We start from the raw sequence: 55,203 nt of genomic DNA, 5'->3' as shown, positions 1-55,203 counted from the left end.
TGGCGAAGTGCAGGACCACCTCGCCGCGGTACAGCACCGCTGCGGCGTTCTGGGGCGCGCCGGCCGGCTGGCCGTACTTCGGCTGGGCGGTCTCACTGCGGTCGAGGTAGCCGACGACCACCGGCAGCTCCCCGAGGCCCTCGTCGGCCAGCCGGGCGGCGAGGGCGCGCAGCGCCGACCGGGAGGCCTCCACGAAGGACGACCTCAGGGCGAGGTCCTCGACGGGATACCCGGTCAGCACCATCTCCGGGAACGCCGCGAGGTGCGCTCCCTGCTCGGCGGAGTGCCGGGTCCAGCGGACGACCGACTCGGTGTTGCCGGCGAGGTCGCCGACGCGGGCGTCGATCTGGTTCAGGGCGAGACGTAGTTGAGGCACGCGACCAGTGTAATCGTCAGAGCGACGCAATAGGGTGGCGCGGGTCACCTCCGCACCGCCCCCGTTTCCCGCCTCGCCCGTCCGGGCCTCCCTCTCCCTAGGAAGGGGGCGTGGCGCCGCGCTCCTCGAGCAGGTCCGCCATGAGGGCGATCTCGGACTGCTGGGCGTCCACCATGCCCTGGGCGAGCCGCTTCTCCACGCCGACCGTGCACGCGCGCACGCAGCCCTCGGCCATGTGGACGCCGCCGCGGTGATGGTCCGTCATCAGCCGGAGGTAGTGGATCTCGGCCTGCCTGCCGCTGAGCTTCCCGAGCGTGTCCATCTCGGCGTTCGTCGCCATCCCGGGCATCAGCGCGCCGTCCTTGCCGGACGCCGTGCCGCCCATGTCCATCCAGGTCATGGGCGGTTCGGAGGTGACCTTCGGCAGGCCCCACAGGTCGAGCCAGCCGAGCATCATGCCGCGCTGGTTGGCCTGCGTCTGCGCGATGTCGTAGGCCAGGCGCCGCACCTCCTCGTCCTTCGTGCGGTCGCGCACGATGTACGACATCTCCACGGCCTGCTGGTGGTGCACCGCCATGTCCCGGGCGAACCCGGCGTCCGCGCTCTCCACGGAGGGGACGGTGGTGCCGCCGTCGTCACCGGCGACGGCGTAGCTGATCGCGCCGGCCGCGACGAGCGCCGTCGCCGCGGCGGCGGCGACCAGGGGGACGTGCCTCACTGCGACAGCCCGTTGGTGCAGGCGGCACCCGGCTCGGGGGTCTGCTCGCCCTGGACGAACTTCTCGAAGAACGTGTCGACGTTCGGGTCGTCGGCGCCCGTCACCGTGCGCTGGTGCCCCCACGCCGAGAGCATGATCGGGTCCTTCTGGCCGTCCATGGGGCTCATCAGCGTGTAGGGCGTCTTCTTCACCTTCGCCGCGAGCGCGTCGACGTCGGCCTTCTTCGCGTCGGCGTTGTACGTCACCCACACCGCGCCGTGCTCCAGGGAGTGGACGGCGTTGGTGTTGTTCAGTTCCTTGGTGTAGACGTCGCCGTTGCAGTTCATCCAGGCCTGGTTGTGGTCACCGCCGACGGGCGGCTCGGAGGCGTACTTCACGGCCTTGGTGACGTGGTTGCGCGACAGCTTCCCCTGCCAGGTCCTCACCCCGTCCTCACCGGTGACGAACGTGCCCTTGCCCGAGGAGTCGTCGGCCGCGGTGGTGCTGCCGCCGTCGTCCTGGGAGCGCACGAGCACCACGCCGCCGGCGACGAGGCCGCCGACGACCACCACACCGGCCACGGCGGCGAGGATCCGGTTGCGGCGCTCGCGTGCCCGCTCCGCGCGCCGCATCTCCTCTATGCGCGCCTGGCGTCCGGTGCTGCTCTTCTTGGCGGATCCCATGGGGTGTCCTTCGGGAAAAGTGACGGTCGGGTGGGCTGATCGTAAGGGGGAGGAAGGGGCGTCCCGTAGGGCGGTGGCCGGAATGGGCCGAATCGATACGGCACCGACAGCGGACCGACAGCCCGGGCCCTCCTGACGGCCCGGTCGGGCGATGCGAACCGGGGCAGCTGCATGGGCAAGTCGTCCGGTCGGCGCGGGAGGCGGACCGGCGGTTACGGACGCCGGGACGAGCAGGCACTATGGGCTCGAGAGCACTCCACCCGGCGTACGCGGGTCGTCCGGTCCCCGCCGGTCGGGCGATCATGGTCCGCAACGCGTACGAAATGGTCGTGTGGTGGGATGCTCAGGTGCCCGACCGCCTCCCGTGGTACGGAAGACAGGCGGCCTGACCAGCAAGGATGGGGAAGCGGAAGATGGACAAGCAGCAGGAGTTCGTGCTCCGGACACTGGAGGAGCGCGACATCCGGTTCGTACGCCTGTGGTTCACGGACGTGCTGGGCTTCCTCAAGTCCGTCGCCGTGGCCCCGGCCGAGCTGGAGCAGGCCTTCGACGAGGGCATCGGCTTCGACGGCTCCGCGATCGAGGGCTTCGCCCGGGTCTACGAGTCCGACATGATCGCCAAGCCGGACCCGTCGACGTTCCAGATCCTGCCCTGGCGCGCGGAGGCTCCGGGCACGGCCCGCATGTTCTGCGACATCCTGATGCCGGACGGCTCCCCCTCCTTCGCCGACCCCCGGTACGTCCTCAAGCGCGCCCTGGCCCGCGCCTCCGACCTGGGGTTCACCTTCTACACCCACCCGGAGATCGAGTTCTTCCTGCTGAAGGACCGCCCGCTGGACGGCTCCCGCCCCACCCCGGCCGACAACTCCGGCTACTTCGACCACACCCCGACCAACGTCGGCATGGACTTCCGCCGCCAGGCGATCACCATGCTGGAGTCGATGGGCATCTCCGTGGAGTTCTCCCACCACGAGGGCGCCCCGGGCCAGCAGGAGATCGACCTGCGGTACGCGGACGCGCTGTCCACGGCCGACAACGTCATGACGTTCCGTCTGGTCATGAAGCAGGTCGCGCTGGAGCAAGGCGTGCAGGCCACGTTCATGCCCAAGCCGTTCTCGGAGCACCCCGGCTCCGGCATGCACACCCACCTGTCCCTCTTCGAGGGCGACCGCAACGCCTTCTACGAGTCGGGCTCGGAGTACCAGCTGTCCAAGGTGGGCCGCTCCTTCATCGCGGGCCTGCTGCGGCACGCGGCGGAGATCTCCGCGGTCACCAACCAGTGGGTCAACTCCTACAAGCGCATCTGGGGCGGCGCGGAGCGCACGGCGGGTGCGGGCGGCGAGGCGCCGTCCTACATCTGCTGGGGCCACAACAACCGCTCGGCGCTGGTCCGGGTCCCGATGTACAAGCCCGGCAAGACGGGTTCGGCGCGCGTGGAGGTCCGCTCCCTCGACTCCGGCGCGAACCCGTACCTGGCCTACGCGGTGCTGCTGGCCGCGGGTCTGAAGGGCATCGAGGAGGGCTACGAACTGCCGCCGGGCGCGGAGGACGACGTCTGGGCGCTGTCCGACGCGGAGCGCCGCGCGATGGGCATCGAGCCGCTTCCCCAGAACCTGGGCGAGGCCCTGACCCTGATGGAACGCAGCGACCTCGTCGCCGAGACCCTGGGCGAGCACGTCTTCGACTTCTTCCTGCGCAACAAGAAGAGCGAGTGGGAGGAGTACCGCAGCGAGGTCACGGCGTTCGAGCTGCGGAAGAGCCTGCCGGTGCTGTGAGGACCGAAGGGGGCTCTCGGTCGGGGTGCAGCGCATCACCGACGCCCCGGCCTGTCCCGAGTGCCGGCGGCCCGTGAAGTCGGGCGGCCTCGTCCTCTCCCGGCGGGAGGACGACGGCCGGCGGGTCCGCCGGACGTCATGGAGGTGCACCGGTGGGCACGTCCGGTGGCGTTGGGCCGACCGGCCGCACGAGCCTTCGGAGCCCCCCCCCCCCGGGGACCTGCTCCGCTGACGTCCGGATCCGTCCGATACGGCCCGTCTCGACGCCGGTGCACGCGCCCCGCCTCACACCTCCGAGCGAGGCGGTACTGCTGTGAACTGATCGGGTGTGAGCCGGCGCACCGCACGGCGGCCCGCGGGAGACACCTCCCGCGGGCCGCCGTGCTGCGCTCGTGCCGCGGGTGTCAGAGGTGGAGGGTCTGCGTCTCCTGCGGGACGTGGCTCGCCACCACCCGTTCGCGGCCGGTGACCGGCGCCCGGCGGCGGTCCACCGTCGCCGCCAGCGCCGCCACTCCCAGGCCGAGGACGGCCAGGGCCGCGCCCGCCAGGGCCGGGGACGTGACGCCGAAGCCCGCGGCCAGGGCGAGGCCGCCGATCCAGGCACCGCCGGCGTTGGCCAGGTTGAAGGCCGCCTGGTTGGCCGAGGAGGCCAGGGACGGGGCCGAGGACGCCTTCTCCATGACCATCAGCTGCAGTGGCGATCCGGTGGCGAACGCCGCCATGCCCAGGAGCGTCACCGCCACGGCGGCCGTGACCTCCGTGCGCATGAGCAGCGGGAACAGCGCCAGGACCGCCACCAGGGAGGCCAGCCCGCCGAACAGCGTGCCGCGCAGCGAGTGGTCGGCCAGGCGGCCGCCGAGCAGGTTGCCGGCGGTGGCGCCGACGCCGAACAGCGCCAGCAGCAGGGTGACGCTGGCACCGGCGTACCCGGCGGCGTCCGTGAGCATCGGCGTGATGTAGCTGTAGGCCGCGAAGAGGGCGCCGAAGCCCGCGACCGTGGTGCCGAGCGACAGCCAGACCGGCAGGGAGCGCAGGGCGGCGAGTTCGCCGCGCAGGCCCTTCGCGGTGGCGTGCTCGTGGTCGTGCGGGACGAGGAACGCGAGCGCGGCGATCGCCGCCAGGCCGATGGCGCTGACGCCGAGGAACGTCGCGCGCCAGCCGAGGTGCTGGCCCATGAGGGTCGCGGCCGGCACGCCCACGACGTTCGCGACCGTCAGGCCGAGGAACATCAGGGACACCGAGCGGGCCCTGCGTTCGGGGGCGACCATGTTCGTGGCCACGACGGCTCCCACACCGAAGAAGGCGCCGTGCGGCAGTCCGCTCAGGAAGCGGGCGGCCAGCAGCCAGCCGTTGCCGGGGGCGAGCGCCGACAGGGCGTTGCCCGCGACGAACAGGCCCATCAGGCCGATCAGGACCGTGCGGCGGGACATCCTCGCGGTGACGGCGGCCAGCAGCGGGGCGCCGACGACGACGCCCAGCGCGTACGCCGACACCAGGTGGCCGGCGCCGGGGATCGAGATGTTCAGGTCGTCCGCGACATCGGGCAGCAGCCCCATCATCACGAACTCGGTGGTGCCGATGCCGAAGGCACCCACGGCGAGGGCGAGCAGGGCCAGGGGCATGAAGAACCTTTCGAGACGTGCTGTGGATCCGTACGCTTATGTTCAAGTACGGAACAAAGTCTCGCAGGTGCAGCATTCCAGCAGATGAAGCCCCGGTGGCCCTTTCGTGTCGACGCGGCCCTGACCTGCGGGTTCAGGACCCTTCTGTGGCGACCTTCACACGGGCCGCGACCGGCAGGTGGTCGCTCGCCGTCCGCGGCAGGGTCCAGGAGCTCCGCGGAGTCACCCCGCGGACCATGATCTGGTCGATGCGCGCCATCGGGAACGAGGCGGGCCAGCTGAAGCCGAAGCCGCTGCCGGCCGCGCCCTGCGTGGAGCGCATCTGGGACGTCACGGCGTTGAGGGCCCGGTCGTTCATGGTGCCGTTCAGATCGCCGAGCAGGACGACGTCGGGCAGCGGCTCCCGGGCGATGGCCTCACCGAGGTAGTCGGCGCTGCGGTCGCGCTGACGGGCCGTGAAGCCTGCTTCCATCTTCACGCGTACGGACGGCAGATGGGCGACGTAGACGGCGACCTGTCCGGCCGGCGCGGTCACCGTGGCGCGCATCGCCCGGGTCCAGCCCATGTCGAGGTCTACGGCCCGCACTCCGCTCAGCGGGTACTTGCTCCACACCCCGACCGTGCCCTGCACCGAGTGGTAGCGGTACGTCGGCGCCAGCGCCTTCTCGTACACCGGGACCGCGGCCGGGGTCAGTTCCTCCAGGGCGAGGACGTCCGCGCCGGAGGCGGCCACGTCACGGGCCGTGCCCTCCGGATCGGGGTTCTCGGCGTTGACGTTGTGCGTGACGACGGTCAGGTCGCCGCCGGTGGCCGCCTTGTCGCTGAGCTGGCCGCCGAAGAGGTTCAGCCAGGCCACGGCGGGCAGCACGACGGCGATCAGCGCGGTCGCGGACTTCCGCACCACGGCGAGCAGCAGCAGCACCGGGATGCACAGGCCCAGCCAGGGCAGGAAGGTCTCGGTGAGGCTGCCCAGGTTGCCGATGCTGTTGGGAATCTGCGCGTGCAGCACCATGACCACGGCGAGCAGCACCGCGCACCCGGCCACGACCAGCCCGCGCCGCCAGATGCGCGGATCGCCCCGCCAGCCCCGCGCCAGCCGTCCGAACAGGCGCCGAAGCCGGGTTCCCCGGTGCTCGGGCCCCGAGCCGCCGTTGTCCGTCTCCGTCATGTACGCCTGCTGCGCCATACCGTCGCCTCACTGCCTGCCGTGCACACCATCGCCCCCGTGCCTCACGACCCTAGGGGATGATCCGTTCCGTTCCCGCCGTCCGCCGGCGGCCGTACGGGGGCGAGGACGTCCGAGTTCCTCCGGGGAGTTCCGATCACACCCGCCGAACGTGTGCTCTGTGACGAAACGCGCACATTACGGCCGTCCGGGGGCGGCCTCGCCGGGCGGCGGGCCGGCGGGACGCAGCCCCTCCAGCAGGGTGTCGACGACTCGTTCGGCGAGGTCCTCGGGCAGGTCGGCGTCCTGGCTCAGGACGGAGCGGACCAGGACCGGGCCGACGAACAGGTCGTTGAGCAGCTCCGGGTCGACGTCGGTGCGCAGTTCGCCGTTCTCCTGCCCGCGGCGCAGCACCTCCAGGCCGAGCCGGCGGCGCGGGGCGACGACCGTGGCGTGGTACGCCGCCCAGAGCTTGGGGCTGCTCTTCATCTGGGCCTGCACGCTGTGCAGGATCGCCGAGGAGCGCTGGGCCAGGCCGCGCCGGCGCACCTGCTCCAGCAGCACCACGAGGTCGTCGCGCACGGAGGTGCCGGGCAGGTCCGGGTCGGGGAGTTCGGCGCCGCGCACGATGTCGACGAAGAGCTCCTCCTTGCCGCTCCAGCGGCGGTAGATGGTGGCCTTGCCGACGCCGGCGGTCCGGGCGATGCGCTCGATGGACAGCTCCGCGAGGGGGACGCCCTCCTCCAGCAGTCCCATCACGGCCTCGATGATGGCGCGTTCGGCGGCCTCGCTCCGGGGACGGCCCCTGGCGGGTCCGTCGTGAGGGGTCTGCCGTTCGGCGAGGCTCACGTCGCTGCGTCCTTTCCTGGCACCGGGGAGACGGCTCCGTGCCGCGGGAGGCATTGTCCCGCAGGGTCAGGACCCGGTGTGCGTCAACTCCTCGTCCCGGCCGGACCGCTGGGGCTCCCGCCGCCCGCCGGGCAGGAACAGCGCCACGACGACCGCGCCGAGCACCACCATGCCCGCGCCCCACAGGGCCGTGACGTGCATGGCGTGCAGGAACGCGTCGTGGGCCGGGGCGACCAGGGCCCTCCCCTCGGGACCGAGCTTCGCGGCGACGCCGAGGGTGGCCTCGATGGACTCCCCCGCGGTGTGGCGCAGGCCCGGCGGCAACCGGCCCAGGTCTGACTCGATGCCGTTGCGGTACGCCGTGGAGAGCACCGAGCCGAGGACGGCGACGCCGAGGGCGCCGCCGACCTGCCGGAAGGTGTTGCTGAGCGCGGAGGCGGAACCGGCCTTCGCGCGAGGCAGGGCCTGCATGACGACGACGCTGACCGGCGTCATGATGTGAGCCATGCCGGCGCCCATGAGGAAGAAGATCACTTCCAGGAGCCAGATGGGCGTGTGCGCGTCCAGGGCGGCGAAGGCGGCCAGCGTCGCGGCCAGGACGAGCATGCCGGCCGTGGTGGTGGCCCGGTTGCCCAGGCGGTCGACCACCAGCCGGGCGCGCGGCGCGAAGAACAGCTGGGCGGCGGCCAGCGGCAGCATGAGCAGACCGGTCTGCAGCGGCGAGTAGCCGCGCACGCTCTGGGTGTAGAAGACCGCGAAGAAGGTCACGCCCATCAGGGCGAAGAACACCAGCGCTATGGCGGCGATGGCGGCCGAGAAGACCTTGTTCCTGAAGTACGTGACGTCGATCGAGGGGTGGTCGCTGCGCTTCTCGAACACCACGAAGGCCACGAGCACGGCGAGACCGGCGCCGATCGTGGACAGCACGGTGGCGTCGGTGAAGTCGGCGAGCTGGCCGCCCTCGATGATGCCGTAGACCAGCAGCACCAGGCCGACGACCGACAGCACCACGCCGACGGCGTCGATGCGGCCCGGGTTCGGGTCGCGGGAGTCGGGGACGAGCCACAGCATCAGGACGAGCGCCAGCAGCACGATCGGCACGTTGACCAGGAAGACCGAGCCCCACCAGAAGTGGTCGAGCAGCAGCCCGCCGGTGATCGGGCCGATGGCGATGGCGAGCCCGACGCCGCCCGCCCAGATGCCGATGGCCTTGGGCTGCTCGTCGCGCTCGAAGACGTTCATCAGCACGGCGAGGGTGGCGGGCATGACGAACGCGGCGCCCAGGCCCATCACGGCGCGGAAGGTGACGAGCTGACCGGGTGAGCCGGAGAAGGCGGCGAGCGCCGAGCCGATGCCGAACACCGCGAGGCCGCCGAGCAGCACCTTCTTGCGGCCGAGCCGGTCGCCGAGCAGTCCGGCGGTGAACAGCAGGCCGGCGAAGACGAGGGTGTAGGCGTTGATCGCCCACTCCAGGTCGCTCTGCGTGGCGCCCAGGCCGGCGGGGGCCGGGGTGGAGATCGTCTTGATGGCGACGTTGAGGATGGAGTTGTCGAGGACGACGATCAGCAGGCTCAGCATCAGCACGCCGAGGATCGCCCAGCGGCGCCGGTGCACCGCTTCCGGTACGCGCGGGCCTGTGGGGGCGGCCTGATCGGCAGGTGTGGTCATGACTCCAGCCTAAGCCATTTTCGATACGAGACCGTCTCGTATCGGAATACTCTCACCGGGCTCTCACTGCGGATTCCGCTTGGGGGGCGGGGCGGAACTCACAGGGGCTCCTCTAGCCCAACCAGGCACGAGGTGCCACCATGGACGTGGTCCGGGGACGCCGTCAGGGCGCCTCGAGATGACGTGTTAGGAGCCGTGCCATGACGCAGCTTCCGGCTGCCCAGACCGCTCGAGCGACCGCCGACGGCGGGAAGACGCTGTACGGCGGCAAGGGAAACCGCCGCATCACCGTCCGCGACATCGCCGCCGCCAAGGAGCGCGGCGAGAAGTGGCCGATGCTCACCGCGTACGACGCGATGACCGCCTCCGTGTTCGACGAGGCCGGGATCCCGGTGATGCTCGTCGGCGACTCGGCGGGCAACTGCCACCTCGGGTACGAGACGACCGTGCCCGTCACCCTCGACGAGATGACCATGCTGTCGGCGGCGGTGGTACGGGGCACCTCGCGCGCCCTGATCGTCGGCGACCTGCCCTTCGGTTCCTACCAGGAGGGCCCGGTGCAGGCGCTGCGCTCGGCCACCCGCCTGGTGAAGGAGGCCGGCGTGCAGGCGGTGAAGCTGGAGGGCGGCGAGCGCTCGCACGAGCAGATCCGGCTGCTCGTCGAGTCCGGCATCCCGGTGATGGCCCACATCGGCCTGACCCCGCAGTCGGTCAACGCGATGGGCTACCGGGTGCAGGGGCGCGGCGAGGAGGCCGCCCAGCAGCTGCTGCGCGACGCCAAGGCCGTGCAGGACGCCGGGGCCTTCGCGGTGGTCCTGGAACTGGTCCCGGCGGAGCTCGCCGCCGAGGTGACGCGCGTGCTGCACATCCCCACGGTGGGCATCGGGGCGGGCCCCGAGACGGACGCGCAGGTCCTGGTGTGGACCGACATGCTGGGCCTGACCGGCGGGCGCGTGCCGAAGTTCGTGAAGAGGTACGCGGACCTGCGTGAGGTCATGGGGAACGCGGTCCGCGCGTTCGCCGAGGACGTCGTCGGCGGAACGTTCCCGCAGGAGGAGCACTCCGTCCACTAGCCACTGCCGCACCACCCCCGGACAGCCCGTCGATCGTCCCCCGTCGACGGGCTGTCCCCTTTCCCGCCACGGCCCGGGCGGGTGGTCCCGACGGCGCCGACACACCCGCTGGGAGGGGGCGCGGTGGCTGTCGGGGCGGTGTCGGCGGCTTGTCGGCGATGTGTCGGTGGGCTCTGACACCGTCTGTGCCATGACGCGCATCGACGAACGAACCAGCGGCGCCGCTGTCACCGTGCGGGGGCTGGTCAAGCACTACGGGGAGACCAAGGCCCTGGACGGGGTCGACCTGGACGTGCGGGAGGGCACCGTGATGGGGGTGCTCGGACCGAACGGGGCCGGGAAGACGACCCTGGTACGCATCCTGTCCACCCTGCTCGCCCCCGACGCGGGCCGGGCCACCGTGGCCGGCTACGACGCCGTACGGCAGCCCCGGCAGCTGCGGCGGGTGATCGGCCTGACGGGGCAGTACGCCTCCGTGGACGAGAAGCTGTCCGGCTGGGAGAACCTGTACATGATCGGGCGGCTGCTCGACCTGTCCCGCAAGGAGGCGCGCACCCGGGCCGACGAGCTGCTGGAGCGCTTCTCGCTCACCGAGGCGGCCAAGCGGCACGCGGGCACCTACTCCGGCGGCATGCGGAGGCGGCTGGACCTGGCCGCGTCGATGATCGGCCGGCCGTCCGTGCTCTTCCTGGACGAGCCCACCACCGGGCTCGACCCGCGCACCCGCAACGAGGTGTGGGACGAGGTCAAGCGCATGGTCGGCGACGGGGTCACCGTGCTGCTCACCACCCAGTACATGGAGGAGGCCGAGCAGCTCGCCTCGGAGCTGACCGTCGTCGACCGCGGCCAGGTCATCGCGGGCGGGGCCATCGAGGAACTGAAGGCGAAGGTCGGGGGCCGCGCCCTGCGGATCCGCCCGGCCGACGCGGCGCACCTGCGGCCGCTCGCCGCCGCGCTCGACGACCTGGGCATCACCGGCCTCGCCACCACCACGGTGGACGCCGACCGCGGTGACGTCCTGGTGCCGATCCTCAGCGACGAGCAGCTGACCGCGGTGGTCGGCGCGGTCACCGCGCGCGGCATCACCCTGGCCTCCATCACCACCGAACTGCCCAGCCTGGACGAGGTGTTCCTGTCCCTCACCGGCCACCGTGCCAGTGCCCCGCAGGACGCCGTGCCCGCCGAAGACCTTCAGGAGGCCGCCGTATGAGCGCCGTCGCCCTCGACGACACCGTGACCGACGCCCGTATCCCGCTGCGCGGCCACCTGCGCCACACCGGCGCCCTGATCCGGCGCAACCTGCTGTGGATCCGCAAGGACCCGGAGTCGATGGCCGACGCGCTGCTGATGCCGGTCATCTTCACCCTGCTGTTCGTGTTCGTGTTCGGCGGCTCGATCGGGCAGGCCCTGGGCGGGGGGCAGGAGCGGTACGTGCAGTACGTGATCCCCGGCATGATCGCGATGATGAGCATGACGCTGTCCCAGGGCGTCGGCACGGGCTTCAGCCAGGACTTCAACTCCGGTGTCATGGACCGCTTCCGGTCCATGCCGATCGGGCGCGGTTCGGTGCTGTTCGCGAAGATCTCCGTGGAACTGCTGCGGATGCTGTTCGCGACCGCCGTGCTGATGATCGTCGCCGTCGTCGTCGGGTTCGACATCACCGACTGGCCGGGCCTGTTCGCGACCGTGGCCCTGTCCACGGCGTTCGCCTCGTCGATCATGTGGGTGTTCCTCACCCTGGGCGTGATGCTGAAGAACGCGCAGTCCGTGCAGGCCATGGGCTTCCTGGTGCTGTTCCCGCTGCAGTTCGGCTCGTCGATCTTCGCGCCGACCACGTCGATGCCGGGCTGGCTGCAGTCCTTCACCGACTACAACCCGCTGTCGACGCTGGCGGACGCCGCGCGCGGCCTGATGATCGGCGGGCCGGTCGCCCACGACCTGTGGGTGACGCTGGGCTGGTCGGTGGCGATCACGGCCGTGATGGCGCCCGTCGCGATCCACAAGTTCCGCACGAAGAACTGACCGGGCGCGGCCGTGTGCCGTCAGAGCAGGGCGGCGGCCTCCTCGGCGGAGAGGCCGCCGCCCTGCGCGTAGGCGGCCTCGTAGAGCGTGTCGCCGAGCACCGCCCGGGCCTGCCGTTCGGCCGCCTCGCGGGTCTCGCGCTCCTGTCGCTGGGGGAGGTGGCCGGGGGGCAGCAGGGCGTCGGCGGCGCCGAGGCAACGGGCCGCGTCCGTGGCGTGCCGACCCCCGTCGAGGGCGGACAGGGCTCTGGCGCCGGTGGTCAGGTACACCGCGCGCATATGGGGCGCGATGGCCTCGGACACCGGGTCGCCCGCCCGCTCCAGCGCCTTGCGGGTGCGGTCCAGGCAGTCCTCGTACCGGCCCTCCATGACGTCCAGCCAGGCCTCCGCGCCGAGGATGAACGCGTCGAAGACGATGAAGTGGGAGATCCTGAAGTCCTCGCGCAGCCGCCGCAGTTGCTCACGGGCCTCGGGGAAGCGGCCGGTCATGCCGAGCCGGCCGGCGAGGAAGAGCCGGGCGGCGGGCATGGCCTCGCTGTGCGAGTCCTCGTGCTGGTCGATCACCTCGCGCAGCAGCCGCTCGCCGCGTTCCGTCTTGCCGGACTCCACCAGGGCGCTGCCGAGCCGGGCGGTGAGGACGGCGGCCTGGGCGCGGGCGCCGAGCTGTTCGGCGTGGGCGATGGCCGCCTCGTAGTCGGCGGCGGCCAGCGCGTGCTCGCCCCTGCGCTCGTGGGCCTCGGCGCGGGCGGAGAGGGCCTCGGCGGTGCCCCAGGAGTCGCCGAGGCGGCGGTAGATCTCCAGTGACTCGTCGGCGTCCCGTCCGGCGTCACCGGCCCAGTCGGTGCGGTTGGCGAGGAAGTTGGCCCGCATCTGCAGACCGGAGGCCAGCTCCCACTCGAAGCCGGGGGTGGCGCGGCAGGTGCGGATGGAGGCGTCCATGATGATCCGCAGCCGGTCCATGTCGCCGGTCAGCATCACCGCGAAGAACCACAGCAGGCCGGGCAGGCGGCAGTTCTGCGGCAGGCCGGGTTCGTAGGTGGCGGCGATGGTGCGCAGTTTCTGCTGGGAGCGCGGGTTCTGCCAGGCGTCCAGTTCGGTGTCCATGCAGGCCAGGTGCGCCAGGTGGATGCCGCGCCGGGCCTCCCACAGGACCTCGCCGGTCATCGGCGGCGGGGCGTCGGTGCAGCGCTGCCAGACCGGGGCGGCGCGGCGGACGGGCTCGGTGAACGGGTCGGGCCCGAGGGCCATGACCTCGCGGCACCAGTTGCGGGCCTCGATGCGCAGGTCGCGCATCTGCCAGTACCAGACCAGGGACAGGGCCAGGCACAGGGCCTCCTGCTCGTCGCGCAGGGCGACGGCGTGCCGCAGGGCGGTGCGCAGGTTCTCGTACTCGCGCTCCAGCCGGTGGATGGCACGGCTCTGCTCCGGGCCGCGCAGCAACGGGTCGGTGAGCCGGGCGAGTTCGCGGAACCACGTCAGATGGGCGCGCTCGGCCTCGGCGCGCCGGCCGGACTCGTCCAGCCGCTCGGCCGCGTACTCGGCGACGGTCTCCAGCAGCCGGTAGCGCATCTCGCCGTCGGCCGGGGCCGCCACGACCAGGGAGCGGTCGACGAGCGAACCGAGCGCCTCCAGGGCGGCCGGTCCGCACACGGCCTCGGCGGCGGGCAGGTCACAGCCGCCCGCGAACACCGACAGCCGCCGCAGGACGTCACGTTCGTCCTCGTCGAGGAGTTCCCAGGACCAGTCGACGACGGCCCGCAGGGTCTGCTGGCGGGGCAGGACGGTCCGGCTGCCCGAGGTGAGGAGGCGAAAGCGGTCGTCGAGCCGGTCGGCGATCTGGCGGGGGGTGAGCATCCGCAGCCGGGCGGCGGCGAGTTCGATGGCCAGGGGCAGTCCGTCCAGGCGCCGGCAGATCTCCGCGCACGCCTCGGGGTCGTCCTCCACACGGAATCCGGGCCTGACCGCGGCGCCCCGCTCGGCGAGCAGCCGCAGCGCGACCGGCTCGGGAAGCGGCTCCACCGGGCGCAGCAACTCGCCCGGGACACCGAGGGGTTCACGGCTGGTGGCCAGGACGGTGAGGCCGGGGCAGCGCTGGAGCAGTTCCTCGGCGAGCCGGGCGGCCGCCCCGGCGACGTGCTCGCAGTTGTCCAGGATGAGCAGCATGCCGGGGCGTGAGCAGTGCTCGGCGAGACGTTCGACGGGGTCGTCGAGCCGGTCGGCGACGGCGGCGCGGATGCCCTCGGCGCCGGCGCCGTACAGCACGGTCTCGCGGGCGCCGACGGCGGTGAGCACGGCCTCCGGCACGGCGGCGGGGTCGTCGACCGGGGCGAGCTCCGCCAGCCACACCCCGCCGGGCATGGTGTCCCGCACGGTCTCGGCGGCCTCCTGCGACAGGCGGGTCTTCCCGGCGCCGCCGGGCCCGAGCAGCGTGACCAGGCGGGCCGCCTTGAGGTCGCGGCGGAGTGTGTCGATGTCGGCCTCGCGGCCGATGAAGGAGGTGAGGCGGGCCCGCAGGTTCCCGGCCGGCCGGCCCGGCCTCGGGGCGGCGGGCACGGGCCCCGGGCCGTCGCCCGCCCTCAGCAACTCGGCGTGCAGGGCGCGCAGTTCCGGGCCCGGGTCGGTGCCCAGGCGGTCGGCGAGCAGGCGCCGCACCTCGTCGTAGGCGTCCAGTGCCTCCGCGGTGCGGCCCGCCTCGCGCAGGGCGCGCAGCCGCAGTGCCTGGAGGGGCTCGTCCAGGGGGTGGCCGTCGCACAGGGCGGTCAGCTCGGGCAGGGACTGCTCGGCCCGGCCGAGGGCGAGGGCGGCGGTGTGGCGGGCGCGCAGCACGTCCAGTCGGCGGGCCTCGACGCGGGCCGCCTCGGCGGTGCGGTCGGGCAGGTCGGCGAGGGCGGGGTCGCGCCACAGGGCGAGGGCGTCGTCGAGGACGGCGGCGGCCTTGGCGGGGTCGTCGTCGGCCAGGGCCCGCAGCCCTTCGGCGGCCAGCCGTTCGAAGCGGTGCAGGTCGATGTCGTCGGGGGCGGCGGTGAGCCGGTAGCCGCCCTCGGCGGAGGCCACGGCGGAAGCCCCCAGGGCCCGCCGCAGCCGCCCGACGAGCGCCTGCAGCGCGCCCGGGGCGTCGGCGGGGGGTTCGGCGCCCCACACCTCGTCGACGAGCAGCCCCACGGACACGGTCCGCCCGGCCCGCAGGGCCAGCACGGTCAGCAGCGCACGCAACCGCGCCCCGCCCACCGGGACGGCCGAGCCGTCGGTGCGGAGCGCCTGGGTGGTGCCGAGGATGCGGTAGCGCACGGGGTCCATTGTCTCCGGTGGTTCGGGTGCGGGGCACGGCGGTCGACGGCGCGGCGGGCCCCACGGCCTGCCCGCGCGGGGCGCACGGCACGTCGGCGTTCCGCGGTCAGGCACGCCCGTCGCCCCGTCGCCCCCGGCCGGACCGCGGCCGGGTGCCCGCCGGGGCGGTCGTACTGAAGCCCACCAGCAGGGCGGCGAGGTCCGCGGCCGCAAGACCCCGGGTCTCCGCGCCCGGCTCGGCACCCCGGTGGGGCAGCCCGAGCGCTGCACGGACGGCGGACGACAGCGGGGAGTCCGTGTGCGGAACCTCCAGCGCCACCACCGCACCCGACTCGCCCCACCGAAAGCCCTGCCCCGCCCCGGTCCCGCCGGCGAACCACCGGGGACAGCGGTCCACGGGCCGCAACCGCCGCTTCCCCGGCACCGGCTGCCAGGTCCGGGAGCCGGGCGGGCGCTCCTCGTACGCCTGGGTCAGCACCTGGACCGCCCGCACCCGCCCGGTGACCTCCGGCCACGCCGCGCCGTGCCGCTCGACCACGAGCAGGCCCACGGACCCGATCCGGCCCCGGGATCCGGCGCGCCGGTCCCGCCCGTCGCCGTGGTCCGCTCCCAGCGCGACGACGAGGCCGGACTCCTCGCGCAGCAGCCGGACGCCCGCCTCCTCCACGCAGCCCGCGAGGGGAGTGAGCTGATCGTGCCAGCCACCGCCGTACACCGACTCCGCGTCCCGGAGCAGCAGGGGCCAGGTCACCTCGTCACCCACGGCGAAGGATGTACCGCAGCACTCCAGCTGCCAGTCCTCGTAGATCACGTGCCAGAGCCCCATGACCCCACCCTCCCCGGAACCGGGCGCCCCGCGCGAGGCGTTTTCCGCGCGTGCCCGGTAGCGTCGGGCCGTCCCACCGGGTGTTCGAGAGCAGGGAGTCCGATGACCACCGTCACCAGCCGCCACAGCGAGCGGCGGATCAGTCCCGTCTTCGTCGGGATCCTGGCCGTGACGGCGGTCACGGGATGGGCGACGTGGACCGGGTTCGCGCAGCAGCCCGGGGTCGCGGTGTTCCTGTTCGTGACGGCGGCGTGGATCGTCTCGCTGTGCCTGCACGAGTACGCGCACGCCCGCACCGCCCTGCACAGCGGCGACATCTCCGTCGGCGCCAAGGGCTATCTCACCCTGAACCCGCTGAAGTACACGCACGCGCTGCTCAGCATCGTGCTGCCGGTTCTGTTCGTGATCATGGGCGGGATCGGTCTGCCCGGCGGGGCGGTGTTCATCGAGCGCGGACGGATCCGCGGGCGCTGGAAGCACAGTCTGATCTCGGCGGCGGGCCCGCTGACCAACGTGCTGTTCGCCGTCGTGTGCACCGCCCCGTTCTGGCTGGACGCGCTGGACGGCGTGCCGAGCGACTTCCGGTTCGCGCTGGCGTTCCTCGCGCTGCTCCAGGTGACGGCCGCGCTGCTGAACTTCCTGCCGGTGCCGGGCCTGGACGGCTACGGCGTGATCGAGCCGTGGCTGTCGTACAACGTGCGGCGGCAGGTGGAGCCGTTCGCTCCGTTCGGCCTGCTGTTCGTGTTCGCGCTGCTGTGGCTGCCCGCGGTCAACGGCGTCTTCTTCGACGTGATCGACGCGATCCTGAAGTCCCTCGGGATCAGCGACTTCGAGACGTACTGCGGGCAGGGGCTGTACCGCTTCTGGCAGGGCTCGGACGAGCTCTGCTCGGCGGCGCCCTGACGGGCCCGGGTCAGCCGGTGACGGACTTCTGCTGCCGGGCGCGCTTGACGTAGTACCAGCACATGTTGGACGACAGGCCCGCCAGCAGCACCCACACGATGCCCAGCCAGCTGCCCTCCACGAAGGAGACGACGGCCGCGGTCACGGACAGAAGGCAGACGATGAGGGCGTAGAGGGCGAGGCGGGGCATGTGGGGTGGCTCCTGTCGGGGGACACTGCGGGCACTGCTGGTGCCCTCCAGTGTCCCCCATGCGGTCATACGTCCGTGACGCGGAGCCCGGCGTGGGCCTTGTAGCGGCGGTTCACGGAGATCAGGTTCGCGACCAGGGACTCCACCTGGTGGGCGTTGCGCAGCCGCCCGGCGAAGATGCCGCGCATGCCGGGGATGCGGCCGGCCAGGGCCTGCACGATCTCCACGTCCGCCCGCTCCTCGCCGAGCACCATGACGTCGGTGTCGATGCGGTCGATCTCCGGGTCCTGGAGGAGGACGGCCGACAGGTGGTGGAAGGCGGCCGTGACGCGGGAGTCGGGCAGCAGGGCGGCGGCCTGCTCGGCGGCGCTGCCCTCCTCCGGCTTCAGGGCGTAGGCGCCCTTCTTGTCGAAGCCGAGCGGATTGACGCAGTCGACGACGAGCTTGCCGGCGAGTTCCCCGCGCAGGGCCTGCAGGGTCTTGCCGTGGCCGTCCCAGGGCACGGCGACGATCACGATGTCGCTGCGGCGTGCGGTCTCGGCGTTGTCGGCGCCCTCGACGCCGTGGCCGATCTCCTCGGCCGCGGCCTGCGCACGGTCGGCGGCCCGGGAGCCGATGATCACCTTCTGCCCGGCCACGGCGAGCCGGTAGGCGAGGCCCTTGCCCTGCGGCCCGGTCCCGCCGAGCACGCCGACGACGAGTCCGGAGACGTCGGGCAGGTCCCAGGGATCCTTGGCGGGCGCCTTCTGCGTGGTTCCGGTGGCGGCACTGTCGGTAGAGGTCATGGCCCCGACTCTACGACCGCGCCGCGATGCCGACCGCCTCTGGCAGGGGCGCCTGACGGACGGCCGGGCGGCGGGTGGCACCTGTCCGCCTCCGGGCGCTCCCCCGCCCGTTCGGTGGTGGAACGGCCGTCCGGGCCGGGTGCCCGGGGCGGGCTAATCCGCAGGAAAGCGCGCCCTGTCTCCACGGCACCCGGGCAGGATCGGGGCCATGGACGCCGTACGGGTCGCGCTGCTGCGGGAAGTGCTCGCCGGGACGGAGTGGCTGGGCGCCACCCGGCGGTTCGCGGGTGCCCTGCGGGGGTCGGTGGTGGCGCACGGCGGCGGACTGCTGCTGGTCGGCACGCCGCGGTACGAGCCCTGGCACCTGGCGGCGCACCTCGTGGACGAGGCGGCCTGGTCGGGCACACCGGAACTGGCCCCGACGCTGGTGCGGCACGACGCCCGCCCCTCGGACCCCGCGCACCTCTCGGTCGGTCTGGGCCGGCTGGAGGCGGCCCGGCGCGGCGAGACCCTGCTGGTGGTGACCCCCGAGGCGCCGGCCGCCGCGCTGCTGGAGCGGGTCTTCGACGCCCGCCGCGCCGGGGCGACGATCCTGGCCCTCGGCGAGGGCGGCGGCGAGCTGCCGTCGATGTCGCACGAGGTGCTGGCGGTCCCCGACGGGGCCGAGCTGGACCTGGACACCGTGCAGCACCTGGTCAGCGCCGCTGCGGGCGAGAACGCGCTGCCGGCACCGCGCGGCCGGCGCCGGCTGCGGGACCGGGTGGCGAGGCTGGCGGAACACCTGACGGCACCGCCCCCGGCACGCTGGTGAGTCGAAGGGCGCGCCCGGGACCCGCCGGACACCCGGACACGACGCGCCGCCCCGACAACCGCCCGCGGACACGCGACGCCCGGGCAGCGCGCCCGGACACGAGGGAAACCCGGCAGGCCCCCCGGACGACGGACGCCCAGGGCGGCACCCCCGACACGACGCCCAGGGCGGCACCCCCCACACGACGCCCAGGGCGGCACCCCGGGCACGACGGGAGCCGGGGCGGTGCCCCGGAACGAGGAAAACCCGGCACGCCCCAGGACACGACGCACACTCGAGACGGCACCCCCCGACACGACCCGACACCCAAGGCGGCACCCCGGGCACGACGGGAGCCGGGGCGGTGCCCCGGAACGAGGAAAACCCGGCACGCCCCAGGACACGACGCACACTCGAGACGGCACCCCCCGACACGACCCGACGCCCAAGGCAGCACACCGGGCACGACGGAGCCGGGGCGGTGCCCCTAAACGAGGGAAACCCGGCCGCCCTCGGACACGACGCACACTCGAGACGGCACCGAGGGCACGACGGAAGTCCGGCACGCCCCGCACACGACGCGCACTCGAGACGGCGTCCCCCGACACGACCCGACGCCCAGGGCAGCACTCCGGGCACGACGGGAACCGGCGCGGTGCCCCCCGACACGACGCGACGCCCGGGGCGGCGCGGGCCGCGGTGCCGGGCGTCGTGTTCGTGACGGGTCAGTCGCCCTCGCGGCCGCCCGCCGGGGCGTCGTGCCACTTCGGGTCGTTCTCCCACTGGAGGTTGCGCTCGCGGGCGGTCGCCATCGCGTGTTCGGCCTCGGTACGGCTCGTGTACGGGCCGAAGCGGTCCTTGGCGGGGCACTCCGGCCCCTCCTCGACCTTCTTGTGCTCCAGGCAGTAGTACCACTCGCCCGGCTTGCCTACCGTCCGCTTCTTGAACAGGGCCATGACCAGCTCCTCTCGCCACCGACATGTTCCCCCGTCGCCGCTGGTTAGACTCGCTGGCATGTCTGGCCAGTCGCTGCTCGTCCCGGGGGAGCTGTCCCCCACCCGTTCCGTGCCCGGAAACATCCGCCGCCCCGAGTACGTCGGCAAGCCCGCGCCGAAGCCGTACACCGGACCGGAGGTGCAGACGCCCGAGACGATCGAGGCGATGCGCGTCGCCGGCCGGATCGCGGCCCGGGCGATGGCGGAGGCCGCGAAGCTCATCGCCCCCGGCGTGACGACCGACGAACTCGACAAGGTGGCGCACGAGTACATGTGCGACCACGGCGCCTACCCCTCGACGCTCGGCTACCGCGGCTTCCCCAAGTCGCTGTGCACGAGCGTCAACGAGGTCATCTGCCACGGCATCCCGGACTCGACCGTGCTGCGCGACGGCGACATCGTCAACCTGGACGTCACCGCGTACATCGGCGGGGTGCACGGCGACAACAACGCCACCTATCTGGTGGGCGAGGTCGACGAGGAGTCACGGCTGCTGGTGGAGCGGACCCGCGAGTCGCTGGAGCGGGCGATCAAGGCGGTCAAGCCGGGCCGGCAGATCAACATCATCGGCCGCGTCATCGAGTCGTACGCCAAGCGCTTCGGGTACGGAGTGGTGCGGGACTTCACCGGGCACGGCATCAACTCGTCGTTCCACTCGGGCCTGATCGTCCCGCACTACGACAGCCCGCACGCGACCACGGTCATCCGGCCCGGGATGACGTTCACGATCGAGCCGATGCTGACCCTCGGGACGCACGAGTACGACATGTGGGACGACGGCTGGACGGTCGTGACCAAGGACCGCAAGCGCACGGCCCAGTTCGAGCACACGCTGGTCGTCACGGACACCGGCGCGGAGATCCTCACGCTGCCGTAGCACGCGTCCGTGGCCCCGGCGACGGCCCGCCCTCCCCGGAGGGCGGGCCGTCGTGCGTGTCGGGGTGCGGTTTTGCCGACCACGTGTCGGGAAGTTTACCGACAACCAGTCGGCAACCCATTGACTTAGGCTGCCCTAACCACAGAGAGTGGGCCCATGGAATCCTTCTCGACCCTCATCCGGACCGCGTCCCGCGAGCAGCACGAGGAGGTCAGGGGCTCGACCTTCCTGAGCGACCTGCTGGGAAGCAGGCTGGGGGTCGAGGCGTTCGCCCGCTACACGGAGCAGCTGTGGTTCGTGTACGACGCGCTGGAGTCCGCCGCCGAGCGGCTGGCCGGGGATCCGGTGGCCGGCCCCTTCGTCCGCCCGGAGCTGTTCCGCAGGGCGGCACTGGAGCGGGACCTGACGCATCTGCTCGGCCCCGGCTGGCGCGAGTCGGCCGGGGCGCTGCCCGCGACGCGGGAGTACGCCGGACGGATCAGCGACTGCGCGCGCACCTGGCCGGCCGGCTACATCGCCCACCACTACACGCGCTACCTCGGCGACCTCTCCGGCGGGCAGGTCATCCGCGCCACGGCCGAGAGGACGTGGGGCTTCGCCGGCAAGGGTGACGGGGTCCGCTTCTACGTCTTCGAACAGGTCCCCAACCCGGCCGCCTTCAGACGGGATTACTGGGAGCGGCTGGACGCGGTGCCCGCGGACGAGCTGGAGCGGCAGCGGATCGTGGCCGAGTGCAAGCGGGCGTACGAGCTGAACAACGGGGTGTTCCGGGCCCTGGGCGAGGAGTTCCCGCTGTCGGCGTGACGGCGGCCCGCACGCGGACGGCGGCGTGAACGGGCCGGGGCCCCTCGCGCGCGGCGAGGGGCCCCGGTCCGTTCGGAGCTCGGCCGGTGCGGCTCAGACGTCGAACGGGCCGTTGTGGCAGACGGCGCCGCCCCACTTGATCTCGGCGGTCTCGGCCTCGAGCTGACCGAAGTACGGGCTGCACGCCACGTGGTCGCGGTACTCCGGGCCCTCGTCGTCGGCCGCGGCGGTCGCCGCACCCGTGGCGGTCACGGCGGCGGTCAGGGCGATGACGGCCAGAGCGGAACGAATGCGCATGGGAATCCTCTCGCGGTGGTGCTCGGTCACGCCCAGTGGTCCCCGCTCAGCACCGTCCACACACGCTGTTCCACCCGTACGGGCGCGCGCCGCCCGGGTCAGCGTTCCAGCCGGACCCGGCCGCCGACCTCCGTCCACCCGCCCGGCTGGGGCGCGGTGAGGATCTGGGACCCGGCCCCCTGGGTGATGTTGAGGGCCCGGCCCAGCCGGTCCGTGAGCAGCAGGGCGGACGCCGCGGTCACCTCGTCCTCGTCGACGCCGTCGCCCCGCCCGGGGAAGGCCCGGGCCCGGATCCGCCCGGCGGGCTCGTCCTCCCACGCCCAGGCGTACACCCTCCCCCACTGCCCGAAGGGCGTGGGCGGTACCCCCACCCCCGGCGGCGGCACGTCCAGGTCGTCGACCTCGGCGGCGCTGCCGTACCGGCGCAGGGTGCGCGGCGGGACCCAGTCCGCCCGGGCCTCGATCCAGCAGAACTCCCCGTCCTGCCGCGCCCCGGCGACCCCGGCCGGGGTGACCAGCTCGGGCACGTCCAGCAGCCAGGCCGCGCCGACGCAGGGGTGCACGGCGAAGGGGAGCCGCACGGTGGGCGTGTAGATGTCGATCACCCCGCGCTCGGGGTCGTCGACGAACACCGTCTCGCTGAACCCCACCTTCGCGGCGAACGCCTGCCGGTCCTCCCGCCCCGGCAGCACGGATCCCTCGCGCACGACCGCGAGCTCGTTGCCGTATCCGCCGTTCGGCCCGCAGAAGACGCGGAGCACGTCGTAGTCAGTCACGGGGGCATTCAAGCACCGGGTGATCACCCGGCGGGGCGCCGGGCGGGGAGACGCGGGGGGCGAGCGGTCCGCAGCCCGGCGGCGCAGTCTTGACCGCTCCTTGACCGGTTCATGAGGTCGATTTGATGACGCTTACGCGATTCTTATGCGTTAGGTGAGCCTCACCTTCCTGGATCGAGGCTCACCGCACTCATGTTTCGGCCACGCCCTGGAGCCCTCATGCGACCCGCGAGACCTTCCCTCGCCCTCACCGCCGTCGCGGTGGCGGCCCTGACCGCCGTCACCGGCTGCACCGAGAAGAGCGACGCCGAGGGCGGCGACCGCGTGATCAACGTGACCGCGACGGACGACACGTGCGAGGTGTCGAAGAAGGAGTTCCCGGCCGGGCACGTCGAGCTGGCCGTCGAGAACAAGGGCTCCAAGGTCACCGAGGTCTACGTCCTCTTCCCCGACGACCGCGTGGTCACCGAGCGGGAGAACATAGGCCCCGGCACCAAGCAGCGCGTCACCGCCGAGGTGAAGGCCGGCGACTACCGGATCGTCTGCAAGCCCGGCATGAAGGGCGACGGGATCCGCCAGTCCGTGAGGGCCACCGGCGGCAAGGCCGTCAAGCGCGACCCGCGCCTGGACGAGGCCGTGGCGGCGTACCGGTCCTACGTGCAGCAGCAGGCCGACGAGACCCTGCCGAAGGCGGAAGCCTTCGCCGAGGCCGTCAAGGACGGTGACCTCGACGCCGCGAGGAAGGCCTACGCGCCCTCCCGCATCGGCTGGGAGCGCACCGAGCCCGTCGCGGAGTCCTTCGGCGACATCGACCCCAAGGTCGACGTCCGCGAGGACGGGCTGGAGGACGGCCAGGACCCGGCCACCGACTGGACCGGCTGGCACCGCCTGGAGAAGGCGCTGTGGCAGGACGAGAAGATCGGCACCCGCGAGAAGGACCTCGCCGGGCTGCTGATCAAGGACCTGAAGGACTGGCAGAACCGGGTCGGCAAGGCCGAGATCACCCCCACCTCCATGGCCAACGGCGCCAAGGAACTCCTCGACGAGGTCGCCACCGGCAAGGTCACCGGCGAGGAGGAGCGCTACTCGCACACCGACCTGGTCGACTTCAAGGCCAACGTCGAGGGCGCGCAGAAGTCCTACGACCTGCTCAAGCCGGTCGCCGAGGAGAACGACCCGGCGCTGGCCACCGAACTGGACGAGCAGTTCGCGGCCCTGAACGGCCTGCTCGACAAGTACCGCCCCGACAACGGCTCCTACGAGTTCACCTCCTACGACAAGGTCGGCAAGGCCGACCGCAAGGAGCTGTCGGACGCGGTCAACGCCCTGGCGGAGCCGCTGTCCAAGCTCGCCGCCGCAGTCGTGAAGTAGCGGGAACCGCCATGACGGACACCAACACGCCCTCTCCCAGCCGCCGTTCCCTGCTCGGCTGGGGCGGCGCGGGCCTGGCGCTCGGCGCCGCCGCGGCGGGCGGCGCCGTGGCGATGGCCCGCGCGGGCGAGGAACCGGCGCCGCGGGCCGGCACGGCGATCGCCTTCCACGGCCCCCACCAGGCGGGTATCGCCACCCCGGTCCAGGACCGCCTGCACTTCGCCGCGTTCGACGTGACGACGGATGACCGGGCCGCGTTCGTCCAGCTCCTCAAGGACTGGACGGAGGCGGCCCGGCGGATGACGGCCGGGCACCCGGTCGGCGAGGGCGCCCACGGCGGGCTGCCCGAGGCACCCCCCGACGACACGGGCGAGGCCCTCGGCCTGCATGCGTCCCGCCTCACCCTGACGATCGGCTTCGGCCCGTCCCTGTTCGACCGGTTCGACCTGGCGGACCGGCGGCCGAAGGCCCTGGTCGACCTGCCGAGGTTCGCGGGCGACAACCTGGACCGGTCCCGCAGCGGCGGCGACCTGTGCGTCCAGGCCTGCGCCGACGATCCCCAGGTGGCGGTGCACGCGATCCGCAACCTGGCCCGCATCGGCTTCGGCAAGGTCGTCATCCGCTGGTCGCAGCTCGGCTTCGGCAAGACGTCGTCGACGACGCCCGAGGGGCAGACCCCGCGCAACCTCTTCGGTTTCAAGGACGGCACGCGCAACATCGCGGGCACCGAGACGGACCGCCTGCGCGAGCACGTCTGGGTCGGCGAGAAGGACGGCCCGGCCTGGATGACGGGCGGCAGCTACCTCGTCGCCCGCCGCATCCGCATGCACATCGAGACCTGGGACCGCACCTCGCTGCAGGAGCAGGAGGACGTCTTCGGCCGCGACAAGGGCGAGGGCGCGCCGGCCGGCAGGGCGAAGGAGCGCGACGAGCCGTTCCTGAAGGCGATGAAGCCCGACGCACACGTGCGGCTCGCGCACCCGGACGCCAACCACGGGGCGACGATCCTGCGCCGCGGCTACTCCTTCACCGACGGCACCGACGGACTGGGCCGCCTGGACGCGGGCCTGTTCTTCCTGGCCTACCAGCGCGACGTACGCAAGGGCTTCATCCCGATCCAGCGCAACCTGGCCACGGACGCGCTCAACGAATACATCCAGCACGTGGGTTCGGCGCTGTTCGCCGTCCCGCCGGGCGTCCGCGACCGGGACGACTGGTGGGGCCGGGCGCTGTTCTCCGAGGAGGCGTAGGGCATGTTCTCCAACTACCTGATCGGACTGCGCGAGGGTCTGGAGGCGAGCCTCGTCGTCTGCATCCTCATCGCCTACCTGGTCAAGACCGGCCGCAGGGACGCCCTGAAGCCGATCTGGGCGGGCATCGGCGTCGCCGTGGCGCTCGCGCTCGGCTTCGGCTGCGCCCTCGAATTCGGCTCCCAGGAGCTGACGTTCCAGGCGCAGGAGGCGCTCGGCGGTTCCCTGTCGATCCTCGCCGTGGGCCTGGTGACGTGGATGGTGTTCTGGATGCGGCGCACCGCCCGGCACCTGAAGTCGGAACTGCACGGCCGGCTGGACGCCGCCCTGGCGATGGGCACCGGCGCGCTCGTCGCCACCGCGTTCCTCGCGGTCGGCCGGGAGGGCCTCGAGACGGCCCTGTTCGTCTGGGCCTCGGTGCACGCCGCGAGCGACGGCACCCCCAGGCCGCTGCTGGGCGTCGCCCTGGGCCTGCTGACGGCGGTGCTGCTGGGCTGGCTGTTCTACCGGGGCGCCCTGCGCATCGACCTGGCGAAGTTCTTCACGTACACCGGCGGCATGCTGGTCGTCGTCGCGGCGGGCGTCCTGGCCTACGGCTTCCACGACCTGCAGGAGGCCGACTTCCTGCCCGGTCTCACCGACAAGGCCTTCGACATCTCCGGCACGATCCCGCCGGACAGCTGGTACGGCACCCTGCTGAAGGGCGTCTTCAACTTCCAGCCCGACCCGACCACCCTCCAGGTCACCGTCTGGCTGCTGTACCTGGTCCCGACCCTGGCCCTGTTCCTGGCACCGGCCAGGACGTCGGCCAAGGAGACGGTGGTGGACCGGGCGGCATGACCCGGGGCGGGCACGCGCCCGCGGCCCACCCCGGACGCCGCCGGGACTGCGCTCAGAAGCGCGCGGTGATGCCCCTGGCCGCCAGCACTTCGAGGGAGCCGGGCATCATGTACTCCAGCGCGCTGCCCCCGGTGAAGAGCTTGAGGTTGGGCAGCAGGTCCAGGTCGTCGAGGCTGCGCAGGTCGAAGAGGTCGTCCTCGCCGTCCCAGACCGGCGCGCATTCCATGAAGACCTGGTGTCCGCCGTCGAAGGTCAACTCGTCGACGGTGGCGAGGAGTTCCTCCGGGATCTCCAACTGCGAGAAGTAGGCGCGCGGTTCGTCGAGGACGGTGTACTCCAGTGCGTTGTCCCGGACGTACGCGTCGAGGTCCTGGACCCCGCGTGCCCGCATGTGCTCACTCAGACTGAACGCCGGTGTCAGCGTCTCGTCCCAGTACATGAGCTTCTCGACCACGAGCAGCTTGAAGTTGAAGTCACGGAAGGCGGTCATCGTCCACGTATAGCAGGGCCCCGCCCCCGCCGGAGGACCGGAGGGCACCCGGTAGGGTTCGCCTCCGGAAAGGGGAAGGTGAAGGAACCCGATGAGCAGGGATCGCGACCCTCGAACGCTCCGCAGGCCCGCCCAGAGCGCCCTCATAGCAGCCTCGCTGACCGCTTTGTCGCTGACGGCGAGCGGATGCGTCGTCGTGCACGGCGAGCGCGAGGTCCTCCCGTCCGCGACCCGGGCCGAAGCCGCCGAGGCGCTGCGGGAGTTCACCGCCGCGTACAACGCGGCCGACGAGGCCTACGACGGCTCTCTGGACGCCGACCGCACCACCGGCGCCCTCGCCGACATCGACGCGGCCCGGCTGAAGGCCGGCAAGGCCGACAACCCGGACGGCAACCCGAACCACACGCCGCTGAAGCTGACGGACGCGAGGTTCACCATCCCCAAGAAGGCCGGCTGGCCCCGCTGGTTCCTCGCCGACGCCGCGGGCAACAAGGGCGGATCCGCCCGCTGGCTCCTGGTGTTCACCCGCAGCAGCCTCGACGACCCCTTCCAGGTGGCGTACCTGACGCTCGTCGCCCCGGCCGCCGTCCCGAAGTTCCGGCAGGACGCGGACGGCTGGGCCGAATCCGTCCCGGTACGCGCGAAGAACCTCGCCGCGGCGCCCGGCGAGCTGAGCCGGACGTACGCCACGTACCTCAAGAGCGGCGGGACGGCCTTCGCCGACGGGCCGCACACCAGTCAGTGGCGTGCCCTGCGGCAGAAGAACAGCAAGCGGCCGGGCATGGTCACGCAGTACATCGACGAGCCGCTCACCGGCGGCGACTACACGCCGCTGGCGCTGCGCACGGCGGACGGCGGCGCGCTGGTGTTCTTCGCCACGCGGCACTACGAGAAGCAGACGGCGCACACGGGCACGTCCGTCCCGACGCCCAACAAGGCCGTGCAGGCCCTCACCGAGGGCGAGATCGAGCAGAGCCTGACGATGGAGTTCGTCTCCAACGAGGTGGCGCTGGATCCGAGGGGGCCGGGCAAGGTGACGATCCTGGGCCGGATCCAGGGTCTTACGGCGGCCCAGGGCTCGTAGCTCCGTACTCGGCGCTTGCAGGGGGCCTGCCGTACGGGGGCCGGCCCGTGCCGCCGGGCGTCTTCAGTGCCGCAGGGGCCAGGCCGCGCCGGTGTGGTCGCTCTCCTCGCCGGCGTAGCGGGCGCAGACCTCCGTGAGCACCTCCAGCAGGTTCAGCGGGTCCGGCAGCGCGTGCTCCGGCCCGCGCACCCACCGCACGGCCTGCTCCTCGCCGGGCAGCCGCGCCGGCGGGACGAGCACGTAGGAGCCCCGGCAGTGCCAGCGCAGCCCGGGGTGCTCGTCCATCGTCTCGGGGTGGCAGTCCAGCTCGCAGGGCCACCACTCGTCCTCGTCCTCGGGCGTACCGCGGGTGAGGGTGAAGAACAGCATGCGCCCGTCGTCGCTCTCGGCGACCGGCCCGACCTCGACGCCGTCGGCGAGCAGCCGCTCCAACGCGTCGCGACCGGCGTCGAGGGGCACGTCGAGGACGTCGTGCACCATGCCGGTCGCGGTGATGAAGTTGGCCTGCGGCTGATGGCGGGCCCAGCGCTCGATCTGGCCGCGGTCGGTCGTGGACTGCGTCTGCCAGGCGAAGGACACCGGGTGGCGGGCCGGGGTGGGACAGCCGACGCGGTCACAGGAGCAGCGGTATCCGGCCGGATGCGCGGCGGGCGCCAGGGGCAGTCCCGCGTCGGCGGCGGCGAGCAGCAGGTCCTCACGGCCGCCGTCCCCGGCGGACTCCTTCGGCCGGCGCCCGGCGCGCAGCCACTGGGTGAGTTTGCCCTGCAGGCCGCTCCGGCCGCCGAACTCCGCGCTCATCTATCTCCTCGCCTCGCCGTCGTGCCGAACAGCATGCCCTATCGTCCCATCTTCGCGCGCACCGGGGGCCCAGAGCCCACATCCGGGGCAGGACGGCCGAGACGGGTACCGGTGGGGCGAGGCATATGCCGGCGGGATGAGACGCACTCCTCATATGATCTGGTGTCATTGCCCGCTTTGCCAGGACATGGCGCCCTACCGTAACGCCATGGTCACTTGGATCACGCTGACGGGTCTGGCCTCCGCGGCATCCATGGTCTCGCTGACCCTCACGGGGCCCGCCGGCCGCGCCCCGGTGCCGCTGGAGTGGGGCCCGGGCCACCTCACGGCGGCGGCGCTCCCCCGCATCACCTACGTCGCCCACCGCGGCGGCGCCCGTGAGGTCCCGGAGAACAGCATGACGGGCCTGATGACCGCCCATGCCCGCGGGACGGCGCAGGTGCTGGACTTCGACACCCGGATGCTGCGCGACGGCACGCCGGTGGTGTTCCACGACGAGACGCTGAACCGCACCACCACGCTCGGTGGCGAGGTGCGCGGCCTCGACGCCCGGGAGTGGCAGGGCGTACGGCTGCGCCCGAGGGACCGGCTGCCCGGAAGCTGGCGTTCGGAGCGGCCGCCGACGGTCGCCGAGGTGCTGGATCGTTTCGGCGGCCGGATCGTGCTCATGCTGGAGGCGAAGGACCCGGGCAGCCTGGACCGGCTGGCCGCCCTGATCAAGGAACGTGGCCTGACCCGCTCGGTGTTCGTGAACTCCAACGACCCCGCCGTCGCCCTGCGCGTCCACCGGCTGGGCCTGCTGACGCAGTTGTGGCGCTCGGCGCAGCAGTTGCGTAGCGACCGGCCCGAGCGCTGGCGGTCGTTCGTGGACCTGCTGGACGTCGACCACCGGGCGCGCGATACGGACCTGCTGCGGGCGGTGCGGTCGGGCATCCCGCGGGTGTGGGCGCACACGGTGGTGACGGACGCGCAGCGCGACCGGGTGCTGCGGCTGGGCTGCGACGGCGTCATCACGGACGCGCCCGGGCGCCTGGCCCGGGCCGCCCAGCGGGACGCTCAGCGGGGCGCGAGGCCGTGAAGGGCGTAGTCGACGAGCGTGTCGGTGTACTCGTGGGAGATCGGGCCGGTGTGCTGGAGCCAGCGCTGGGCGAGCGGCGAGACGAAGAACTCCAGCGCGATGCGCGGGTCGACGTCGTCGCGGACCTGCCCGGCGTCCTGGGCGGCGCGCAGCCGGCCGATGTAGAGGTCGAGTGAGGGCTGCAGGAGCTTGGCCACGAGTTCGCGCCCGAGCTGCTCGTCGACGACGCCTTCGGCGGCGAGCGCGCGGGAGGGCGCCTCGAAGCGCGGGTCGCGCAGTTCGTCGACGGTGGCGCGCAGCACCGTCTTGAGGTCGGCGGCGACGTCACCGGTGTCGGGGAAGGTGTGGGGCACGGACCCGGCCTCCTCGGTGGACCGCTCCGCGAGGTCGAGGAAGGCCTCCATCAGCACGTCCGCCTTGGACGACCACCACCGGTAGATCGTCTGCTTGCCGACCCCGGCCCGGGCCGCGATGCCCTCGATGGTGGTCTTCGGGTACCCGGCCTCGACGACGAGCGCGAGGGCGGCGTCGTAGATGGCCCGGCGGGACCTCTCGCTGCGACGGCTGGAGTCGGGGGCGGGCCTGCCCGCGGTGGGGCGGGTGGACTCGCTCGGGGTGGGCTGGGCGGAGTTCTGGACGGCCATGGGCCGAATTTATCAGTTGACAAGACGGAGCGTCTCGCAGAGAGTAGGCGGACCAATCAAGCGAGACGAAACGTCTCGTTCCAGAGGAGTCAGAGGAAGGAGCCGGCGTGGCACGAGGTGGAGCCGGAAACATGCTGGGGGTCGGCGGCTCGCGCAGGAAGCTCGGCCGCGAGGCCCTGCGGGGCGGCGGCCGGGGCGGCCGGGTCGGCGGCGGACTCGATCCGCAGGCCCAGAAGCGCGAACTGCTGCGCAAGCTCCAGGAGAAGCGGCAGCAGGCAGGGGAGGGGGACGGTACGGCGCGGCCGTCGCCGTGACCTCCCCCGCCCGGGGGAGGCCTCCCCCTCGTGCGGGGGATCCTCCCGGGCCGTGCGGCGGATGTACTGGAGCGGTCGCGGCCGGCGACCGGCGGACACCGCCGAACGGAATCCCGGGAGGACGTGGCTCATGCGCGCATGGACGAGACGACGCCTGCTCACATCGGCGACCACCGCCGTGTCCCTGGCGTCCGCCGCGCCGGCGGCAGCGGCCCTTTCGGCCCCGAGTGCCGGCGCGGCGGCCGCCGTACCGGTCCGGGGGGACGGCGCTCCTCCGCCCGGGCCGGGTGACCGGGACACCGCGGACGTCCTGCGTGCCCTGCCCGGACTGCGCCTGATCGAGGAGCGGCAGGACGCCGGACCGGGCTACCGGCACTTCGTCCTGGGACTGCGTCAGCCGGTCGACCACACCGACCCCTCGGCCGGCACCTTCGAGCAGCGCCTCACCCTGCTCCACACCGCGTCCGACCGGCCGACCGTGCTGCTCAGCACCGGCTACCACGCCGTGGTCTCACCCCGCCTGTCGGAACCGGCCACCCTGCTCGGCGCCAACCAGCTCCAGGTCGAGCACCGCTGCTTCGGCACGTCCCGCCCGGCGGGCACCGGCTACGCCCACCTCACGATCCGGCAGGCCGCCGACGACCACCACCGCGTCGTCCGGTGCCTGCGCCGGCTCCTCCACGGCCCGTGGGTGTCGACCGGCAGCAGCAAGGGCGGCATGGCGAGCGTCTACCACCGCCGCTTCCACCCCGCAGACGTGGCGGGCACCGTGGTCTATTCGGCCCCGAACAACGTCGACGACCGCGAGGACTCCGCCTGCCTGCGGTTCCTGGAGACGGTCGGCACCCCGGCCGTCCGGCAGGCCCTCGCGGCGGCCCAGCGGGCGATCCTCCTGCGCCGCGCCGCCCTCACCGCCCGCTACGAGGCCTGGGCCGCGTCCACCGGCGACACCTTCCGCCTCGTCGGCAGCGCCGACAGGGCCCTCGAGATCGCCGTGCTGCGCGTGCCGTTCATGTTCTGGCAGCACGGCACGGCCGCCGACGCGGCGGCGATCCCCGGCCCGGACGCTTCGGACGGCGCTCTGTACGCGTGGCTGGAGAACACGACCGGACTCCCCCTGTACGCCGACGCCCTGGCCCGCACGTACATCCCGTACTGGTACCAGATCGGCACGCAGCTCGGATACGGCGGCGTCCCCACCGCGCACCTGGCGGACCTGCTGCGCCACCCGGGCGCCACGGAGGCGCGCAGCTTCGTCCCCCGGGACGTTCCGCTGCGCTTCGACCGGGCCGCCATGCCCGACATCGACCGCTGGGTCCGCCGCCGCGGCAGCCGGCTGCTGTTCGTCTACGGCACCCAGGACCCCGTCGCGGCCGAGCACTTCGTCCCCGGCGGCCCCGACGCGCGGGTTCTGTGGGTGCCGGGCGGCAACCACGGCGTCGACATCGCGGACCTGCCCGCGGCGGACCGGGCGTCGGCGGAGGAGGCACTGCGGCGCTGGACGCGCCGGGGATAGGCCGGGCGGAGGGGACCCCCCTGGAGGACGATCGCCCGGTCAGACGGACGGGCCGGGGGTGGACGCGGGCCCGGCGTCGGGCCAGGGGTCGCCCCAGTCGGCGTCGCGGGCGGCCTTGTAGAGGTCGCCGTGGCGCTTGGTGACGGTGGCGCGGCGCAGGGAGGGTTCCTTCTCGCACAGGTCGAGCAGGACCTGGCCCTTGCGGATCTGGGGGCGCCGGACGATACGGGAGGGCGCGGGTTCGGCGGGGAGGCGGCTCGCGGCGACGTAGCTGAACTTCTCGTCCTCGTACGCGAGGGAACCGCCCTTGACCTGGCGGTGCAGGGAGGAACGGCTGACCCGGGCGGAGAAGTGGCACCAGTCCGAGCCGGGGGCGATGGGGCAGGCGGCACTGTGCGGGCAGGGCGCGGCGATGCGGAAACCGGCGGTGATCAGACGGTCCCGGGCCTCGATGACACGGGCGTAACCGGCCGGGGTGCCGGGTTCGACGATCACGACGGCCCGGGCGGCGGCCGCGGCGGCGTCGACGAGGGCGGTGCGGTCGGCGGGGGCCAGCTCGTTGAGGACGTAGGAGACGGTGACGAGATCGGTGGCTTCGAGCGTGAGCGCCGCTCCGATGCGGGCCCGCTGCCAGTGGGCGTCCCGCAGGGCGGGGTTGGCCGCGGCGACCTCCCGCCCGAGGGCGAGGGCGGGCTCGGCCCAGTCGAGCACCGTGACGGGCCGCTCCCCGTCCCAGGTCGCGCTCACGGCCCAGGCGGCGGCCCCGGTCCCGCCGCCGACGTCGGTGTGCCCGCCCGGCGCCCAGTCGGGCACGGCCTCCGCGAACGCCTCCAGCGCGGAGCGCACCGCTTCGAAGGTCGCGGGCATGCGGTAGGCGGCGTAGGCGGCGACGTCGGCCCGGTCGCGGAGGATGGGGGCGTCGGTCGGGGTGGCCCCGCGGTAGTTGGCGATCAGCCGCTCGACGGCCTGCGCGGCCTGCCGGGGCGGGAGACCGTCGAGCAGACCGGCAAGGGCGGAGCGGAGGTTCTCGGCCGGGAGTGCGGGGGCGTTCACCCGGCGATTCTACGAGGCGCGGCGGGGGGTGAGAGCAGCGCTCACGACGTGAGCGGCGCACGGCCGGGAGAGCGGTGCTCTCGGCGTGGGCGGTGCTCGGGCGGGAGAGCGGTGCTGTCGGCGTGGGCGGTGCTCGGGCGGGAGAGCGGTGCTGTCGGCGTGGGCGGTGCTCGGCCGGGAGAGCAGTGCTCTCGGCGTGGGCGGCGCACGGCCGGGACAGCAGCGCTCACGACGTGAGCGGCGCACGGCCGGGACAGCAGCGCTCACGACGTGAGCGGCGCACGGCCGGGAGAGCGGTGCTCTCGGCGTGGGCGGTGCTCGGCCGGGACGATCGGCAGGTCACCGCACCGCCCGGGCCACCCGAGTCCCCGCCGCCGCTCTGGGCGCGCTGTCCGGGCGGCGTCGGCGCGGGTGGACCGCGTTCGTGAGGAGGATCAGGAACGTGTCCGTCGCCCGGTCCAGGACGAGGGACGTGCCCGTGAAGCCCGTGTGCCCCGCCGCCCCGCGTCCCGCCAGGTCGCCCATGAACCACGGCTGGTCGAGCGAGAAGCCCAGCCCCGGCGGGGTGAAGAGGAGGTCGACGAAGTCGGGACCGAGGATGCGGGCGGGGCCGTGGGAGCCCCCGGCGAGCAGGGTGCGGCAGAACACCGCCAGGTCCCGGCCCGTGGAGAACAGGCCCGCGTGGCCCGCGACTCCCCCGAGCGCCCAGGCGTTCTCGTCGTGCACCTCGCCCCGGAGCATCCCCCGGTCCGCCTTGGCCCAGGGACGCCGCTGGTCCTCCGTCGCCGCCGCGCCCGGGCACGGCCCGAAGCCCGTCGCCGTCATCCCCAGCGGGCGGGTGATGCCGTCGCGGACGAGAACGTCCAGCGTGCGGCCGGTGAGGCGTTCCAGGACGTGCTGGAGGAGCAGCATGTTCAGGTCGGAGTAGCGGTAGGTGCCGGGCACGCCGGCCGGCGCCTCGGCCTGGAGCATCGCGAGCCGCTGCCCGTCGTCGGCACAGTCGTACAGCGGGAGTTCGGGGCGCAGCCCGGAGGTGTGGGTGAGCAGCTGCCGGACGGTGATGCCGTGCCGGGCCGCCCCGGTGAAGTCGGGCAGGTACGCCCCGACCTTCGCATCGATGCCCAGCGTGCCGCGCTCGATCTGCTGCACGGCGGCCACGGAGGTGAACAGCTTGGTCAGCGAGGCCAGGTCGAAGGGCGTGCCGACGGTCATGGGGACCCGCTCCCCGGGAGGCAGTTCCACACCGGCGTCGGTGGCCTGGTCGTAGGCCGCGTAGCGGACGGCCCAGCCCGCCGCCTCCTCGACGGCGATCACGGCGCCGCGTCCGACGACCAGGACCGCGCCCGGCGCCCAGGGGCGCTGCCCCGTGGTGAGGACGTGGATCTCCCGGACGAGGTGACGCAGCTCCGCGGGGTCGAGTCCGGCGCGTTCCGGCGTGCCGCCGCGCAGTCTCGGTGCGCTCAGCTCTCCGCTCCCTCCGCCGGGGCCGCCGCCGGGGCCGCCGCGCTCGCGCGCCCGCCGTCCGCCTTCCAGGGTCGGCACATTCCCATGAAGCAGGCCAGCGCCACCAGGGCGGCGGCCAGTTGGACGACGGCCATCGGGACCGCGGTGTCCTCGCCGGCGACGCCGACGAGCGGGGAGGCGATCGCGCCGACCAGGAACGAGGTGGTGCCGAGCAGGGCGGATGCGGAGCCGGCCGCGTGCTTGGTGCGCATCAGGGCGAGGGCCTGGGTGTTGGGCATGGTGATGCCCATGGCGGACATCAGCACGAACAGCGCGACGGCGACGGGCGCGAGGCCGACCTCACCGAACACGCCCAGGGACATCAGCAGCAGCGCGCCGGCGGCGGTGATGACGATCGTGAGGCCGATGCCCAGCACCCGGTCCAGGCTGACCCGCCCGACCAGGACCTTGCCGTTGATCTGGCCGACGACGACCAGCCCGACCGAGTTGACGCCGAACAGCAGGCTGAACATCTGCGGGGAGGCGCCGTAGATCTCCTGGACGACGAAGGGGGAGGCGGAGATGTAGGCGAAGAGGGCGGCGAAGGCGAAGCCGCCGGTGAGCATGTAGCCGGTGAAGGCGCGGTCGGCGAGCAGGCCGCGCATCGCGCCCAGGGCCTCGCCCACGCCGCCGCTGTGCCGCTGCGCGGGCTCCAGGGTCTCCGGCAGCCGGGTCCAGACGAGGACGCCGATCAGCACGCCGATGACGGTGAGGACGACGAACACGCCCCGCCAGTCCGTGACGCGCAGGATCTGACCGCCGATCAGCGGGGCGATGACGGGTGCGACCCCGGAGATGAGCATGAGGGTGGAGAAGAAGCGGGCCATGGCCATGCCGTCGTAGAGGTCGCGGACGACGGCGCGGGCGATGACGATGGCGGCGGCGCCCGCGAGGCCCTGGGCGAGCCGGAAGGCGACCAGGGTCTCGACACTGGGGGCGAGCGCGCACAGCACGGTGGCGACGACGAAGACGGCGAGCCCGGCCAGCAGCGGCCGGCGGCGCCCCCACCGGTCGCTCATCGGCCCGACGACGAGCTGTCCGAGGGCCATGCCGGCGAGGCAGGCGGTGAGGGTGAGCTGGACGGTCGCGGCGGGTGCGTGCAGGGAGCGGGTGACCTCCGGCAGGGACGGGAGGTACATGTCCATGGCCAGGGGCGGTACGGCGGTCAGGCTGCCGAGGAGGAAGGTGACCAGGAGCCCGGTGCGGCGGTGCGGTGTGCGGTCGGGCCGCTCCGTCCCCGCTGCGGCCCCCTGCGCGGTCTTCGATATGGACGCCCCACCCTCGGGCATGAGTCCCTCCCTCTCTCCGTCGATCGCCACCTATGCTCTCAGCTCGTACGCAGTGCTCGGGGTCACGAGGTGGAGGCGGGGCGGTATGACGGCGGACACGGTGCGGTGGGGGATCCTGGCCACCGGCGGGATAGCGGCGGCGTTCACCGCCGATCTGATCGATCTGCCGGACGCGGAGGTCGTGGCGGTGGCGTCGCGGTCGCCGGAGCCGGCGAAGGCGTTCGCGGAGCGGTTCGGGATATCCCGGGCCTACGGCGACTGGAAGACGCTCGCGCAGGACGAGGACATCGATGTCGTCTACGTGGCGACCCCGCACACCGCGCACCGCGCAGCGGCCGGTCTGTGTCTGGCGGCGGGGCGGCACGTGCTGTGCGAGAAGCCGTTCACGCTGAACCTGCGCGAGGCGGAGGAACTCGTCGCGCTGGCGCGGGAGCAGGGGCGCTTCCTGATGGAGGCGATGTGGATGTACTGCAATCCGCTGGTGCGCCGGCTGAAGACGCTGGTCGACGACGGGGCGATCGGCGAGGTGCGCAGTGTGCAGGCCGACTTCGGGCTGGCCGGTCCCTTCCCGCCCTCGCACCGGCTGCGCAGCCCGGAGCTGGGCGGGGGCGCGTTGCTCGATCTGGGCGTGTACCCGGTGTCGTTCGCGCAGTTGCTGCTCGGGGAGCCGTCGGACGTCGCGGCGCGGGCGGTGCTCTCCCAGGAGGGCGTCGATCTCCAGACGGCAGCGGTCCTCTCCTGGGACAGCGGCGCTCTCGCTTCCGTGCACTGCTCCATCGTGGGCGGTACGCCCAACTCCGCCTCCGTCACCGGCTCCCGGGGCCGCATCGACATCCCGCACGGCTTCTTCTTCCCGGAGCGGTTCGTCCTGCACCGGGACGGCCGGGACGCGCAGGAGTTCACGGCCGACCCGGCGGACGGCCCGCGCAACACCATGCGCCACGAGGCGCTGGAGGTCATGCGGGCCGTGCGCGCCGGCGAGACCGAGTCCCCCCTGGTCCCGCTCGACGGCACGCTGGCGGTGATGCGGACGCTCGACACGATCCGCGACCGCGTCGGCGTCCGCTACCCCGGTGAGATCCCGGTGGAGGACGTGTCCTCGGACCTCACGCCGGCTTGAGACCCTGCTCCCCCACCTCCGTGACGAACGACGCGGCCGTCGTGACCGGCGCCCCCTGCCTGGTCACGTACGGCACGGTCTTGAAGTCGGCCCGAGCGGAGCGCTGTCCGAGGGCGACGGTGACGTAGCCGCGCCGTCCGTTGAAGAACTTCAGATGGGGGTTGGCGGACATGTAGGTGTCCCAGGTGGCGGGCTTGTCGGCGCCGTCCCGACCGCTGGAGATCGACGTCGCCACGATCTCGGTGCCGAGCGTGGCGGAGGCCGGGTCGTCGAAGTCGTCCTTGATGTCGAAGGCGTAGGCGGAGTGGACGTCGCCGCTGAGCACCATCAGGTTCTGCACTCCGGCGGCCTTCGCCCCGTCGAGCACGCGGCGGCGGGAGGCGCTGTATCCGTCCCAGGCGTCCATCGACACGCGTGAGGGGGTGGTGGCGTCCATGTTCCGCCGGGCGAAGAGGACTTGCTGCGGTACGACGTTCCACAGCGCCCGCGAGGAGCGCCAGCCGTCGAGCAGCCACCGCTCCTGCGTGGCGCCGGTCATGGTGCGTGCCGGATCGTCGGACTCGGGGCCGGGGACGTGCGCGGTGTCGCCGTAGGCCTGGTCGGAGCGGTACTGGCGGGTGTCGAGGACGTCGAACTGGGCGAGCCGGCCCCACGTCAGGCGGCGGTAGAGCCGCATGTCGGGTCCGGCCGGGCGCTGCGGCCGCCGGAGCGGCTGGTTCTCCCAGTAGGCGCGGTAGGCGGAGGCGCGGCGCAGCAGGAACTCCTCCGGCGGGACGCTGTTCTCGGGGATGTCGCCGGCGTAGTTGTTCTCGGTCTCGTGGTCGTCCCAGGTGACGACGAACGGGTGGGCGGCGTGTGCGGCGCTCAGGTCCGGGTCGGACTTGTACAGGGCGTAGCGCAGCCGGTAGTCCTCCAGCGTCAGCGTCTCGCGGTTGAACAGGCCGGGCAGGGTGCGGTCGGTGTACTTGCGCTGCCCGCCGGCGGCGTCGACGGCGTACTCGTAGAGGTAGTCGCCGAGGTGGAGGACGAGGTCGACGTCGTCGGCGGCGAGGTGGGCGTACGGGGTGTAGTAGCCGTCGTGGTAGGCCTGGCAGGAGACGGCGGCGAGGGTGAGGGACGGGACGCGGCTGCCGGGCGCGGGGGCGGTGCGGGTGCGGCCGGCCGGGCTGGTCCAACGGCCCGCGCGGAAGCGGTAGTAGTAGACGCGGCCGGGGGCGAGGTGGTCCACCTCGACGTGGACGGTGTGGTGGAACTCGGGGTGGGCGGTGGCGGTGCCGCGCCGGGCGATGCGGCGGAAGCGCTCGTCGTGGGCCAGTTCCCAGTGCACGGTGACGCGTGTGGCGGGCAGACCGCTGTCGGCCTGGAAGGGGACGGGCGCGAGGCGGGTCCACAGGATCACGGAGCCGGGCTGCGGGTCGCCGGAGGCGACGCCCAGCGTGAAGGGGTTCTGGGTGATCCGCGCGGCGTCGAGTTCGGCGGCGGCCGCGACCCCGGGGGCGGGCAGGTTGGTCGCGAAGGCCAGCGCGGCGGCGGCGCCGGTGGTCGTGAGGAAGCGGCGGCGGCCGATGTGGCGGGCGGCGGCGCGGAGTTCGGGGGCGTGCTGGGACGGGTGTGCTGCGGGTGTCATCCGGTCCTCCCCTGGCGAATGGCTGCAGGGGGCATTGCAGTGGCCGGGGACGACACCCGGTTGACGCGTACACAGCATTCACATGGCGGGCGGATGAGTTCCGGACGGCGGACCCTCCCGTACGCTGCGGGCCCATGAACGCCAAGGAAAACGCAGTCGCGGTGGTGACGGGCGCGGGCTCGGGCATCGGCCGGGCGGTCGCGGTGGAACTGCTGCGCACGGGCTGGTCGGTGGCGCTGGCGGGCCGGCGCGAGGAGACGCTCCGGGAGACGGCGGAGATGGTGCCCGAGGGAGCGGCACTCACGGTGCGGACGGACGTCTCACGCCCCGAGGACGTCGCCGCCCTGTTCGACGCCGTGGCCGGGCGGTTCGGCCGGGTGGACCTGCTGTTCAACAACGCCGGTACGTTCGGGCCCGGCGGCGTGCCCGTCGAGGAACTGCCCTACGACGCCTGGCGGCACGTGGTGGACACCAACCTCAACGGGGCGTTCCTGTGCGCGCAGGCGGCGTACCGGCAGATGAAGGAGCAGGACCCGCAGGGCGGCCGGATCATCAACAACGGCTCGATCTCCGCACACACGCCCCGGCCGCACTCGGTGGCCTACACCGCGACCAAGCACGCCCTGACGGGCCTGACGAAGTCCCTGTCGCTGGACGGGCGGCCGTACGGGATCGCCGTCGGGCAGATCGACATCGGCAACGCGGCGACCGACATGACGGCCGGCATGCAGACGGGAGTGCTCCAGGCAAACGGGGAAGTAGCCCCGGAACCGGTGATGGACGTCGCGGACGTGGCGCGCACGGTGCGGCACATGGCGGAGCTGCCGCTGGAGGCGAACGTGCAGTTCGCGACCGTGCTGGCGACGACGATGCCGTTCGTCGGGCGAGGCTGAGCGCACCGCGGACGGTCAACGCGTCAACGTGCACAAACGGAATATGAACGTCCGCACTATTGCGGCCGGTCGGGCGCTTATGCTCAACTCTCCTACACCAAAGCTTCACACTTGGAGCAGGGGTCTTCCACCGGCCACATCCAGGGGGGAGGCGGCAGTCGTTCCACGGCACCGGGTGGGGGTGGACCCGCGTGGGATCGCGGAGTGCGCACCGGTACGCGTGGAACGACTGCCGCACAAGGCCCGAGGGGCACGGGCCTTGCAGGGGGGGAGGGATCAGGCCTGGCCGGTCTCGAAGCGGGAGATGCGGCCGTCGTCGTCCACCGTGAAGCTCCAGCGGGTGCGCATCTCGCCCCAGGTGTCGTTGCTGTAGCGGGCGATGAGCGAACGGCCGCCGTCGGACTCGTTGTCGACCTCCATGTGGCCGCGCGAGGAGAAGATCTCCCGGTCGACCCACTCGGCGAGGTCCCGGTCCGTGCCGTCGTCCGCCATCGTGGCGCCCGGCGCGAGGAGCTCCATGAAGGCGTCGCGGTCGTGGTTGTTCACGGCGGCGACGAAAGCCCGGACGGCCGGGTCGCTGAGCCGCGTGGTCTGGATCGTCATACGAGCCAGCGTCGGCCCGCCCGCCGCCGCCCGCCACCCGTACCACCCGAACGGCGCTCCCGGCGGCGCCGCCGGATGTCGCCCGGAGCCGTCGGTGCCACGGTGGAAGCGCGCCTCCCCACGAGGCCCTTCCTGTTCCTGCTGCCCGCTCCGGGAGACGACGTGACGCGCTACGACCGACGTGATCTGGGACTGCTGCTCCTGCGGCTGGGGACGGGCGGTGTCCTGGCGGCCCACGGCGCGCAGAAGCTGTTCGGCTGGTTCGGTGGCCACGGCATCGAGGGGACGGGCCAGTTCATGGAGTCCATCGGCTACGCCCCGGGCAAGGCGAGCGCGACGGCGTCGGGCCTGGCGGAGACGGGCGGCGGCACGCTGCTGGCGCTCGGCCTGGCGACCCCGGCGGCCGGGGCTGCGGCGGCCGGCGCGATGGCGGGCGCGGCGGCGGTCCACACCCCCAACGGTTTCTTCAACCAGGAGGGCGGCTACGAGTACGCGGCGACGCTGGCCCTCACGGCGGCGGGCCTGGCCGTCACCGGCCCGGGCCGCCTCTCCCTGGACCACGTCCTCGGCCACGCGGTGAACCGCGGCTGGATGATCCCGGCGGCCTTCGCGGCGACGGCGGCGGGCACGGTGCTGGTGATCGGCGCGCGGGCGAGGCGCCTGAGGAAGACGAAGGAGGGCGAGCAGGACCCGCTGTTCGAGGAGGAGTACCTGGAGTAGCGGGCCCTGGGGCGCTGTCGGGCCCTCGTGGCAGGCTGCCGCCCATGAGTGATCACACGCCGCCCGAGCCCGACCTGTGGGCCACGATCGAGACCCTGTCCGAGTGGCTCGACCACCACCGCCCGGTCGAGGGCCGCGAGGGCCTGCTCCTGCGCATCCTCAAACTCTCCGAGGAGGTCGGCGAGGTCTCCGAGGCGGTCATCGGCGCGACCGGCCAGAACCCGCGCAAGGGCGTGACCCACACGTGGGACGACGTGCAGGCGGAGTTGTGCGACGTCGTCATCACGGCACTGATGGCGCTGCGGACGCTGACGCCGGGGGCGCGGGAGGTGTTCGCCGCGCATCTGGAACGGGTGCGGGAGAGGTCGCTGGCGTCCGGGCCCCAGGGAGAGCCCGTATGAACACGCTGGACAGCCCCCTCACTCTCCCGAACGGCCAGGTACTGGCCAACCGCTTGATGAAGTCGGCGCTCAGCGAGGCACTGGGAAACAGGAACAACGCACCCGACGAGCGCCTCTGCCGTCTGTACTCCACATGGAGCCGAGGCGGCTACGGCCTCATGATCACCGGCAACGTCATGATCGATCGCGAACAGCTCGGCGAACCGGGCAACATCGTCATCGAGGACGAACGTGATCTCGACGCGCTCTCACGCTGGGCCAAGTCGGCCCGGAACTCGGGCGGTGTGATCTGGGCACAGCTCAACCACCCCGGACGCCAGGCCAATCCTTTCGCACTCGGACACAGGCCGGTGGCTCCGAGCGCGATCCCGACACAACTGCCCGGTGCCACGACGCCACGCGAACTGCGACCGGCGGAGATCGAGGAGATCATCGAGCGCTTCGCCACGGCCGCGGCCGTGTGCGAGGCGGCCGGCTTCGACGGCGTACAGGTGCACGGGGCTCACGGGTATCTCATCTCGCAGTTCCTGTCGCCGCTGGCGAACCGGCGCGAGGACGACTGGGGCGGCGATCAGGAGCGGCGGATGCGTTTCGTCCTGGAGGTCGTCCGCCGCGTCCGCGGCCGCGTCGGGCCCGGCTTCGCGGTGGGCATCAAGCTCAACTCGGCGGACTTCCAGCGCGGCGGATTCACCGAGGACGAGTCCCAGGCCGTGCTGACCGCGCTCGCCGACGAAGGCATCGACCTCATCGAGGTCAGCGGCGGTACGTACGAGTCCATGGCGATGAGCGGCTCGGCGGCCCCCAGTACCAGGGCACGCGAGGCGTACTTCCTCGAATACGCCCGTACCGTTCGCACGCTGGTGGGCGACATCCCCCTCGCCGTCACCGGCGGCTTCCGCACCCGTGACGCCATGCGGGGTGCCGTAGCGGCCGGCGAATGCGACGTGGTCGGCATCGGCCGGCCGGCGATCACCACGCCGGACGCGGCCCGGCTCATCCTCGAAGGGCAGACCGAGGCACTCACGGCACGCCAGGTGCGCTACGGCATGAGAACCCTGCTGGGCAGAATCGCCGACCTCAGGACCCTGGACGGGGTAATGGACATGAGCTGGCACACCGACCAGATACATCGTCTCGGGAACGGCCTGCGCCCCGACCTGAATCGCGGCAGCATCGCGGCGACCATCTCGATGGTCCGGCGAAACGGGCGCACCTCGTTCCGCACCAGGCGAGGCGGGTCATGAGCGCGGCTCACGAGGAGCCGCATCTACTCACGTTCCACCTGGACGGCGTCGGCTCCGCCGCCGACCGCGCGGCCCTGCTCGCCCACCCGGCCCTGCGGGTGAGCACCCGCGACGAGGTTCTCACCGTGGGCGACGACCTCCTGACGTACGTCGTGGAGTGGATGCCGCACCACCTCGACCCGATCGCCTTCCTGCCTGGGAGGCGGGTCCCGACCGAGGCGGAACAGGCCGAACTCGGCGAACTGGCGGCGCGGCTTCCGCTGTGTCTCGGCTGATCCGGCTCACCGGAAGGGCGGGGCGTCGGCCGGGCACACGGTGCCGGTGGCGGGCAGGGTGCCGTCGATCAGATACCGGGTGGCCAGACGGTCGACGCAGGTGTTGAGCCCCATGGCGGTGTGACCGTACATGTCGGCGGTCAGCAGCCGGGCGTCGGCGAGCCTGGCTGCCATGCTCACGGCGAAGGAGTGGGGGGTGACCGGGTCGTGGCGGTTGCCGACGACCAGCGCGGTCCGGCCGGTCGGACGGTCCCAGGGGCCGGTGTGGACGCCCGGGTTGTCGCTCGCCCGCACGGGCCAGGTGGCGCACGGCAGGGCGTCGAACGCCTGTGGGCGCCCGAAGGTGGGGCTGGTCCGCTCCCACTGCCGGGCGAGCAGCGGCCAGGCGGCGGCCGGCAAACGGTACGGCTTCTCACCGCAGTTGACGGCGTTCCCGGAGTCGTTGCCCCGGTAGGCGGTCGTTGCGGCGGGAGCCTTGCCCTGCGCGCCGGACGCCGGAGCCTCGGAGAGGGCCTGGAGGGATCGGGCCAGCCCGGGGAGGTCGCCGGCCGACAGCTTGCCGAGGACCAGGTCGCCGAGGCCGGCGAAGTCGACGACCTTGCCGTCGGGGAGCGTGACGGGGCCTTTCCGCAGCCGGTCGCGGAGCTCCTGGAACGCCGCCTCCGGTGATCCCTCCCCGAAGGCGCACCGGTCGCCCTCCCGCGCGCAGTCGCGCAGGAGCGCCGTCAGCACCTCTTCCGCCGCGACGGCCCGCTGCCGGTCGTACTCGACGCCGTCCGTCATGCGCAGCAGGGGGTCGATGTTGCCGTCGAGGACGAGGGCGCCGGTGTTTCGCGGGAACAGGTTGGCGTAGGTGGCGCCGATCTGCGAACCGTAGGAGTACCCGGCGAAGTTCAGGCGTTCGGCGCCGACACCGCGGCGGAGCAGGTCCAGGTCGCGGGCGACGTCGGCGGTGGTCAGATGCGGGAGCAGGGGGCCGGCCGTGCGGGCGCAGGAGTCGGTGTAGGCGCGCTCGGCGCGCAGCGTCGCGGCCGTCTCGGCGGGGGTCAGCGGCGTCTCGCGTTTGCCGGCGAGGGCGGCGTCCGCCTCCTCCTGGCTGGTGAAGCACCGTACGGCCGCGCTCTGTCCGACGCCGCGCGGGTCGAAGCCGATGACGTCGTAGCGGGCGAGGACCTCGGGGGTGAGGAACGTCTCCGCCCGGTAGGCGAAGTGCAGCCCCGACTGGCCGGGCCCGCCCGGGTTGACGAAGAGGGTGCCGAGGCGGCGGGCGGGGTCCGTGGCCCGGTGCCTGAGCATGACCACGCCGACCGTGTCGCCGTCCGGCCGTGCGTGATCGCGCGGGACCTGCCGGACCGCGCAGTCGGCGATGTCCGGGTCCAGCGGCGGTGCGGGCTTCAGCACCTGGTCGCAGGGGAGCCAGCGCACGGGCGGCTGTGCGGGCTGCTCCGCGTGGGCCGTGGTCGACGCGTGCTGGGTCAGCAGGGCCAGGGCGGCGGCGCAGGCGGCGGCGAGGCGGGCGGGTCGGCGGGGCATGGTGCTCCTCAGGTCCGTCGGGTGGCGGGCTCGGGGGTGGTGCCCCGGCCCACGGGCTCTCGCTCGGGGGTGGTGTCCCGGTCCCCGGGCTCTCGCTCGGGAGGGGGAAGGCAGGTGCGCAGGGGTGCGGCGATCGCCCCCCGGTAGCGGCTGCGGAGGTGCGCAGGTGCCGCTGCCAGCCGGTCGCGCATGAGCAGGGCACGGCTGACGGGGGCGATGGCCGCGGCGAGTGCGGCGGCCGTCCGCAGTTGCTCCGGCGGCGGCCGGTGTCCCGCCCATGCCGCGAGGTAGCTGTCGCGGACCTGCTCGCGGGCTTCGGCGGAGGCCTCGGCCGAGCCCAGGGCGTCGGCCAAATCCTTGAGCAGGACGTCCAGTTGGAGGAAGGGGTGGGTCAGCACGCTGTCGGCCCAGTCGAAGAGCAGCACCTGGTCACCGTCGTCGCGGACGTTGCCCCGCCACAGGTCGTGGTGGACGAGGCTGTCCGGGAGGCCGAGGAGCGCGAGTCGCGCGCAGGCGCGGGCGAAGCCGGGGAGGAGTCGCCGTAGGCGTGCGGACTCCTCGGGGGTCGGTTCGTCCCGCCCGGCGGAGGAGGCCTGGCTGATCAGGTCGTCGAACAGCTCCGGAAGCCGGTCGAGGGGGTGGGCGGGGCAGCCCGTGGCGGTGATCTCGGCCGCTCGGTCCGCCGACTCCCTTTGCAGCAGGGCGACCTGCCGGGCCACGCGCTCGAAGTACGAGACGATGCGGGCCGTACCTTCCGGGCGGTGTACCGGGCCGAAGTCGGCGGTCAGCATCAGTCGCCTGCGGGTGTCGACGGCCAGTACGGAGGGGACCGAGCCGGGGAACCACTCGGACAGCAGCCGGGTCAGGGCGGGTTCGTGCGCGTGCGGCGGCGGGCTCGCCTTGAGATGGACGAGGCCGGCCGTGGTCGGCAGCAGGAGCTGACAGGACCAGGCCCGGAAGCCGTTCTGCCGGGCCGGGCCGACGGTCTCGATGCCGAGCCCGCGCAGCTCCCGCTCGGCCCATGCCGTGGCCATGGTGAACCAGCCGGGGCGCTGCCAGGGCAGCCAGGCGTCGCCCGCAGCGCGGCGCCCGTCCAGCCAGAGACGGAGCAGCCGGCGGTGGCCGGGCAAGGCGCGCCGGTCATCGGTGAGTTCGGTGACGGGCGCCCAGCGCGCACCGGGTGGTAGGTGAGTGTCGGCGCGGGCGGCCCTGGGCGTCTCGCGGGTCTCGTGCGTCTCGTGCGCGAAGAGGTACGCGGGTGGCGCCGAGGTTTCCGGCGATATCCGCATGACGTCCAAGGTTCCCGCCTCGACGCCGTATCGGTCACGTATCCAGGAGTTGACCGCACCCGGCTCGCCCATCCGGTGTTCGGGAAGGCTCCAGAACTCCCCGGTGTCGTGAATCAGCAGAGACAAGATTCCGTCGCGTTCCATGGGAATGGCACTGATATTCACAGTTCTTGATGAGAATCCGCGGCGTGCCGCCCAGTCAAGGCATCTGGTCGACCCGTCCCGGCCGGGACAGTCCGGGACAGTCCGGGACGGACGCAAATCCTTGCCCGGCCCTCGACTTCGCTCCTAGCGTCTTTCTCGTCATCGGAATCCGACCTGAAAGGAAATGAAATGACTGGCGTTTCCGTGGCCGAGCGCATTGCCGCTGGTGGTCTCCAGCAGCACATGTTCTCGGAGCCGACTGCCATCGCCGAGGAGTGCAAGTTCCCCGGCCAGAGCTGCTGGTTCGACTCCGACTGCTGCAACCCGCGCTTCTGCGAGTGGTGGACCTGCCGCGCCTGAGCGGCGGGTTCCGCACCCGAGGGAAAGGAAAGTCATGACCGGTGTTTCTGTCGCCGAGCGCATCGCCGCCGGCGGTCTCCAGCAGCACATGTTCTCGGAACCGACCGAGACGGCCGAGGCGTGCAGCCCGAACGGGGCCATGTGCCTCTGGGACTCCGACTGCTGCCACGGGCTCATCTGTGAATGGTGGGCGTGCGAGACGCCCTGACGTTCACCGGTGCCGTCGGCGGCCGACCGGCTGCCGACGGCACCACCGGAACGGACCGGCGTCACGACGTCGGTGACGGAAATAGTGTGCGGGAAAGGGTGAGGGAAGTGTCCGCGCTGCTGAAGACGGGCGGCTCCGCGCTGCTGAACGGGAATGTACCGGCGCTGTTGCATGGGGATGTGTCCGCGCTGCTGAAGTCGGCACGCGCGGGAAGGGTTTTTCTGGAGTCGTCCCGGCGGGACGGCGGAACTTTCGACTTCGCCCCCTGGCCGCAGGTCCGCCCCCGGCGTTTCGGGCCGGTGGGCCGCGCGGCGACGGCCGTGTCCGGTCTGCGTGCCGTGCAGCGGATGAGCGTGGGCTTCCTGGACCCGGTGGAGGACGCGATCTGTCTGACGGTCGGCCTGCGCCACATGGGCTTCGCCGCCTCCTTCCACCTCGGCCGGGAGATCGTCCCGGCGGCACCGCCCGCCGGCTTCTACGCGTGGGTGCGCTGCGGCGGCGCCGTCCTCAGCACGTCGCTGCCGGTGAAAGAGGAATACGTCGAGATCTACACCGACGCACCGGAGGGTGAGCACAGTGCGTGACGTCGTCATCTGCGCGGAGGGCCGGGTGAGCCGCACCCGGCCGGAACTCGCCGCCGAACCCCTGGGCGTGAGCCTGCTCGCCACCGGCACGGCGTTCGAACTCCGCCGGGACCTGCCGGGCCGGGCCCCGCTGTACTACCGGGTCGGTCACGGCCGGCTGGAGTGGAGCGGCGACCTGGCCGGCTTCCAGGAGGGCCGGCCCCTCCCCCAGCCCGATCCGGGAGCCCTGATCGCCATGGCCCTGGGTACGGCGCCCGCGCCCGACAGCACTCCCCTGCCGGGCGTCCACCGCCTGGCCACCGGAGTGACCGTACGGCTGGACCGCGACGGCGTACGGGTGAGCCGGCACCGGCCGGAGACCGCCCCGACCCGGCGCAGCCCTGAACAGGCCCTGGCGGAGGCGCTCGACGCGTCGGCCGGGCCGTACGCGATCGCCTTCAGCGGTGGTCTGTCCTCGGCGTTCGTCGCCGTCGCCGCGCTGCGGGCCGGGCATCGGCCGCCGCTGGTGCACGCCGACTTCGGCGACCGGTTCGGCCCCGCGGCACTGCCCCGGATCCCGGGACTGCCGTGCGAGCGGGTGCCGTTGGACCTGCTCGGGCTGCTGGACCACCACCGCGTCACCGGCGAGGAGCCGTTCCCGCCGCTGCCGGACACCGAGGTGCCCCGGCTGCTGGCCGAACGGCTCGCCGCCCACACCGGACTTCCCGTGGTGAGCGGCGCACTGCTCGACCCGCTGATGTCGGCCCGGCTGCCCGACGCGCGCCTCGGGCCGCGCAGTTGGCGGCTGCTGGCCTGCGAGCCCTTCCATGTCTCCGGCACGCTGCGGTCCCTGGAGCAGGCACGCGCCCTGTTCGACAAGGGGGTCGTCCACGACCCGGACCGGGTGGAGGAGCTTCCGGACAGTCAGCCGGTGGGCGCCCCGCCGCCGCCCTCGCCGACCGGCGCCGACCGGGTGCCCGGGCTCACCGAGCGGGGCCGGGAGGCGTTCGACGCGGCCCGGCGCGGGTCGCTGGCCGTGTGGCGCGAGCACCTGGAGCTGCTGCCGTCGGTCCTCGGCCGCGCGGAAGCGGCGCTGAGCGAGCACGGGGACGGCGGCGCGCGCCTGCCCGCCCTGGAGCCCGGGGTGCTCGCAGCGGTCGGCGCGCTTCCGGCGCACCGGCTCGGCCGGATCCGGGGCGGCACCTTCCAGTCGCACGTCCCGATGCGCACGGCGGTGGCGGCTCACCGGGTCACCGGCGTCCGCAAGAGCACCCCGCGCCACTGGCTGCGGCTCGCGGCGGCGGCTCATCTGCACCGTGAGCGGCCGAAGATCGTCGCCGAGCTGGAGCGCGGCAGCGCGCTGGCGGACCTGGGGCTGATCGAACCGGCCGCCCTGATCGGCATCCTGCGGGACGGCCGTGATCTCAGTGCCCAGGCCCTGGTCCTGCTCCGGATGGTCTGGCTCGACCGATGGCTGCGAGGTTGACCATGCCCACCCCTCACGCCCTGCCCCGGCTCGCTCCCCAGGTGCGGATGACACCGCTGCCGTTCGGCGGCGCCGTCCTGGTGCATGCCTCGACGTTGCGCGTCGCCGAATGCGGCGAGCAGGAGGCACGTGTCGTCGAACGCCTGCTCAGCCACGGCCTCCCCGGCGCCGGCACCGGCCCGGCGGGCGAGGCGGTACGGCGGATGAGCCGGCAGCTCGCGGACGACGGCTGGCTCGTGGTCCCGCCGGACCCGGACGACGTCCCGCCCTGCCTGGACGATCCGGACGACGGCGTCCCGCCCGCCTCGGGCGACAACGCCCCAGCCACCCCGGCCGCACCCGGTACGGATCCGTCAGCCCTCACTCCGGCGGAGACACCCGCGCCGGACACCGATCGGAGGTAAGTCCCTTGCGCGTCACCTTTGGCAGGACGCTGCGTCATCTGCTGCCCGACATGGCGGTGGCCGCGCTCGCCGGCCCCCTCCTGGTCTCCGGCGTCGCGAAGGCGGTCACCCCCGCCGAGCAACTCGACTGGCCCGTCGGCTCGGGGCCGCTCGCGGCCCCCGACGGGCCCCGGCTGGTCGGCGCGGCCGAACTCGTCGCCGCCACCGTGGCCTTGGTCGCGCCGGGCCGGCTCGCCGCGCTCGCCCCGGCCGGCTCCTACGCCGCGCTGACCGTGGCCGCCCACCGTATGCGGGGGACGAAGTGCGCCTGCTTCGCGTCCGCGCGCCTGGCCGCGATCGGACGAACCCACGTGAGGGCCAACGCCACGATGTCCCTCCTCGCGGCAGTCGCGGCCGCCGCGGGCCCGGAGCGCCGGTTCCTCGTCCGCGCGGGCACCGCCGTACTGTCGGCCGCCACCACCTACGGCGTCGTCCGCGCCCTCGACCGCCGGGCGGAGCAGAACTCCGAAGCGACGGCGCAGGCTTGCCAGGAGCGGGTGAGCGCGGTCCGGCTCTATGTCTCCGACGACTGTCCCGCCTGCCGCTCCCTCAAGCATCTGCTGCGGTTCATGGAACCGGCCCGGCGCGACGCGGTCAGCACGACCGTGGTCAGCGGGGAGTCTGAACTCCCGCCGGAAATGACGGACTTGGGTGTGCCGTGCGCTCAGGGGCTGGACGCCCGAGGGGAACCGGTCTGCCCGCCCGTGGCCGGGATCGGCGGAGTGAAGGCGCTCATCGACAGTGTCACCCTCACCTCTCCGGCGGTCCACCGTGCAGGCTGAGGTCGTGCCCGCTCACCCGGGCAGCACGAGCCCGGCGCGCATGGACTCCTGGCAGCGGATCGACTCCGCCCCCGGCCTCGCCGTCCGGGCCCTGATCACCACACCGGCGTATCCGAGTCTGCGGGATGTGCATCCGGAGCTGGCCGTCTGGGGCGAGTTGCGGGTCGACCCGGGACTCGCGGGGCTCGACACCGGACGGGCCCGGCCGCTCCGGGTGGAGATCGGGCCGGCGGACGGCGGGGAAGACCCCTGGCGGGTGCCCGTCGAGGGCATCGCCCCGGGCGCACTGGCATGGCACCCCCGGCTGCCCCTGGTCGCCGGGCTCGCCCTGCGGGGCCGGTACGCGCATCCCTGGGTCGCCGACCACCGTGCGCGCACGGTCGTCGTGCACGACGGTATCCGGGCAGCCACGTCCCTCACCGGCCTCGGCGGCACCGGGCAACCACCCCTCGCCTGGTGCGGTTCGGGGCTCGTCCTGCTCAGCCCCGCCCCGGCCACCACCACGAAGGCGGACACCGTCGCGTCGGAGCCGGGCCTCGCCCCCGTGGCCTGCGAGGCGCACGGCCCCGGCTGGCTCGCCTTCCCGCAGGGCGTACCGGAGTTGGCTGCTCTGGCCGCCGTCCAGGTGGTGCTGCTGCCCGACCCCGAGGGCGGCGGCGGCCCCCTCCGGCCGCTCACCGGCCCCCTGCTCGTCCGGGGCCTCGACCCCGACCCGGACGACGGCGAACACCTCCTGGTCACGCACCTCGACGAGGAGACGTCCCACTCCGAGCGCCTGAACTGGGCCACGACGCCGGCCGACCTCTCGGGGCGGGGCGCCGAGCGAGTCCCACCCGGCTCCCGCCGGCCCTTGGGCGCACCCGGCACACCACCGGGACCCGACGACCGCGCACTCGGCGCACCGGCGTCCCCCGACGACCGCGCACCCGACGCACCGGCACCCGCCGGCAACCGCACGCCCGACGCACCAGCGCCTCCCGACGGCAGCACGGCCCCCCGGCCCTCCCACAGCCCATCGCGCATCACCGCCCCCCGGCCCGTCACCGCCCCGCCCCCACCCCCCGGCCTCGCCCTCACCGACGACGAAGACACCCCCGGCCCCCTCCTGCTCTGGCTCCGAGCCCAGGAACCCGGCCTCGGCGGCGCTGCGGCACCCTGCCCGGGCGCCGGGCCCGTCGCGCATCTGAGCCTGGTGCCCCGCTGGCCGGCCGACGCCACCGTCGACACCCTGCATCCCCAGATCACCGGCGCCGTGCGGGACGCCCTGGACGCGCTCGCACGACGCCGGCCAGGCATCCTCGACCGGGGCGTGGTCGTCGGCGGGCACAGCTTCGGCGCGAGTCTGGCGCTCTACGCGCTGGCCTCCGAACCCCGGCTGGACGGGGCCGTCGTGCACAGCGGCTGCTACAACCGCACCCTCACCCCGGGCGGATTTCAGTACGAGCGCCGCCCCTACTGGCAGGCGCCCGAGATCTACCACGCCTTCAGTGCCCTGCTGTTCGCGCACCGGCTCGACCGGCCGGTGCTCATCGCGCACGGCACCCGGGACCCGAACCCGGCGACGCCACCCGAGCAGGCCGTGGGGCTGTACCGGGGCATCGTCGCCGCCGGCGGACACGCGCGGCTGGTGCTGCTGCCCGGTGAGGGCCACACCTTCCAGTACGCCGAGACCCACCGCACCCTGGCGCGGGAGCACCGGCGCTGGCTGGACCTCTGCGCACGGAAGCCGGCGGGGGTGGCGGCCCATGTCCGCTGAGGCGCAACCGGCGAAGATCGGAGCGCGGGAGCAGGCCGCGTGCCTGGCGTTCGCCGTACGCCTGGTCTGGCGCGCCGACCGGAGGCGGCTCCTCCAGGTCGTCGCCTCCCAACTGGTCTCGTCGCTGGGCATCATGGCGCTGGTCCTGCTGGTCAGGAACGTGTTCGGCAGTGTGCTGGCCGCCGGCTCCGGTCCTGGTGCGGGCGGGGGGCGGGAGGTGATCGTCTCCGTCGTGCTCATCGTCGCGATCGGTTCCCTGGGCGGGCTGCTACGGCTGTTCGCCTCCTCCCGGAACCGGGTGCTGGCGGCCAAGGCCGACCGGCATGTCATCGGGACCGTGCTCGCCTCGGCGACCAGGGCGGAGCTGGCGCGTTTCGAGGAGCCCGGGTTCCACGACGCGTTGCAGCGGGCCGTGTTCGCCTCGCGGTCGCAGCCGACGATGGTGGTCACGATGCTGGTCACGGCCTTGCAGGCGGTCCTCACGGTGGTCGCCGTGGGCTCCGCGTTCGCACTGCTGGCCTGGTGGTTGCTGCCCTTCGCGCTGCTCAGCGCCCTGCCGGTGGTCCGGGCGGCCCGGGCCGAACGCAACGCCGGGTACGGGCTGCACCGCAGCCTCGCCGAGGACCGGAGGGTGCGCCAGTACGTGGAGCAGCTGCTCACCGGCCGGGAGGGCGCCAAGGAGGTGCGGGCGCTGAGTCTCGGGCCGGCCCTGCGGGGCCGGTGGGACGCGGAGTACCGGCGTGAGATCGACGAGACGGTGTCCTGGCAGCGCGGCGCCCTGCGCACTCGGATGCTCGCCCGGCTCGGCGCGGACGCGCTGACCCTGGCCGTCATCGGTGCCGTGTGGGGGCTGATCGGCTCCGACGTGGTCGATGTGCCCACCGCGGTCGCCGCCGTGACCGGGCTGTTCCTGATGACGAGCCGGGTGCAGGCGCTCGGCGCGATGCTCAACGGCCTCGGCGAGGCGCTGTTCTACCTCATGGACCTGCGGACGTTCGCGGCCGACGCCGACGAGCCCGAGGCCGTCCCGGCCCTGCCCGACCGGACGTCCGGGTTCGGCGAACTGAGCGCCGAGTCGGTCGGCTTCACGTACCCGGGTTCACCCCGCCCGGCGCTCCACGGGGTCAGCCTCACCGTGCGCCGGGGCGAGTTCGTCGCGCTGGTCGGCGAGAACGGGTCGGGCAAGACCACCCTGGCCAAGCTCCTCGCGGGGCTGTACCCGCCGGACACGGGGCGTCTGGTCCTCGACGGCGCACCGGCGCCCCACCCGGCGCTGCTGCGGGAGGTGTGCGCACCGGTGTTCCAGGACTTCCTGCGCTACAAGTTCACCGCGGCCGACTCCATCGCCTTCGGCCGGGCCGGTGCGCCGCCCGACCCGGCCGCGATCGTCGCGGCGGCCGAGCGGGCCGGCGCCCACATGTTCCTGGAGCGGCTGCCGCGGGGTTACGACACCGTCCTCGGCAAGGAGTTCAGCGACGGCTGCGACCTGTCGCTGGGCCAGTGGCAGCGTCTGGCGCTGGCGCGGGCGTTCTACCGGGACGCGCCGTTCCTCATCCTCGACGAGCCGACGGCGTCCCTCGACCCGCAGGCGGAGGCGGACCTGGGCGACCGGCTGCGGGAGCTGTTCGCCGACCGCACGGTCCTGCTGATCTCGCATCGTTTCTCGGCCGTGCGCCACGCCGACCGGATCTATGTCATGGCCGGCGGCCGGGTGGTCGAGCAGGGCAGCCATGAGGAACTGATGGCCGGGAACGGGACGTACGCCCGGCTCTTCCGGCTCCAGGCCCTGCCCTACCACGACGGCGCTCACCGGCCGCTCAGCCACCGGTGAGCGCCGGGTGCCACGCCGCCGACCGCTCGGCGGTGGCCCGCTCGCGCGCGTAGAGCCGTACGAGGTCGGGCACACGGTACGTCGTCGTGGCGTCGCCGTCCTCGCCGGGTACGGCGGTGAGCAGGCCCGCGTCGACGAGGGGTTCGAGGTGGGTGTCCGCCAGGTCGGCGGGACAGTCCAGCAGCGATGCGGCGGCCGTGGCCGGGAAGCGCGGAGCGGCCAGCAGCCCGAGCATCCGGAAGGTCCGCCGGGCGGCGTCGGGCAGAGCCGCGTACTCCTGCTCCAGGCAGGCGCGTACGGCGAGGTCGCCGATGGCCAGTTCGTCGAGGCGGCGGCGTTCGTCCCGGAGCATCCCGGCCAGCCGGTCCAGCGGCCACTGCCGTCGGCAGGCCAGCCGGGCGCCCGCGACCCGTAGGGCCAACGGGCATCCGTCGCACAGCCGGACCAGGTCGGCCGCGGCGTCGGGCTCGGCCGTGACCCGGTCCGCTCCGGCGATCCGCGCGAGCAGTTCCACGCCCTGTTCCGCCGGCAGCGGCTCCAGTTCGACGGAGCGCGACGGAACCGTCGAGGTCAGCCGGTGCCTGCTGGTGACCAGCACGACCGGGCCGCCGACGCCGGGCAGCAGCGGCCGTATCTGACGCTCCGAGGCGGCGTTGTCCAGCACCACCAGGATGTCGCGGTGGGCGGACAGGGTGCGGTAGAGCGTGGCGAGTTCCTCCACCGAGTCCGGCACGGGGGTCGCTCCGGGCAGGCCGAGGGCGTTGAGGAACCGGACGAGGACGTCCCGGGGCTCGGCCGGCGTGCCGCTCGCGCCCCGGAGGTCGACGAACAGGGTGCCGTTGGTGAACCGTTCGGTGAGCGCGTGCGCGGCGTGCACGGCGAGGGCGGTCTTGCCGACGCCGGCCCGGCCGGAGACCGCCACCAGGGGTACGACGCCGGGCGCTGTCGCGTCCGTCGCGGTCAGTCCGGCCTCGATCGACGCCAGTTCTGCCTCGCGGCCGGTGAAGTCGGCCAGGTCGCTCGGCAGTTGCGCCGGGACGACCGCCGGGACCGGGTGCGGGGCGTCCGGGGTGTCGGCGGCGGCCGCGATGCGCCGCCGGGCGCCGAGCCAGGGCTCGGGTGTCAGGCCGCAGGCCGCCACGTAGGCGTGGACGAACCCGGCGCGGGGCAGTGCGCCCCGGCCGAGCACGGCGGCGGTGGTGCTGCGTGCGAGATGCAGTCCGTGCCGCTGGGCGCGGACCTCCAGCTCCCGGTAGGTCAGTTCGGACCAGGCCCGCAGCCGGCGGAGGAGCCGGACGAACTCCTCGGGCGTGCGGGCGGTCTCCGGACTCGGTACGGCATTGCTGTGCGACACGTGCTTCTCCCCGTCGGTCACTGCCGGTACGCCATCAGGTGTAGCGGTCCGGCGTTGTTCGGCCTCGGGGAACCGGCGACGAACATACAGACGTCGAACAATCCGGGTGGCTTGGGAGTCACTGGTGCGGGGCCGTCGGCTCTTGAAGAATGTGAGGTCACCGCGCTGGTGGTGACCTGGGGGAAGCCGGGGGGCTACGGGGAGGTGCGGCCATGCCGCGCGGAGAACGCCCGCTGGAGGCGGGAGACGGTCCGTTACTGGAGTTCGCGGCCGGCCTGCGCCGGCTGAGGCAGAAAGCGGGGAATCCGCCGTACCGGACACTGGCGGAACGGGCACATTACTCGATCTCGACCCTGTCCTCGGCGGCGTCCGGGCAGCGGCTGCCGACGCTGGCGGTGACGCTCGCCTACGTACGCGCCTGCGACGGGGACGTGACGGAGTGGGAGCACCGCTGGCGGGAGGTGGCGGAGCGGCTCGGGGAGGAAGAGCCCGGCCCGGAGGAGTCGGGGGCGGCGCCGCCGTACGCGGGGCTGCGGCCGTTCCGGGAGGAGGACGCGGAGTGGTTCTTCGGCCGGGAACAGCTGGTGGACGACCTGGCCGGGCGGCTGGAGCGGCAGCGGTTCGTGGTGGTGACCGGGGCGTCGGGCTCGGGCAAGTCCTCGCTGCTGCGGGCGGGGCTGGTGCCCAGGTTGCGCCCGGCGGCGACGGTGGTGGTGCTGACACCGGGGCCGCGGCCCTTGGAGGAGTGTGCCGTACGGCTCGGCGGGCCGGCGGGGGTCGCGCCCGGCGGGCTGTACGGGGAGCTGCGGGAGGATCCGGAGAACCTGGGCCGCGTGGTGCGGCAGATCACCGCGCGGTCCGCGACGGGCGACGGCGACGTG

General features: G+C 73.2%; 54 protein-coding genes and 1 pseudogene (2 of these 55 cut by a window edge). 30 read left to right on the top strand and 25 right to left on the bottom strand.

Translation table 11 applies throughout. The annotated features are described in order from the left end of the window. The 3 genes from Q5694_RS06125 to Q5694_RS06115 all read right to left on the bottom strand — a co-directional run. Positions 1 to 376, bottom strand: partial view of an NAD+ synthase gene (locus tag Q5694_RS06125; protein ID WP_333931010.1) — the 5' portion only. 1,379 nt of this gene lie to the left of the window's left edge; only the first 376 of its 1,755 coding nucleotides appear in the window; it begins with the start codon at positions 374 to 376; its stop codon lies off the left edge, out of view. A 97-nt stretch (positions 377 to 473) separates the two neighbouring features. Further along, positions 474 to 1,094, bottom strand: coding sequence for a DUF305 domain-containing protein (locus Q5694_RS06120; RefSeq protein WP_333931009.1), 621 nt, complete (start codon positions 1,092 to 1,094; stop codon positions 474 to 476). Further along, the gene (locus Q5694_RS06115; RefSeq protein WP_333931008.1) at positions 1,091 to 1,756 is read right to left on the bottom strand and encodes a DUF3105 domain-containing protein; all 666 of its coding nucleotides are present in this window, start codon (positions 1,754 to 1,756) and stop codon (positions 1,091 to 1,093) included. Before Q5694_RS06115 ends, Q5694_RS06120 begins: the two co-directional genes overlap by 4 nt. 413 nt (positions 1,757 to 2,169) lie before the next feature. Here Q5694_RS06115 and glnA point away from each other — a divergent pair, with 413 nt between their 5' ends. Then, a complete protein-coding gene (gene glnA / locus Q5694_RS06110) occupies positions 2,170 to 3,531 on the top strand; it encodes a type I glutamate--ammonia ligase (RefSeq protein ID WP_333931007.1) in 1,362 nt (453 codons plus the stop codon). Between the two features lie 404 nt (positions 3,532 to 3,935). On the opposite strand, the gene Q5694_RS06105 is transcribed toward glnA, so the two are convergent. The 4 genes from Q5694_RS06105 to Q5694_RS06090 form a co-directional block, all read right to left on the bottom strand. After that, complete coding sequence (locus Q5694_RS06105; RefSeq protein ID WP_333931006.1) at positions 3,936 to 5,153, bottom strand: MFS transporter; 1,218 nt, start codon at positions 5,151 to 5,153, stop codon at positions 3,936 to 3,938. Between the two features lie 133 nt (positions 5,154 to 5,286). Next, on the bottom strand, positions 5,287 to 6,339 hold the full coding sequence (locus Q5694_RS06100) for an endonuclease/exonuclease/phosphatase family protein (RefSeq protein ID WP_333931005.1): 1,053 nt from the start codon (positions 6,337 to 6,339) through the stop codon (positions 5,287 to 5,289). Positions 6,340 to 6,516: 177 nt separating this feature from the next. Further along, positions 6,517 to 7,167, bottom strand: a complete 651-nt coding sequence (locus Q5694_RS06095; protein WP_333931004.1) for a TetR/AcrR family transcriptional regulator — start codon at positions 7,165 to 7,167, stop codon at positions 6,517 to 6,519. A gap of 66 nt (positions 7,168 to 7,233) precedes the next feature. Then, on the bottom strand, positions 7,234 to 8,835 hold the full coding sequence (locus Q5694_RS06090; protein ID WP_333931003.1) for an MFS transporter: 1,602 nt from the start codon (positions 8,833 to 8,835) through the stop codon (positions 7,234 to 7,236). A gap of 200 nt (positions 8,836 to 9,035) precedes the next feature. On the opposite strand from Q5694_RS06090, the gene panB reads away from it, so the two are divergent. From panB to Q5694_RS06075, 3 genes are all read left to right on the top strand, one after another. Next, positions 9,036 to 9,908 (top strand): 3-methyl-2-oxobutanoate hydroxymethyltransferase, encoded by an 873-nt coding sequence (panB, locus tag Q5694_RS06085; protein ID WP_333931002.1) that lies wholly within the window; start codon positions 9,036 to 9,038, stop codon positions 9,906 to 9,908. 190 nt (positions 9,909 to 10,098) lie between these two features. Next, positions 10,099 to 11,118: an ATP-binding cassette domain-containing protein gene (locus Q5694_RS06080; protein ID WP_333931001.1), complete on the top strand. Its 1,020-nt coding sequence runs from the start codon at positions 10,099 to 10,101 to the stop codon at positions 11,116 to 11,118. Continuing rightward, complete coding sequence (locus tag Q5694_RS06075) at positions 11,115 to 11,930, top strand: ABC transporter permease (protein ID WP_333931000.1); 816 nt, start codon at positions 11,115 to 11,117, stop codon at positions 11,928 to 11,930. Before Q5694_RS06080 ends, Q5694_RS06075 begins: the two co-directional genes overlap by 4 nt. 20 nt (positions 11,931 to 11,950) lie before the next feature. Here Q5694_RS06075 and Q5694_RS06070 read toward each other — a convergent pair whose 3' ends face one another. After that, the gene (locus Q5694_RS06070) at positions 11,951 to 15,226 is read right to left on the bottom strand and encodes a BTAD domain-containing putative transcriptional regulator (protein ID WP_333930999.1); all 3,276 of its coding nucleotides are present in this window, start codon (positions 15,224 to 15,226) and stop codon (positions 11,951 to 11,953) included. A 97-nt stretch (positions 15,227 to 15,323) separates the two neighbouring features. Next, positions 15,324 to 16,043, bottom strand: a complete 720-nt coding sequence (locus Q5694_RS06065) for a DUF6578 domain-containing protein (RefSeq protein ID WP_333930998.1) — start codon at positions 16,041 to 16,043, stop codon at positions 15,324 to 15,326. A 102-nt stretch (positions 16,044 to 16,145) separates the two neighbouring features. Between Q5694_RS06065 and Q5694_RS06060 the strand changes: the two genes are divergently transcribed. After that, a complete protein-coding gene (locus Q5694_RS06060) occupies positions 16,146 to 16,946 on the top strand; it encodes a site-2 protease family protein (RefSeq protein ID WP_333930997.1) in 801 nt (266 codons plus the stop codon). 10 nt (positions 16,947 to 16,956) lie between these two features. Here the strand turns inward: Q5694_RS06060 and Q5694_RS06055 are convergent, their stop codons facing one another. Continuing rightward, positions 16,957 to 17,136 carry a hypothetical protein gene (locus Q5694_RS06055; protein ID WP_443040820.1) on the bottom strand — a complete coding sequence of 60 codons (180 nt, stop codon included), beginning with the start codon at positions 17,134 to 17,136 and terminating at the stop codon, positions 16,957 to 16,959. A 65-nt stretch (positions 17,137 to 17,201) separates the two neighbouring features. Further along, positions 17,202 to 17,921, bottom strand: coding sequence for an NADPH-dependent F420 reductase (gene npdG, locus Q5694_RS06050; RefSeq protein ID WP_333930995.1), 720 nt, complete (start codon positions 17,919 to 17,921; stop codon positions 17,202 to 17,204). Between the two features lie 208 nt (positions 17,922 to 18,129). Here npdG and Q5694_RS06045 point away from each other — a divergent pair, with 208 nt between their 5' ends. Then, positions 18,130 to 18,732, top strand: coding sequence for a hypothetical protein (locus tag Q5694_RS06045; protein WP_333930994.1), 603 nt, complete (start codon positions 18,130 to 18,132; stop codon positions 18,730 to 18,732). A gap of 704 nt (positions 18,733 to 19,436) precedes the next feature. Here the strand turns inward: Q5694_RS06045 and Q5694_RS06040 are convergent. Then, positions 19,437 to 19,667, bottom strand: coding sequence for a hypothetical protein (locus Q5694_RS06040; protein ID WP_333930993.1), 231 nt, complete (start codon positions 19,665 to 19,667; stop codon positions 19,437 to 19,439). 58 nt (positions 19,668 to 19,725) lie between these two features. On the opposite strand from Q5694_RS06040, the gene map reads away from it, so the two are divergent. Further along, positions 19,726 to 20,583, top strand: a complete 858-nt coding sequence (gene map, locus Q5694_RS06035; protein ID WP_333930992.1) for a type I methionyl aminopeptidase — start codon at positions 19,726 to 19,728, stop codon at positions 20,581 to 20,583. A 156-nt stretch (positions 20,584 to 20,739) separates the two neighbouring features. Next, positions 20,740 to 21,387, top strand: coding sequence for a biliverdin-producing heme oxygenase (locus Q5694_RS06030; protein WP_333930990.1), 648 nt, complete (start codon positions 20,740 to 20,742; stop codon positions 21,385 to 21,387). A 93-nt stretch (positions 21,388 to 21,480) separates the two neighbouring features. Here Q5694_RS06030 and Q5694_RS06025 read toward each other — a convergent pair whose 3' ends face one another. Both Q5694_RS06025 and Q5694_RS06020 read right to left on the bottom strand, forming a co-directional pair. Then, positions 21,481 to 21,684, bottom strand: coding sequence for a hypothetical protein (locus Q5694_RS06025; protein ID WP_333930989.1), 204 nt, complete (start codon positions 21,682 to 21,684; stop codon positions 21,481 to 21,483). A 98-nt stretch (positions 21,685 to 21,782) separates the two neighbouring features. After that, positions 21,783 to 22,460, bottom strand: coding sequence for a PhzF family phenazine biosynthesis protein (locus Q5694_RS06020; protein WP_333930988.1), 678 nt, complete (start codon positions 22,458 to 22,460; stop codon positions 21,783 to 21,785). 219 nt (positions 22,461 to 22,679) lie between these two features. Between Q5694_RS06020 and efeO the strand changes: the two genes are divergently transcribed. Genes efeO through efeU form a run of 3 tightly spaced genes read left to right on the top strand, consistent with a single transcriptional unit; the run spans position 22,680 to position 25,921 of the window. Next, positions 22,680 to 23,831 carry an iron uptake system protein EfeO gene (gene efeO / locus Q5694_RS06015; protein ID WP_333930987.1) on the top strand — a complete coding sequence of 384 codons (1,152 nt, stop codon included), beginning with the start codon at positions 22,680 to 22,682 and terminating at the stop codon, positions 23,829 to 23,831. An 11-nt stretch (positions 23,832 to 23,842) separates the two neighbouring features. Further along, positions 23,843 to 25,081 (top strand): iron uptake transporter deferrochelatase/peroxidase subunit, encoded by a 1,239-nt coding sequence (efeB, locus tag Q5694_RS06010; protein WP_333930986.1) that lies wholly within the window; start codon positions 23,843 to 23,845, stop codon positions 25,079 to 25,081. 3 nt (positions 25,082 to 25,084) lie between these two features. Continuing rightward, entirely contained in the window at positions 25,085 to 25,921 is an 837-nt protein-coding gene (efeU, locus tag Q5694_RS06005) for an iron uptake transporter permease EfeU (RefSeq protein WP_333930985.1), read from the top strand. A 52-nt stretch (positions 25,922 to 25,973) separates the two neighbouring features. Here efeU and Q5694_RS06000 read toward each other — a convergent pair whose 3' ends face one another. After that, positions 25,974 to 26,411 carry a DUF6892 domain-containing protein gene (locus Q5694_RS06000; RefSeq protein WP_333930984.1) on the bottom strand — a complete coding sequence of 146 codons (438 nt, stop codon included), beginning with the start codon at positions 26,409 to 26,411 and terminating at the stop codon, positions 25,974 to 25,976. Between the two features lie 91 nt (positions 26,412 to 26,502). Between Q5694_RS06000 and Q5694_RS05995 the strand changes: the two genes are divergently transcribed. After that, on the top strand, positions 26,503 to 27,495 hold the full coding sequence (locus Q5694_RS05995) for a hypothetical protein (protein WP_333930983.1): 993 nt from the start codon (positions 26,503 to 26,505) through the stop codon (positions 27,493 to 27,495). 63 nt (positions 27,496 to 27,558) lie between these two features. Here Q5694_RS05995 and Q5694_RS05990 read toward each other — a convergent pair whose 3' ends face one another. Continuing rightward, positions 27,559 to 28,293, bottom strand: a complete 735-nt coding sequence (locus Q5694_RS05990; protein WP_333930982.1) for a bifunctional DNA primase/polymerase — start codon at positions 28,291 to 28,293, stop codon at positions 27,559 to 27,561. Between the two features lie 208 nt (positions 28,294 to 28,501). Here Q5694_RS05990 and Q5694_RS05985 point away from each other — a divergent pair, with 208 nt between their 5' ends. After that, positions 28,502 to 29,371, top strand: a complete 870-nt coding sequence (locus Q5694_RS05985; protein WP_333930981.1) for a glycerophosphodiester phosphodiesterase — start codon at positions 28,502 to 28,504, stop codon at positions 29,369 to 29,371. Here the strand turns inward: Q5694_RS05985 and Q5694_RS05980 are convergent. Further along, positions 29,350 to 30,015, bottom strand: a complete 666-nt coding sequence (locus Q5694_RS05980; RefSeq protein WP_333930980.1) for a TetR/AcrR family transcriptional regulator — start codon at positions 30,013 to 30,015, stop codon at positions 29,350 to 29,352. The genes Q5694_RS05985 and Q5694_RS05980 overlap by 22 nt on opposite strands. Before the next feature lie 131 nt (positions 30,016 to 30,146). On the opposite strand from Q5694_RS05980, the gene Q5694_RS05975 reads away from it, so the two are divergent. Then, entirely contained in the window at positions 30,147 to 30,329 is a 183-nt protein-coding gene (locus tag Q5694_RS05975) for a DUF6243 family protein (protein ID WP_333931302.1), read from the top strand. Positions 30,330 to 30,459: 130 nt separating this feature from the next. Further along, positions 30,460 to 31,845: a S28 family serine protease gene (locus tag Q5694_RS05970; protein ID WP_333930979.1), complete on the top strand. Its 1,386-nt coding sequence runs from the start codon at positions 30,460 to 30,462 to the stop codon at positions 31,843 to 31,845. A gap of 39 nt (positions 31,846 to 31,884) precedes the next feature. On the opposite strand, the gene Q5694_RS05965 is transcribed toward Q5694_RS05970, so the two are convergent. From Q5694_RS05965 to Q5694_RS05955, 3 genes are all read right to left on the bottom strand, one after another. Next, the gene (locus Q5694_RS05965; RefSeq protein WP_333930978.1) at positions 31,885 to 32,898 is read right to left on the bottom strand and encodes a small ribosomal subunit Rsm22 family protein; all 1,014 of its coding nucleotides are present in this window, start codon (positions 32,896 to 32,898) and stop codon (positions 31,885 to 31,887) included. 339 nt (positions 32,899 to 33,237) lie between these two features. Further along, complete coding sequence (locus tag Q5694_RS05960; RefSeq protein ID WP_333931301.1) at positions 33,238 to 34,431, bottom strand: serine hydrolase domain-containing protein; 1,194 nt, start codon at positions 34,429 to 34,431, stop codon at positions 33,238 to 33,240. Continuing rightward, positions 34,359 to 35,690 (bottom strand): multidrug effflux MFS transporter, encoded by a 1,332-nt coding sequence (locus Q5694_RS05955; protein WP_333930976.1) that lies wholly within the window; start codon positions 35,688 to 35,690, stop codon positions 34,359 to 34,361. Before Q5694_RS05955 ends, Q5694_RS05960 begins: the two co-directional genes overlap by 73 nt. Positions 35,691 to 35,775: 85 nt before the next feature. On the opposite strand from Q5694_RS05955, the gene Q5694_RS05950 reads away from it, so the two are divergent. Beyond that, a complete protein-coding gene (locus Q5694_RS05950) occupies positions 35,776 to 36,810 on the top strand; it encodes a Gfo/Idh/MocA family protein (protein ID WP_333930975.1) in 1,035 nt (344 codons plus the stop codon). Here the strand turns inward: Q5694_RS05950 and Q5694_RS05945 are convergent. Then, positions 36,797 to 38,437 carry an alkaline phosphatase D family protein gene (locus Q5694_RS05945; RefSeq protein WP_333930973.1) on the bottom strand — a complete coding sequence of 547 codons (1,641 nt, stop codon included), beginning with the start codon at positions 38,435 to 38,437 and terminating at the stop codon, positions 36,797 to 36,799. The two genes, Q5694_RS05950 and Q5694_RS05945, sit on opposite strands and share 14 nt — an antisense overlap. A 134-nt stretch (positions 38,438 to 38,571) precedes the next feature. Between Q5694_RS05945 and Q5694_RS05940 the strand changes: the two genes are divergently transcribed. Then, on the top strand, positions 38,572 to 39,330 hold the full coding sequence (locus Q5694_RS05940; RefSeq protein WP_333930972.1) for an SDR family oxidoreductase: 759 nt from the start codon (positions 38,572 to 38,574) through the stop codon (positions 39,328 to 39,330). 276 nt (positions 39,331 to 39,606) lie between these two features. On the opposite strand, the gene Q5694_RS05935 is transcribed toward Q5694_RS05940, so the two are convergent. Beyond that, positions 39,607 to 39,933 carry a nuclear transport factor 2 family protein gene (locus Q5694_RS05935; RefSeq protein WP_333930971.1) on the bottom strand — a complete coding sequence of 109 codons (327 nt, stop codon included), beginning with the start codon at positions 39,931 to 39,933 and terminating at the stop codon, positions 39,607 to 39,609. A gap of 162 nt (positions 39,934 to 40,095) precedes the next feature. On the opposite strand from Q5694_RS05935, the gene Q5694_RS05930 reads away from it, so the two are divergent. The 4 genes and pseudogenes from Q5694_RS05930 to Q5694_RS05915 all read left to right on the top strand — a co-directional run. Further along, entirely contained in the window at positions 40,096 to 40,653 is a 558-nt protein-coding gene (locus Q5694_RS05930; RefSeq protein ID WP_333930970.1) for a DoxX family membrane protein, read from the top strand. Between the two features lie 44 nt (positions 40,654 to 40,697). Further along, positions 40,698 to 41,054 (top strand): MazG-like family protein, encoded by a 357-nt coding sequence (locus Q5694_RS05925; RefSeq protein ID WP_333930969.1) that lies wholly within the window; start codon positions 40,698 to 40,700, stop codon positions 41,052 to 41,054. After that, positions 41,051 to 42,298: an NADH:flavin oxidoreductase/NADH oxidase family protein gene (locus Q5694_RS05920; RefSeq protein ID WP_333930968.1), complete on the top strand. Its 1,248-nt coding sequence runs from the start codon at positions 41,051 to 41,053 to the stop codon at positions 42,296 to 42,298. Before Q5694_RS05925 ends, Q5694_RS05920 begins: the two co-directional genes overlap by 4 nt. Next, a pseudogene (locus Q5694_RS05915) lies at positions 42,295 to 42,573 on the top strand (maleylpyruvate isomerase N-terminal domain-containing protein); the annotation flags it as partial. The gene Q5694_RS05920 and the pseudogene Q5694_RS05915, both read left to right, overlap by 4 nt. Positions 42,574 to 42,579: 6 nt before the next feature. Here Q5694_RS05915 and Q5694_RS05910 read toward each other — a convergent pair. Together Q5694_RS05910 and Q5694_RS05905 are read right to left on the bottom strand one after the other, a co-directional pair. Beyond that, entirely contained in the window at positions 42,580 to 44,106 is a 1,527-nt protein-coding gene (locus tag Q5694_RS05910; protein WP_333930967.1) for an alpha/beta hydrolase, read from the bottom strand. A gap of 8 nt (positions 44,107 to 44,114) precedes the next feature. After that, a complete protein-coding gene (locus tag Q5694_RS05905; RefSeq protein WP_333930966.1) occupies positions 44,115 to 45,521 on the bottom strand; it encodes a phosphotransferase in 1,407 nt (468 codons plus the stop codon). A gap of 207 nt (positions 45,522 to 45,728) precedes the next feature. On the opposite strand from Q5694_RS05905, the gene Q5694_RS05900 reads away from it, so the two are divergent. From Q5694_RS05900 to Q5694_RS05865, 8 genes are read left to right on the top strand one after another with little or no spacing between them, the layout of a single operon-like run. Next, entirely contained in the window at positions 45,729 to 45,899 is a 171-nt protein-coding gene (locus Q5694_RS05900) for a hypothetical protein (protein WP_333930965.1), read from the top strand. A 34-nt stretch (positions 45,900 to 45,933) separates the two neighbouring features. Then, on the top strand, positions 45,934 to 46,107 hold the full coding sequence (locus Q5694_RS05895) for a hypothetical protein (RefSeq protein WP_333930964.1): 174 nt from the start codon (positions 45,934 to 45,936) through the stop codon (positions 46,105 to 46,107). Further along, positions 46,092 to 46,691 (top strand): hypothetical protein, encoded by a 600-nt coding sequence (locus Q5694_RS05890; RefSeq protein ID WP_333930963.1) that lies wholly within the window; start codon positions 46,092 to 46,094, stop codon positions 46,689 to 46,691. The genes Q5694_RS05895 and Q5694_RS05890 overlap by 16 nt, the downstream gene beginning before the upstream one ends. Next, positions 46,675 to 48,156, top strand: a complete 1,482-nt coding sequence (locus tag Q5694_RS05885; RefSeq protein ID WP_333930962.1) for a hypothetical protein — start codon at positions 46,675 to 46,677, stop codon at positions 48,154 to 48,156. Before Q5694_RS05890 ends, Q5694_RS05885 begins: the two co-directional genes overlap by 17 nt. Positions 48,157 to 48,158: 2 nt before the next feature. After that, complete coding sequence (gene adfB / locus Q5694_RS05880; RefSeq protein ID WP_333930961.1) at positions 48,159 to 48,560, top strand: actinodefensin-associated protein B; 402 nt, start codon at positions 48,159 to 48,161, stop codon at positions 48,558 to 48,560. Positions 48,561 to 48,565: 5 nt separating this feature from the next. Beyond that, positions 48,566 to 49,381, top strand: a complete 816-nt coding sequence (locus tag Q5694_RS05875; protein ID WP_333930960.1) for a hypothetical protein — start codon at positions 48,566 to 48,568, stop codon at positions 49,379 to 49,381. A gap of 4 nt (positions 49,382 to 49,385) precedes the next feature. Next, positions 49,386 to 51,137, top strand: coding sequence for a S9 family peptidase (locus tag Q5694_RS05870; RefSeq protein ID WP_333930959.1), 1,752 nt, complete (start codon positions 49,386 to 49,388; stop codon positions 51,135 to 51,137). Next, on the top strand, positions 51,127 to 52,968 hold the full coding sequence (locus tag Q5694_RS05865; RefSeq protein WP_333930958.1) for an ABC transporter ATP-binding protein: 1,842 nt from the start codon (positions 51,127 to 51,129) through the stop codon (positions 52,966 to 52,968). The genes Q5694_RS05870 and Q5694_RS05865 overlap by 11 nt, the downstream gene beginning before the upstream one ends. On the opposite strand, the gene Q5694_RS05860 is transcribed toward Q5694_RS05865, so the two are convergent. Continuing rightward, positions 52,955 to 54,322 carry an NB-ARC domain-containing protein gene (locus Q5694_RS05860; protein WP_333930957.1) on the bottom strand — a complete coding sequence of 456 codons (1,368 nt, stop codon included), beginning with the start codon at positions 54,320 to 54,322 and terminating at the stop codon, positions 52,955 to 52,957. The genes Q5694_RS05865 and Q5694_RS05860 overlap by 14 nt on opposite strands. Before the next feature lie 212 nt (positions 54,323 to 54,534). On the opposite strand from Q5694_RS05860, the gene Q5694_RS05855 reads away from it, so the two are divergent. Beyond that, positions 54,535 to 55,203 carry the 5' portion of an nSTAND1 domain-containing NTPase gene (locus Q5694_RS05855; protein ID WP_333930956.1) on the top strand. 3,123 nt of this gene lie beyond the right edge of the window, so only the first 669 of its 3,792 coding nucleotides appear in the window; the start codon lies at positions 54,535 to 54,537; its stop codon lies off the right edge, out of view.

The organism is Streptomyces sp. AHA2, from assembly GCF_036857595.1.
GTDB lineage: Bacteria > Actinomycetota > Actinomycetes > Streptomycetales > Streptomycetaceae > Streptomyces.
Note: the sequence above shows the minus strand (reverse complement) of the source record. Positions and strands in the feature narration are given on the sequence as shown.

Bases quoted from the DNA above. Each gene is read 5' to 3' on its own strand.
- Q5694_RS06115 (WP_333931008.1), bottom strand. From the start codon at position 1,756: ATGGGATCCGCCAAGAAGAGCAGCACCGGACGCCAGGCGCGCATAGAG.
- glnA (WP_333931007.1), top strand. From the start codon at position 2,170: ATGGACAAGCAGCAGGAGTTCGTGCTCCGGACACTGGAGGAGCGCGAC.
- Q5694_RS06105 (WP_333931006.1), bottom strand. From the start codon at position 5,153: ATGCCCCTGGCCCTGCTCGCCCTCGCCGTGGGTGCCTTCGGCATCGGC.
- Q5694_RS06100 (WP_333931005.1), bottom strand. From the start codon at position 6,339: ATGGCGCAGCAGGCGTACATGACGGAGACGGACAACGGCGGCTCGGGG.
- Q5694_RS06090 (WP_333931003.1), bottom strand. From the start codon at position 8,835: ATGACCACACCTGCCGATCAGGCCGCCCCCACAGGCCCGCGCGTACCG.
- panB (WP_333931002.1), top strand. From the start codon at position 9,036: ATGACGCAGCTTCCGGCTGCCCAGACCGCTCGAGCGACCGCCGACGGC.
- Q5694_RS06080 (WP_333931001.1), top strand. From the start codon at position 10,099: ATGACGCGCATCGACGAACGAACCAGCGGCGCCGCTGTCACCGTGCGG.
- Q5694_RS06075 (WP_333931000.1), top strand. From the start codon at position 11,115: ATGAGCGCCGTCGCCCTCGACGACACCGTGACCGACGCCCGTATCCCG.
- Q5694_RS06070 (WP_333930999.1), bottom strand. From the start codon at position 15,226: ATGGACCCCGTGCGCTACCGCATCCTCGGCACCACCCAGGCGCTCCGC.
- Q5694_RS06065 (WP_333930998.1), bottom strand. From the start codon at position 16,043: ATGGGGCTCTGGCACGTGATCTACGAGGACTGGCAGCTGGAGTGCTGC.
- Q5694_RS06060 (WP_333930997.1), top strand. From the start codon at position 16,146: ATGACCACCGTCACCAGCCGCCACAGCGAGCGGCGGATCAGTCCCGTC.
- Q5694_RS06055 (WP_443040820.1), bottom strand. From the start codon at position 17,136: ATGCCCCGCCTCGCCCTCTACGCCCTCATCGTCTGCCTTCTGTCCGTG.
- npdG (WP_333930995.1), bottom strand. From the start codon at position 17,921: ATGACCTCTACCGACAGTGCCGCCACCGGAACCACGCAGAAGGCGCCC.
- Q5694_RS06045 (WP_333930994.1), top strand. From the start codon at position 18,130: ATGGACGCCGTACGGGTCGCGCTGCTGCGGGAAGTGCTCGCCGGGACG.
- Q5694_RS06040 (WP_333930993.1), bottom strand. From the start codon at position 19,667: ATGGCCCTGTTCAAGAAGCGGACGGTAGGCAAGCCGGGCGAGTGGTAC.
- map (WP_333930992.1), top strand. From the start codon at position 19,726: ATGTCTGGCCAGTCGCTGCTCGTCCCGGGGGAGCTGTCCCCCACCCGT.
- Q5694_RS06030 (WP_333930990.1), top strand. From the start codon at position 20,740: ATGGAATCCTTCTCGACCCTCATCCGGACCGCGTCCCGCGAGCAGCAC.
- Q5694_RS06025 (WP_333930989.1), bottom strand. From the start codon at position 21,684: ATGCGCATTCGTTCCGCTCTGGCCGTCATCGCCCTGACCGCCGCCGTG.
- efeO (WP_333930987.1), top strand. From the start codon at position 22,680: ATGCGACCCGCGAGACCTTCCCTCGCCCTCACCGCCGTCGCGGTGGCG.
- efeB (WP_333930986.1), top strand. From the start codon at position 23,843: ATGACGGACACCAACACGCCCTCTCCCAGCCGCCGTTCCCTGCTCGGC.
- efeU (WP_333930985.1), top strand. From the start codon at position 25,085: ATGTTCTCCAACTACCTGATCGGACTGCGCGAGGGTCTGGAGGCGAGC.
- Q5694_RS06000 (WP_333930984.1), bottom strand. From the start codon at position 26,411: ATGACCGCCTTCCGTGACTTCAACTTCAAGCTGCTCGTGGTCGAGAAG.
- Q5694_RS05995 (WP_333930983.1), top strand. From the start codon at position 26,503: ATGAGCAGGGATCGCGACCCTCGAACGCTCCGCAGGCCCGCCCAGAGC.
- Q5694_RS05990 (WP_333930982.1), bottom strand. From the start codon at position 28,293: ATGAGCGCGGAGTTCGGCGGCCGGAGCGGCCTGCAGGGCAAACTCACC.
- Q5694_RS05985 (WP_333930981.1), top strand. From the start codon at position 28,502: ATGGTCACTTGGATCACGCTGACGGGTCTGGCCTCCGCGGCATCCATG.
- Q5694_RS05980 (WP_333930980.1), bottom strand. From the start codon at position 30,015: ATGGCCGTCCAGAACTCCGCCCAGCCCACCCCGAGCGAGTCCACCCGC.
- Q5694_RS05975 (WP_333931302.1), top strand. From the start codon at position 30,147: ATGCTGGGGGTCGGCGGCTCGCGCAGGAAGCTCGGCCGCGAGGCCCTG.
- Q5694_RS05970 (WP_333930979.1), top strand. From the start codon at position 30,460: ATGCGCGCATGGACGAGACGACGCCTGCTCACATCGGCGACCACCGCC.
- Q5694_RS05955 (WP_333930976.1), bottom strand. From the start codon at position 35,690: ATGCCCGAGGGTGGGGCGTCCATATCGAAGACCGCGCAGGGGGCCGCA.
- Q5694_RS05950 (WP_333930975.1), top strand. From the start codon at position 35,776: ATGACGGCGGACACGGTGCGGTGGGGGATCCTGGCCACCGGCGGGATA.
- Q5694_RS05945 (WP_333930973.1), bottom strand. From the start codon at position 38,437: ATGACACCCGCAGCACACCCGTCCCAGCACGCCCCCGAACTCCGCGCC.
- Q5694_RS05940 (WP_333930972.1), top strand. From the start codon at position 38,572: ATGAACGCCAAGGAAAACGCAGTCGCGGTGGTGACGGGCGCGGGCTCG.
- Q5694_RS05935 (WP_333930971.1), bottom strand. From the start codon at position 39,933: ATGACGATCCAGACCACGCGGCTCAGCGACCCGGCCGTCCGGGCTTTC.
- Q5694_RS05925 (WP_333930969.1), top strand. From the start codon at position 40,698: ATGAGTGATCACACGCCGCCCGAGCCCGACCTGTGGGCCACGATCGAG.
- Q5694_RS05920 (WP_333930968.1), top strand. From the start codon at position 41,051: ATGAACACGCTGGACAGCCCCCTCACTCTCCCGAACGGCCAGGTACTG.
- Q5694_RS05910 (WP_333930967.1), bottom strand. From the start codon at position 44,106: ATGCCCCGCCGACCCGCCCGCCTCGCCGCCGCCTGCGCCGCCGCCCTG.
- Q5694_RS05900 (WP_333930965.1), top strand. From the start codon at position 45,729: ATGACTGGCGTTTCCGTGGCCGAGCGCATTGCCGCTGGTGGTCTCCAG.
- Q5694_RS05895 (WP_333930964.1), top strand. From the start codon at position 45,934: ATGACCGGTGTTTCTGTCGCCGAGCGCATCGCCGCCGGCGGTCTCCAG.
- adfB (WP_333930961.1), top strand. From the start codon at position 48,159: ATGCCCACCCCTCACGCCCTGCCCCGGCTCGCTCCCCAGGTGCGGATG.
- Q5694_RS05865 (WP_333930958.1), top strand. From the start codon at position 51,127: ATGTCCGCTGAGGCGCAACCGGCGAAGATCGGAGCGCGGGAGCAGGCC.